The organism is Variovorax sp. 10N420 (assembly GCF_056394705.1).
Map to the genome: position 1 here is coordinate 55896 of NZ_JBFTIJ010000011.1, position 55251 is coordinate 111146.

Genomic DNA, 55251 nt, shown 5'->3' on the forward strand with positions numbered 1-55251 from the left:
CGCGCTGGCGCACCATGCCGTGGATGGTGGCGATGTTCGGCGTGCTGGTGATTCCGCTGGGCGCCGTCAGCATCTTCTTCATCGTGATCCAGCCAATCATGATCGGCACGTGGTGCACGCTGTGCCTCGTCTCGGCCGCAGCGATGGTCTTCATGCTGCCCTACACCTTCGACGAAGTCGTCGCAATGCTGCAGTACCTCGCGCAGGCCCGGCGCGCCGGCCAGCGGCTGTGGCCGGTCTTCTGGCATGGCGGGGTGGTCCAAGGCGGCAGCACCGATGACTCCCCGCCGCTCGAAATGAACAAGGGCCGCTGGCGCGCATTGCACGAACAGGCCATGGCGTTGCCGCTGGCGCTCCTTGTTTCGGCGTCGATTGGCATCTGGCTGATGTTCACGCGGCTGTCCCTCGGCCATACAGGGGCGATGGCCGACAGCGATCACCTGGTGGGCTCGCTGGTTTTCACGGTTTCGGTTTGCGCCTTCGCCGAGGTGGTGCGGCCGATGCGGCTTGCCAACGGATTGTTCGGCGCCTGGTTGCTCATCGCTCCGTGGATCCTCGAAGGCGCAACGCCGACGGGCGCGGCCGCAGTGATGGTTGCAGGCGCCGCACTGATCGGCCTCGCCTTGCCTCGCGGCCCGGTACGGCACCAGTACGGGCGCTGGAACGCGGCGCTGCGATGGTGAGTCCGGTGAGTCCGGTGAGTCGAGACCGCGTTCAATGCACCCAAGCGAGCGCCGCGCCCGAGAACGCCACCAATGCGATAGCGGCGAACGCCATCGAGCCTCGGTGCGTCGACAGCCACAGCTGCGCGCTCGTCGGCACAGCCTGCGCGTCGAAGCGCCCGTGCGCTCCGTGGTCGCCAGGCACCGGGGCGTAGAGATTGTCGAGCCGTCCGGGTGGCAAGGGTTCGTCGGTGTGCTGTCCATCCACCGCGGAGTGGCCCAGCAGCCGATCGGCCAGGGCCGGCATCAGGCGTGTTCCGAGAATCGCCTGCACGGCCGGCCAGCCCACCCACAGCTCGCGCCTGCGGTGCGTGGCCGACCAATACACGGCGCGCGCGGCGATCTCGGGCTGAAAGATTTTCCCCATGGGGCGGGGGCGTCGGTCCATGGTCGTGCGACCCCACTCGAACTGCGGCGTGTTAAAGGCCGAGAGGTGCACCATCGTCACATGAACGCTGCTGCCGTCGTGCGCCAGTTCGCAGCGCAATGAATCGGTGAAGCCGCGCAGCGCCGCCTTGGCGCCGCAGTAGGGCGCCTGCAGCGGTATTGAGCGATACGCGAGGGCCGAACCCACCTGCACGATGCATCCGCGACGAGCCGGCTTCATGCGGCGCAGCGCGGCCAGTGTTCCCCACACTGCGCCGAGGTAGGTGACCTCGGTGGCGCGCCTGAAGTCCTCCGGCGCGATGCGCAGCACGTCCGAGAAGATCGTCGCCATGGCGTCGTTCACCCAGACGTCGATGCAGCCCCAGGTGGCTTCCACCTGTGCGGCGGCAGCCTCGACCTCTTGCTCGCGGGCGACATCCGTGGGGATGACAAGCGCTTCCCCGCCGAGCCGCTGCACATCCCGCTGCGCCCCTTCCAGTCCGTCGTGCCCTCGGGCCAGCAACGCGACGCGCCAGCCATGGCCGGCGAACTCTTTCGCGATGGCGCGACCGACGCCGGCCGAAGCACCGGTGACGACGACCACGCGTCGACGCTCCTTGGGCTCGCCGCCCGTCGAAGCGGTGTGATGAGAGTGCGCGAGTTCTGGCATCGGTCCATCAAACGCCTCCGAAGTACGCCCCTATGGCCGAACCCCGCCACGGGATGCGTCGGACAAGACGCCACCATGGCGGTTCTCTCAGGCCTACGCGGCCGTCCCGAGCCGGCGACGGAAGATCGCTTCATCGCATGAGCGGGTGACCGCGAGTGACCACCACCGACGATGCCAGAACGTCCATCCGATACCGCCCCGTTGTGCCCAGCGCCTGGCCGCAGCTACTACAGCGGGCCAGATCTGGAGAGAGCGTTGACCATCAACGATTTGCGCGCACGCACGCACCGGCGGATGCCACGCTTCGTGCTGGAGTACCTGGAAAGCGGCGCTGAGGATGAGGCCACTCTGCAGCGCGAACTCAAGGCGTTTGCCGAATGGCGCTTCATGCCGCGAACCCTCGTCGACGTGGCGCAACGCAGCGTCGAGCGCGACATTGCGGGTCGGCCGCTCGCGATGCCGCTGTTCATCGCGCCCACCGGCCTGAACGGCCTCTTCGTGCATGGCGCCGACGTCGCGCTGGCCGAAGGCGCAGCACGCGCGGGCGTTCCGTTCATCCAGAGCACCATGTCCAACGACAACATGGCCGAGGTCGCCAGGGTTCCCGGGTTGCGGCACTGGTGGCAGCTCTACGTGTTCGGCGGCGAAGAAGTCTGGCAGGAGCTGCTGAAGCGCGCGGAGGACTGCGGCTGTGAAGCGCTCGTGCTCACGACCAACGCGCAGATCTATGGCAACCGGGAGTGGGATGAGCGCACGCGGGTGTCGCGCTCGCGGCCGTCGGCCATTTCGGTCTTCGACGCCGCGACGCATCCGCACTGGCTCGCCTCCACGCTGCTCACGCACGGCATGCCCGTGTTCGCGAACGTGGTCGATTTCATCCCGAAGAGTCAGCGCGGCTTTTTTCAGAGCGCGTTCTGGATCCGCGACCAGATGTCGCTCTCGTTGACCTGGGACACCGTCGCGAGGATACGGTCCAGGTGGCGCAAGCCATTCTTCGTCAAGGGAGTCTTGCATCCCGACGACGTGCGGCGCGCGTGCGACAGCGGCGTGGACGGCATCATGCTCGGCACCCACGGCGGCCGGCAGCTCGACTGGGCAGTGTCCGCGTTCGACGTGCTGCCGGCCGCGCGGGGCATCGTCGGGCGCCGCGTCCTGCTCTTCATGTCCGGCGGAATCCGGCGCGGCACCGACATCCTCAAGGCGCTCGCGTTGGGAGCCGATGCGGTGCTCGCAGGGCGCGCGCCGCTGTATGGACTCTGCGCGGGTGGCGCCGACGGCGTGGCTCGCGCGCTCGAGATTCTCCGCAGCGAAATGATGAATGCGCTGGGCCAGATCGGCGTTGCCAGCATCGACGAACTCGGCCCTGAATTGCTCGTGCGCGCGAAGGACCTTCCATGGACACACACAGACAAAACGCTAGGACAAGACTGACGAACTTCGGAATGTCGTCCACGTCTTGCACGATGCAGGTCTTGCCTCCGACCCCATCCGACGTCGTCGGGCCGACGATGAGACATGGCAACGCAGGCCCATGGCAATGCCGCGCACGCGGATCGCGCCCGCAGATTTGTTCGGGCCGGAGCGCTGATGCTTGGCGTTTCTGTTCTTCTCGACAGCGCCATGGAGCACTATCGCGGCTCTTTTCGCAATCCCGCGATGGTGCTGCCTTTGCTCGCATCGAGCGCCTCCGTGGCGTGGAACGGCCTCGGGCAGCTGCGCAACCCCGTGCGCAATGGAAGCACCCTCCCTCGCATCCTGCACCGCACGGTCGCGGCGATTGGCTTCGCTGGACTGGGCTTTCACGCGTGGAACATCCTGCACCGTCCGGACCAGTCGCGCTGGAACAACTTGTTCTACGGCGCCCCGGCCGGTGCGCCCGCCGCGCTGGTGCTCGCAGGTGCGTTCGGCGAGGCCGGTGACCGCTTGGACCGCAGCACGTCGCTGGTGCGCGCCACCGGTTGGATCTCGGCCGTCGGTCTTCTGGGCACCGTGGGCGAAGCCGCGCTGCTGCATTTCCGGGGTGCGTTCCACAATCCGGCGATGTGGCTTCCGATCGCGGTGCCGCCGGTGGCCGCAGCGTCGCTGGTGCGTGATCTTTCGCGAGGCGCGCCGCATCGCGCGACGAGCGCCTTGATGGCGACCACCGCATCGTTGGGACTCGCTGGGGCCGGCCTGCACGCCTTCGGCATCTCCCGCCGAATGGGCGGCTGGCGCAACTGGCGACAGAACCTGCTGGCCGGACCGCCGTTGCCGGCCCCGCCGGCCTTCACCGGCCTTGCCATCGCGGCGCTCGGGGTGCTGTTGTTGATGCGGGAGGTCAGCCATGAGTGAAGAACGCTTTCCCGGCTATGACGTGCTTTCGAAGCGCGACTCGCCCAGTTGGAACGACGCCACTCGCCGCGTGATCGAGCATCGCATTGCACAGCCCATGGGCACAGGCGCCTTGAATGAGCGGCAACGCGACACGCTGCGCAGGTTGGTCGATTGCGTTGTTCCGCAGCCAGCGCGGCGCCCGCGCATCGACACGGCGGCCATCCTGGTCGACGAGCTGGAGGCGAAGCGCGGCACTGGCTTTCGTCCCGCCTCGCTGCCGGTGCGCGATGAAGCGTGGCGCCTGGGTCTCGACGCACTGGACGCCGAGGCACTGGCGCGCCATGCGCGTCGCTTTGCTTTCCTCGATCCGCAAGAGGCAACCGCACTCCTGGCTTGCGTCGAGCGCGGTGAGGTCAAAGCCGATGCTTGGCGCGACATTCCGCCGGCCGACTTCTTTGCGTGGCGCTTGCTGCCCGACATCGTGTCCGCGTACTACGCGCATCCGTCCGCCTGGAGCGCGATGGGCTTCGGCGGACCTGCATCACCGCGCGGCTATGTGCGCCTGCGGGCTGATCGCCGCGATCCATGGGAAGCGGCCGAGGAGGGCGACGGCAAGCTCATTCCGGTGCAATGGCGCAATCGCCATGTGGGGTGAGGGCGAAGACACCAGGCCGCGCGCACGAGACGGCCGCGCGCCTGACGTCTTCACACCGGGCGGTTGGGTACCGATGCGCGAATACAGAGACGACGAGCCCGTCGATTTTGCGATCGTCGGGACCGGCGCCGGTGGAGGCACGCTGGCGTGCCGCCTCGCGGAAGAGGGCTTCTCCGTTGTCGGGTTCGACGCGGGTCCGTGGTGGCGGCCACTGGAGGACTTCGCGTCGGACGAGCACCACCAAGCCGAGCTCTTCTGGAACGACGAGCGCATCGTCGAAGGCGACAACCCACTCATGCTGGGCACCAACAACTCGGGCCGCTCGGTCGGCGGCAGCACCGTGCATTTCGCGATGGTGTCCCTTCGATTTCGACCCGAATGGTTTCGCGCCCGCTCCACACTCGGCTATGGCGTGGACTGGCCGCTCGACTGGCGAGAGATGTGGCGCTATTACACGCAGGTCGAGCGCGCACTTTGCATCTCGGGTCCGTTGACTTATCCGTGGGGACCGCCGCGTCCGCGATACCCCTATCGCGCGCATCCCCTGAATGCCGCGGCAGAGGTACTGGCGCGCGGCGCCGAGGCGCTTGGCATCCGCTGGACCGAAACACCCCTGGCGACCTTGTCGGCGCCGCGCGGCAAGGCGCATCCGTGCGTCTACCGCGGCTTCTGCGTCTCGGGGTGCTCCACCAATGCAAAGCAGTCGGTGCTCGTCACGTGGGTGCCGCGCGCACTCGCGGCCGGAGCGGAAATCCGTGACCTCGCGATGGTCGGCCGCGTCGAGCTGGACGACGGCGCAAGAGCCACCGGCGTGCTCTACCACCGTGAAGGGCGATGGCGCTTTCAGCGTGCGCGCAACGTGGTGGTCGCCGGCTACGCCATCGAGACGCCGCGGCTGCTCCTGAACTCTGCCAACAGCAGCTTTCCCGATGGCCTTGCGAACAGCTCCGGGCTCGTCGGCAAAAACCTGATGGTGCAACTGAACCAGGCTGTATGGGGACAAATGAAACAGGAGATCCGCTCGTACAAGGCACCACCCAGTCTCGCGCTGACGGAGCACTGGAACTACGTCGACGAGGGCAAGGATTTCTTCGGCGGCTACTGCTACATGAGCCAGGGCCCGCTGCCGGTGACGTGGGCCCAGACACTCTCGGGCGGGCGCCACCTCTGGGGGCAGGTCCTGGTCGACGAAATGAACCGGGCAAACCACAGCGTCGGGCTGAAGATGGTGGGCGAGGTGCTGCCCGACGAGCGCAATTGCGTGATGTTGGCGGACGAGCGCGACGCCCTGGGCCTTCGCATCCCGCGCGTGCGTTTCTCCTATGGCGCCAACGACCGCGCCATGATTGCGCACGCGCTGGATTTCATGTCGCTGAGTCTGCAGGCGAGCGGCGCGACCGAACTGTGGCGCCAGGAGAACGACACCTGCCATCTGAACGGCACTGCGCGCATGGGCGCCGATGCCGCGCACAGCGTCGTCGATGCCGATTGCCGATGCTGGGACATCCGCAACCTGTGGATTTGCGATGGCTCCGTATTTCCGACGGTGGGCGGCGTCAATCCGTCGCTGACCATCCAGGCGATCGCATGTCGCACCGCCGATCGCATCAAGGCCATGGCCCTGCGCGGCGAACTGTAGTCAGCTGCTGCCGGCCTATTCAACGAGAAAGGAGTTCAAGATGACACGAAAGACGGACACGAAGACAGAGCGGCAGACTCGCAAGCGTGCGGGGACGGTGGGCGAGCCTTTCAGGGTGAACCCCGCGTCACAGGCAAAGCGCGAAGAGCCGACCACCGTCGGAACAGTGCACGAAGGCGCGTCCACCGGGCGCGCCGGCAACTCGACGGCAGGCGGTGCGGCGGGGCAGCTAACGCCCAAGGACGAGCGTTGACCCGCCGACAGCGAGTCCCTTCAGAGTTCAGGGTTCAGCGTTGACGAAGCGGACCAATTCCTCATCGCTGATCGGCGTCAGCGGGATCCCAAAGCTCTCGCGCAACGACTGCACGATGGCCTGGGCCCACATGGCGTTGAATGCGGTACCTCCGTGGTGGTCGTCCACCAGGGCGTTGTCGAGCGTGTCTCCGGCAGTGTTGGTGACGCGCAGCTTGGGGCCCATCTGCACCGTCTTGTAGTCAGGCTCGCCGTCAGGGCCTCTTTGTCCCCATCGCTGCATGAACCACGCGTCATAGTCGACGTAGGCGATCCGCCGCGGATCGGACTCGGCGATCTTGCGAAGCTCGGCGTTGGCACCTGCAAGAGCCTTTCGGATGTTGGCCATGGAGGTGGCGTCCCTGTACTTGCCGAAGTTCTCGGGGTCGTCAGCTTCGTTGCCCCATCCCGTCAGCAGGATGCGGGTGGACGGATGCGATGCATGGATCAGATCGATGGCTTCTCGAATCTGCTGAGCGCAGTAGTCGATCACGCTGCGCAGTTGAGGTGCCGACGGATCACTCGCCTGCAGGTCCAGCGTCGGATACCAGTCGTTGGCACCCATGTTGATGACGACCACGCCGCGGCGCCATTGCTCGGGACTCTTGTCCATGAGCGCCACCAGTCGCGGCGCCTGGCGAAAAGGCTGTCCGCGGCGCTCCCCCATCAAGTGCCGGCAGGCGGCGCCCGAGTAGGCGAAGTTGTAGAGATAGTCCTCCTTGATGGGTGAGCGCGACGGCAAGAGCCCGATGGTTTCGCGGGCCCAGGCAATCGGCCATGGCCGTCCCCAGCGCACCCAGGGGCCAAGGTCGATTTCGTTGCCGCGCAGCCGCGCCAGCACCTCGGTCCACTGGAAAGTCTGGGCGCGCTGTGCGCCACCGCGTTCGCTGCTGCCGAGCGGAAAGGAAACGCGATCTTGATAGGAGTGGCTGTTGGAATCACCGAGCACGGCCAGCGGGATGGCCTTGGGCGGGGCCGACGAGCGGGTGGTCCCTGGCGGAGCGCCGTCGCCCCAGAGCGCAATCACTGCGAAGGCCAAGGCCGCCGCAAGCACGAGAGCAACGATGGCGAAGCGAGCGAGTCCTTGAAGCGTCACAGGTGCGGATCCTATCAACCCCCGCCCGTTGCGTCACCTGCGCCGCTGCGGCTCGCCTACCGGGGCGCCTTGACGCCCTGTGTCGCCAACTTGCGGTAATGCGATGGCGAATGGCCGACGGCCCGGGCGAAGAACTTGCTGAAATAGGCTGGGTCTTGATAGCCAAGAGCGGCACTTACCTCGAAAACAGGCATGGGTGTGTAGGCGATCAGGCGTCGTGCTTCGAGCATGAGGCGCTCATGGAGGATTTGCAAAGCCGATTGCCGCGTCATGTTGCGACAGCAGCGGCTCAGGTGATCGGCCGACACGCCCAGTGCCTGAGCGTAGAAGAGCAAGTCGCGATGCTCGCGAAAATGCTGCTCGGCCAATGCGCGAAAGCGTTGCACCAGAACGTCGCGCTGACCTGGCGTTTGCGCCCTCTGAATGTGCTCGACCCGCAAGCGCAGCAATAGCACCGCCAGCAGGGTGGCGACGGCCAAAAGGGCCGCAACTCGTCCCGGCGATTGACCATGGAACTCGCGCGCCAGCATGCTGAAGAGGGTGGTGCATTCCGTTCGTGCTTCGGCTGACAGGTCCGTCAACACGAAAGAATTTCCTAGATCCGTGTCTGCCAGGCCAGTGCCACCCAAGAGTTGTTGCAGGGTGGCGCTGGGAATCGTGAGTTGGTGCCCAGAGCTATCGTGCGTGTGACGAAAACCGTGCATCGATCCGGGCGCGATCATCAGGATCGCGGGTGCCGTCGCTTGCACCGGCCGTGCGTCCACCGTGCCACTGATGCTGCCTTGCTCCAGGAACTGGATCTGGTGCAGGCCCTCGTGGCGGTGTGCCGGAATCGTCCAGTCCATCTCATGGCCACGCACCGCCACCGGCTCATAGTGCAGGCAATCGTCGGGCTGTTCGTGGCGGACTTCCCGGAAAGGAACAACGAGCAGGGGCGCGGTGGCAGGCTTCATGAGGGGCAGGAAAGATCGATGCCGGAAAACTACCTGTCGCGGTGGCATTTGTCCATTCGCGTCAGCCCCGGGAGGCCGCACGATCCAGGGCATCGACAGCCAAAGGGCAGCAGACCCAGGAGACACACCGTGGATCGCAGAGACTTCCTTCATCTTCTTCAGGCGAGCGCCGCAATGACCGCGCTCGTGCCCGCAGGACGTGCCCTGGCGCAACTCAGCGGCAACGCATCCATCGTCTCGGGTTTTCCGGCGGGCGGCATGGGCGACCACGTCGCCCGCCCGCTGGCCGAGAAGCTGCGTGGCAAGTACGCCGCGAACCTGATGGTGGAGTCGAAGACAGGGGCGGGCGGCCGCATCGCGGTTGAATACGTCAAGCGCGCAGCACCCGACGGCCTGACCATCCTGCAGATTCCCAGTTCGCCGATGACGCTCTATCCGAACACTTACAAGAAGCTCAACTACGACTCGTTGGCCGACTTCGTGCCGGTGACGAGCACCGTCAACTATGCCTTCGTGCTAACGGCCGGACCGGGCTTGCCCGCAGAGGTGAAGACCGTGGCGGACTACGTGACGTGGGCCAAGGCCCATCCGTCGCAGGCCAGCTACGGCGTGCCGGCGGCCGGCTCCGCGCTGCATTTCGTCGGCATGATGCTGCAGAAGGCCAGCGGCGCGGAACTCACCGCGGTGGCCTACCGCGGCGGCGCGCCGCTGCTCAACGATGTCCTGGGCGGGCAAGTGCCAGTGAGCGTGAGCGTGCTGGGCGAAGTGATGCCGTATATCCGCGCTGGCAAGCTGCGCGGGTTGGCGGTGTCGAGCGCGAGCCGCTCGCCGTTCTTGCCGGAAGTGCCGACCTTCGTGGAGCAGGGATTCCCCGACATCGTCGTGCAGGAATGGCTGGGCTGGTTTTTGCCGGCGCGTGCTCCGGCCGAGACCGTGCAGCGCCTGAACGCGCTGGTGCGCGAGGAGCTGGCGGCACCTGAATTCGTCGAGGCGCTGGCGAAGGTCGGGCTGCAACCGATGCACCAGAGCGCCGACGAGTTCGCCCGCCTCGTGCGTGCGGACCGGCAGCGCTGGGCACCGATCGTCAAGGCCGCCAATTTCACCGCGGAGGACTAGCACGTGGCCTTGCAGATCAATGGCGCCCAGGCGCTGGTGCGGCTGCTGCTCGCGGAGCAGGTGAGGGACATCTTCGGCATCGTCGGCGGCAAGCTCGGGCCGCTGCTGCACGCCATCTCGGCGCAGGAGCAGATGCGGTTCCTCGGCGTGCGCCACGAAGCTGCGGGTCCCATGATGGCGGCCGCAGTCCATGCCGCGTCAGGACGCATCGCGGTGGCACTGGGGGAAATGGGGCCGGGCGGCCTGAACCTGATCTCCGGCCTGGGCGTGGCCTTCAACAACAATCTGCCGCTCTTGGCCGTCACCACGAATCAGCATCGCGCAGCGAGCTATCCGCATCTTGGCATGTTCATGGACTTGGATGCAGTGGCCACGACCCGCTCCCTCACCAAGTGGAACGCCGTGGTGCACGACGCGCGTCGCATGCCCGAGCTCGTGCGTCGGGCCTTTCGCGAAGCCTTGAGCGGTCGGCCCGGTCCGGTGCACCTGGACATCCCCCAGGACGTGCTGAGTCAGCCCTGCAGCTTCGATGAGGCGGAGTTCGATGCTTCGCCTTGTCGCTATCGCGCTCTCGGTCGTGTGCGGCCGGATGCCGCTGACACGCATCGGGCAGCAGCGCTCATGGGCCAAGCCGAGCGCCCGCTCATCGTGGCGGGGGGCGGCGTGATCGCGAGCGGCGCTGCCCAAAGTGTTCGCGCACTGGCGCAACGCTGGCAGGCCCCGGTGCTACCGACGCAGATGGCGTTGGGCGTGGTGGCATCCGACAGCCCGCACTTCATCGGTCATGGAGGTCTCATTGCCGGCGAGCCGGTGGGGCTGGCTTTCGAGCGCGCGGATCTGGTTCTGGCGGTGGGATGCCGCTGGTCATCCTGGATGTGGGACGAGCGCGGGCCGCTGGTGCGGCGTTCGCAGCGGCTGGTCAGCATCAACATCGACTCTTCGGCGCTCGGGCAGCCAGCGCTGCACGAGGTTGCGCTGCAGGCTGACGCAAACGCGGCCTTAGACGATCTGCTGGCCGTGAGCGACGCGGATCTGGGTCGGCATGTGGACCCTGCGTGGCTTCCGGGCCTGCGCCAGGCACGCGCGGCTTATGAGTCGCACCTGGTCGCCATGAGCGAGGAGGGCGAGCCCGGCCAAGCCATGCATCCTGCGGCTCTGGCACTTGCCATCGGCCAGGCGCTGCCGCAAGACTGCCTCGCTGTTTTCGATGGCGGGCACACCAGCTTCTGGAGCAATGACCTGACACCGGTACGGGAGGCGCGCACGCGCTTCCATGAACCGGGCATGAGCCACCTGGGGTTCGGGCTTCCTTATGCCATCGCGTTGCAGGCGCAGCAGCCCGGACGCGCCGTTGCTCTCATCACGGGCGACGGGTCCTTCGGCTTCACGCTCAACGAACTGGATACCGCACGGCGCCATCGGCTGCCGGTCCTCTGCATCCTGCACAACAACGCCGCCTGGGGCATCATCCGCGCCGGGCAACGCAATGCACTTGGCTTTGAACTTGGAACAACACTCGACGAGACGGACTACGCGGCCATTGCGCGCGGCTTCGGTTGTCACGGCGAGCGCGTGACAGCGCTCGCCGAGGTCGGCCCTGCGATCCGACGTGCGCTCGCCTCAGGCCTGCCGGCCGTGCTCGATTGCCACACGCGTTTCGTGCCGCACCCTGCCATGCCCGCCTTTGCGAGCATGAACCGCTATGGCTTTGGGGCCCTCGCGCGCTCCGACGCCACTCCATGAAAGCAAAGGAAAAGCCCGTGTCCAGCCTTACCCTGCAGCAAGCCCAGACCATCATCGATGCCGCCTTGAAGAAGTCCAGGGAAGCCGGCTACCAGCCCATGGCAATTGCGGTGCTCGATGCCGCAGGCAACCTCAAGGCCTTTGCCAGCGAAGACGGCGCCAGCATGTTCCGCTTCGACGTCGCGCGTGCCAAGGCCTGGGGCGCGGTGGGCATGGGCGTGGCCAGCCGCAAGCTGGCCGAGCGGGCCAAGGACAACCCCAACTTCTTCGTCGCACTGGCCGCCACGGCCAACGGCAAATTTCTGCCGCAGACTGGCGCGGTGGTGATCCGCGATGCTGCCGGCCAACTGCTGGGCGCGATAGGCGCGAGTGGCGGCACCGGCGACGAGGACGAGGCCATCTGCATCGCCGGGGCGCAGGCAGCCGGACTGACCGCTGGTTGAAAAGCGTCGCGATCAGCCCAGTTGTCCCTTGACCTTTTCGAGCGCTGCGTTGGCACATTGCTCGTCCAGGTGACCGCCCGGTGCCCCGCCCACGCCGACCGCGCCGATCACTTCATTGCCGGACTTCACGGGAACGCCGCCGCCCAAGAGCAGGAAGCCCGGAATGTTGACAAGGTTGGCCGCGCCCGGGTTCTTCTGTGCGTTTTCCATCATGGCGAGCGTCGGTGTCTTGGCCGATGCCGAGGTCCATGCCTTGCGCTCGCTGGCAGCCAGCGTGTGCGCACCGGCGCTGTCGGCGCGCTGCACGGCACGCACGGTGCCCGAGCGGTCGACCACGGTTGCGGCCACCGCGTAACCGTTCGCGGCGCAGGCGGCCACGCTCGCGGCGGCGATCTGGTTGGCGAGTTCGAGGGACATGTTCTTTTCGGTGCGCACGGCGGGGCTTGGCGCCTGGGCTTGCGCCTGCGCGGTCATAGCGGAAGCGGCGAGCAGGACGGCGAGGCCGCCGACGCGAAAGGTCGAATGCATTGAGTTCTCCGGTGATGGTGGGTTGCTTGCGCCGGCATTCCGCCGACGACGTGGCAACTGTAGAAATTGCCGGGCCCGGAGACCATTCGTGCGGCTACGCCCGCAGCTCCGTAGAACTACGGAGCGGCGACCAGCACGGCGTAGCACCGGATCAACTGCGCGAGCGAATCGCACTCCAGCTTCGCGAACAGATTGGCGCGGTGGGTCTCGACCGTGCGCGGCGACAACGACAGCGATCGCGCGATTTCCTTGTTGGTCAGGCCAGTCGCGATGAAGCCGAGCACTTCGCGCTCTCGCTCGGAAAGCTGCTGAAAGCGCTCACGCGCCGCCTGGTCGGCCTGGCTCCGCTCGCGTGAGTCGACGTGTTGCCGCACCGCATGCTGCAAGGCTTCGAGCAACTGCTCGTCATCGACCGGCTTTTCGAGAAACTCCGCGGCGCCGGCCTTGAAGGCGCGCCGACACATCTCCACGGTGCCGTGGCCTGTGAGCATGATCACGGGCTGGTCTACGCCCTGCGCGATCAGTGTGTCGAGCAACGTGAGGCCGCTGATGCCCGGCATGCGCACGTCGAGAACAATGGCGCCGATGCCGCCGCGATCGAAGCCGTCGATGAAAGCCTGCGGGTCCGCCCAAGCCTGCGTGCGGAGGCCGACCGTGCCGATCAGCAGGGCGAGGCTCTCGCGCACGGCCGAATCGTCGTCGATCAGGTGGATGAGGGGCGATTGAGGCTGGCTCATGCGTGCCGCTCCGGCGAAGCATGTTCATTGGCCGGCAGCGCTAGCGGCAGCCGCAGCGTGAACCGCGCGCCTCGCGGCGAGGCTGCCTCGGCGCTGAGCGAGCCGCCCATGCCGACGGCCAGCGTTTCGCACAGGCTCAGGCCGAGCCCCAGCCCGCCTTCTCGCGTGCTGAAGAAGGGCTCGAAAACGCGCGGCAGGGCTTCCGGCGAAATGCCGCGTCCGTTGTCGGTCACGGCCAGCACTCCCTGTGCCCCTTCGCGGCTGGCGGAAATGCGCAGGCCGCGATCACTCGCGGGAATGTCCTCCAGTGCCTGCAATGCATTCATCAGCAGGTTGTGCAGGATCTGTTCGAGCGCGACCGGATCTGCACGCACCTTGACGGGCGCATGAGTGGCGTCGTCGACGATCGGCGTCACCGCCCGCTGGTCGAATTCGGGTGCGAGAAGATGGAGCGCACCGCGCAGCGCCTCCTGCAGCACGATAGGCCGCGTCTCTGCCTGCCGGTCGGGTCTTGCGATGACCCGGCGAAGGCGGCCGATCACGTCCGCAGCGCGGCGTGCCTGCTCCGAGGCGTGTCGCATGGCCGTGCGCGCGGTCGCCAGTTCGGGTGGATCGTCATTCAGCAGTCGCTGGGCCGCTTGCGTGTTCGCCAGAATGGCTGTCAGTGGCTGGTTGAGTTCGTGGGCCATGCCGGCCGCAAGCTCGCCGAGCGCATTGAGCCGCGCCACCTGCCCGAGTCGCAGCAATTCTTCGACGCGCCGGCGTGCGATGCGCTGGCGCAGCAGCGTGTAGCCGCCACCGAGCACGACACCCGCAGCGACAGCCCATGCGGCCATCAGGCCCCAGGGCATTTCGCGCCAGGACACGAGGCGCTCCGCCACGAGATCGAAAGACTGGCTTTCGGAAGCCAACGGCTTGCGGAATTCGAAGCGCCAGCCATCGGGCATCGTCGAATTCCCCGGCTGCACCACAAAGGACTGCCCCGCATTTTCGAGCGTCACACGCACCGGACTGGACTTCGGGTCCATCGGCCAGTCGCGCCAGGGCACGGCGGTCGCGAGATCGATGTCGAGGGCGTAGCTTGTCGGCACCGCGCCCATGACCAGGCGGTATCGGCCGCTCGCGAAATCGGCCGTCGCGAGTTCAGGGCGCCGCAGTTCGCGCGATCGGGCCTCGGCTTTCGCGAGCGCCGGGTCCGCCCAGGACGCACCGGCCTCGCGCCGCTGCACGTCCAGGATCGACGGATACACCGAGGGCAACCGCCGCTCGGGCTGGTTGGCACCGGTCATGGGCTCGAGCAGCGCGAGCGTCGCGAGCACGGCGTCGTACTGCACGACTTGCTGGCTCATCAGCCGGTGCGCGATGCGCCCGTTGACTTCGAAATCCTCGTGCAGTTGCTGGATCTCGGCGCGCGCGATCCAGACCGCGCCGGCGCCGGTGACCAGCAGCCATGCGAGCCACCAGCCACCTTGCGTACGCAACCATTGCCTCATGGGGCGGATTGTGCCTGTGCCTTCGGGCAGCGATCTCCAGCTATCGAGAGGGACGAGGTATCGCGTCAGCCCTTTTCCTCGGCATCTTCGGCATCGTCGGATGTGGGGCTCGTCGGCTTCGGACTGAGTCGAGCCTCAGCGTCTTCGTCTCCGGCACGCGGGCCCTCCAGGGGCGTTTCGCCCTTCGCTGCCTGCAACTCGTTCGGGCTGTACTCGACATTCGGTCCCTCAGGAATTGCATCGGCCGCTTTCTTCAAGTCTTCGGGTGTCGGAGCCGGGTGGTTGTTCGGGATGCTGTCAGTCATCGTGATTCCCTTCATGGATGGATGCATGTCTCAGGCGAGCCTCGGCAAGCCGGATGGCCGGCGCGCCGTCCTCAGCGTGATCGAATAGCGAAGCGCATCGGAGGCGACGACGGCGTGCTGCCATTCCCATCGCGCCGGGCCTCTCATGCAATAGATGGAGCGTGGCGCAAGGGTGACCCGAAGCCGCCCGCCGAGTGGATGGGATCGAGGCCGCGGCGGATAGCGACGGAACTCCATCTGGCCTTCGCCGCCGAGCGATATGCCCACGACATCCTCGAAGTCCGGCACGTCCCGGTGCCAGCCCAGGGGCGTGCCGGGCCGGTACTCGGCAACCAAAGCGTGAACGAACGACTCGGCCCGACAACCTAGCCATGCCGCGGCCCGCGCCCTCAGCGGCAGCAACTCATCGGGCAGCGGCGGCGAGGGCTCCAGCCGGTTGGCATCGAAGTCGTAGTGGCCGCCGAAGCTGATGCCTCGCCGCCGTGCCACGAACTGCTTGTAACGCATTGGCGCCAAAGGCAACTGCTGGATGAATGCGATCAACGACGCTTCCTCCCCAGGCTCGAGGAAGTCCGGCTCATAGCGCCAGCCTTCCGGCGCGCCGTCCTCGGGGCGGTCCTCGAAAAGACTGGCCTGGTTCGCAGTCAAGGGCAAGGGCATCGGCATTGACCAAGGATGCGCTCCGCAAGAAATGAATGTGTAGGGTTTTGGCCGATCTGTCGGCCCGACGTGCCCGCGACTCGGCCGGTCAGGCCTGCTTCATTGCCAGCCGGTCCAACCGGAGGCGCTGGCGCTCGTCCGTGATCGCGCGCGCAGCCAGGTAAACCGCCCCCGCCGCGGCCAGGGCGCCTGCGCCGGTGAGCAGGAAGAGCAGCAGGATCTGGTACTTGACGGCCTCGATGGGGTCCATGCCCGCAAGCAACTGACCCGTCATGATTCCCGGCAGCGTGATGATGCCGGCCGCCGACATCTGGTTGACGATCGGGATCATCGCTCGCCGGATCGACGATCTCAGCAGGCCGCGCAGCGCCTGATGGATAGAGGCGCCGAGCGCGAGTTGAGCCTCTATCGCAGGACGCCGGATCACGACGCCTTCCAGAAAGCTGTCGAGGCCGAGGCTTGCCGAATTGAGCACGCTGCCGAGCACGATGCCCATCAGCGGGATCGCGTAGCGGGGGTCGTACCACGGGTGCGGGCGGATTGCCGTCATGAGCGCCAGCGCGACTGTGGCGACGCTCGAAAGGCCGACGACCGCGACACTGATACGGTGATTGCCCGCCGAACGAAGGCGCCGGGTCGGCCGCACAGCCACTTCGCGCGCGGCAGCGGCGATCATCAGAACGACGATCGCGAGCGTCACGGCCGGCGAGGCGGCCTTGAACACCAGGCGCAGCAGCAAGCCCACCAGCAGCAATTGCACGACCATGCGTGTCGCGGCCCAGAGGACCTGTCGGTGCAGGTCGAGATGCAGCAGCAGCGACGCCACCGCGCTGGCGAGTACCAGCGCCGCCGCCAGTGCAACGTCGAGCGCGCCGAGGTGTACGACGGTGTTCACAGTGCCTGCAAGCCTTCACGTGTCATCGCGTAGCGGCTCTGGCTCACGCGCGCCGCCTGCTGGGTCGAATGCGTCACCCAGATGATGGACAGCCCCTTGCGCAGGCGCGCCTTCAGCAGCGCTTCCATCGCCAAGGTGGACGCTTCGTCGAGCGATGCGGTAGGTTCGTCAAGGAGAAGAACAGCGGGCTTGCGCGAGAGCGAGCGCAACAGCGCCAGGCGCTGGCGCTCGCCGGTCGACAAGCGCGCGACCTCGGCATCGAGAATCGCCGCGGGCAGGTCGAGCAAGGGCAGGGCGGCCTCAACGGCCTCAACAGCTTCGATCGAGTCGGCAAGGAAGTGCGGGCGCACAGTCGGCTCCCACCACGCTGGCTCTGCCGCCTGATAGATGACCTGACGGCGCCACGCCACAGGGGGACACGCATCGCGCGGCCGGCCCTCCAGTGTCAGCGTGCCGCTGCCAGGGTCGAGATCGGCGATCAATCGGAGGAACAGGCTCTTGCCGACGCCGGACGGGCCGACGATGCTTGCGCACTCGCCGCGTCCGAGATCGAAGTCGAACGGGCCTGCGTGGGCCGACCGCAGGCCGCGGATGCTCAACATGTCGGGTTTCCTTCAGTGAGGCTTGAGGCTGGAGCAAGACGCCGGCAACGCCCATGCTGCCGATACTCGCCAGATCCGCCTGCACCGCCGATTGTGATTCCCCGCGGCAGAAACCGTCGCGCTGTCGAAGGCGCCGCAGTCTGCTAAGCCAGGTAGTAGCGATCGAGCAGGAGGCGAATCGTCTCGAAGGACGAGAACAGAAGCATCACGACGAGCAACGCCGCGCCGAGGGCATGCCGCCGCGGACGTTCCGGCGCCGCGCCGGCGCCCACCGCGCAAGCCAGCACCATCGCACGCATCGTCATCGTGATGGTGTTGTTCAGCATCGTCATCCCTGCACCTCAAACTCGGCCCCGGGAGGCGCAGACTTTGCGACATTTCTACTTGGCCAAAACGCGACATTACTATTCAGCCGCTACATAGCATAGTCACACAATTTATCTTATGTAAACTGTAAGAGCTCGAGCGCCAAGCGAGAAGCAATAAACGCAGGAGGAGCGTGAAGTGGAAACTGCCTTGGTGGAAGGCATCGGACGGCAGGCTGTCAATGCGATGCGCCCTGCGGCAACGATGTGCGCGACGACCCGTCGCGCGGCCGTGCGAGCCCCGATGCCCGAGCAAGCGCAACCGCAGACTGGCGCCGGCCCCGTCATCCTGAATCACGATCCGAATCAGCGCATCAGGGAGCAGGAAGAGCGGAACATGGCGAAGCGAAAAGCCGAACTGCATGCGGAAGCGCGCGCGCTGGGAGTACGAGGAGCGCGTTCGAAATGCGCGGTTGACAGTCAAGCGCTGTGACCGTTTCGGCTGCCAGACCAACAAGGGCTATGCGCCACGCACCGACTGACTTGCCGGCCTCGCAAGCCCCAGCCGCTTGGCAAGCCGCGCAAGATTGCCGCGGTCCATGCCGAGTGTTCTGCCGGCCGCGGCCCAGTTGTGGTTGTTCTTCGCCAATGCAGAGGTCACCAGTTCACGCTCCAGGCGCATTACCGCATCGCGAAGGCCCTCGCCCTCGCGCAGTTTTGCCGACGCCGACGGTCCCTTCCGGGCGTCGTCGATCTCGAGGGGTTCGACGCCCATGCGTTCGCCCGCAAGATCGAGATCCGCCGACGTCAGGCTCAGGATGCGTGGCCGCTGCGGATGCCGCCCCATCGCCTTCAGCACGCTGCGGCCGAGCAGATGCTCCAGCTCGCGCACGTTTCCCGGCCAGTCATGGGCGAGCAGCGCGGCCTGCGCACTCGCATCGAGGCGCAAGCCGCTGAGCCCCAGGCGCGAGCGGTTCTCTTCGAGGAAGAAGCCGCTGAGCAGCAGCACGTCGCGTCCACGTTCGCGCAGCGGTGGCACCTGCAGCGGATACACGCTCAGGCGATGGTAGAAGTCCGCGCGCAAGCGCCCTGCCCGCACCTCATCGGCCAGATTGCGATTGCTTGCAGCGAGGAGCCGCACATCGACCCGGTGCTCGCGATCGGAACCGAGCCGCTGCAGCTGTCCGCTTTGCAGGACGCGCAACAGCTTGGCCTGCACCGGCAGCGCGAGTTCACCCACTTCATCGAGAAAGAGCGTGCCGCCGTCGGCCAATTCGAACTTGCCAGGACGCTCGCCGACGGCCCCGGTGAACGCCCCTTTCACATGCCCGAAGAGTTCGCTTTCGACCAATGTCTCGGGCAGCGCGGCGCAGTTCAGGCTGATCATGGGGCGCGTCGCCCGGGTCGAACCCGCATGCAGCGCTTCGGCGACCAATTCCTTGCCGACGCCCGTCTCTCCCTGGATCAGCACCGGCAGTTCGCTGCCGCTGACCAGGTCGATTTCCTTCTGGAGCTGCCTCATGGCGGGGCTGCGGCCAATGAGTTCGCGCGCGCGCGGAACCGCCGCCAGCCGATAGCCTTCAGCGCGAATGCTCTCATCGCGGACGCGGGACTTGAGTTGCTCGATGTGGCCCGCGACACTGACGGTTGCCGCGGCCAGGCTGCCAAAGGACTGCAGGACTTTCAGGTCGACCCGGGAGAACCGCTCCGGCGAGAGATCGTCCAGCGTCAGCAGGCCCCAGGTTCTGTCGTCGACGCGTACTGCGCAACCCACGCAATCGTGCACCGGCAGATGACCTTTGACGCCCTCGACCAGACCGTCGTAGGGGTCGGGCAGGTCGCTGTTCGCGGGAAATCGCAACGGGCCGTTCGCCTGGAGCAGCGCCGCGAACCGCGGATGTTCATCGACGCGGAATCGGCGGCCGAGCGTGTCCCTGCTGAGGCCGTCCACCGCCAGCGGCAGCAGCCATTCGCCGTCGAGTTGCAGCAGGGCCGCGGCATCGCAGGGCAGCACGACCCGTAAAGCCTCCAGCAAGCGCCGGTAGCGCTCGGCGCTGGGCATTTCGCGCGCAATATCGGCCACGAGCGGGATGATGGCCTGGAGCAAGGGGTGTGTTGTCATTTTGACTCAAAACGTGTCGGTTTGACGCCATCCTAGCCGCGTCAAAAAGACATCATAGCCACGCAAGTCTTTGATTCGTTTGAAGCGCGGGGCTGGAACGCCTTTTGCACCATTTGCATGCCAGAGGGGATCTACCATCCATCTCCCACCCATCTCCCACCCATCTCCCACCCATTTCCCATCACCGAAAGACTCTCCTATGCTTTCCGCCTCACACAAGGCCATCGTGACCGCCACTGTTCCCTTGCTCGAAACCGGTGGAGAAGCGCTGACGAAGCACTTCTATTCCATGCTCCTGAGCGAACATCCCGAAGTCCGCCCCCTTTTCAATCAGGCCCACCAATCCAATGGAGAGCAGCCCCGCGCGCTTGCCAACGGCGTGCTCATGTACGCGAAGAACATCGACAGGCTCGAAGCGCTGGGCGACCTGGCAGGCGAAATCGTGAACAAGCACGTCGCGTTGCAGGTACTGCCGGAGCACTATCCGATCGTCGGCGCCTGCCTGCTGCGGGCCATTCGCGAAGTGCTGGGTGCCGAGGTCGCGACGGACGAGGTCATCGACGCTTGGGCTGCCGCCTACGGGCAACTGGCCGACATACTGATCGGCGCTGAAAAGCAGATCTATGACAGCAAGGCCGCGGCGCCCGGCGGCTGGCGCGGTGAGCGCCAGTTCACCGTCGTGCGCAAGGAAGTCGAAAGCGACGAGATCACGTCCTTCTACTTCGCGCCGATCGACGGCAAGCCCGTGCTCGACTTCCAGCCGGGCCAGTACATCACGCTGCGTCTGCGCTTCGAGGGGCAGGACATCCGCCGCAACTACTCGCTTTCGGCCGCGCCGAATGGTCGCACCTATCGCATCAGCGTGAAGCGGGAAGCCGGTGGTCTCGCTTCCAACTACTTGCATGACCACGTGCAGGTGGGCAGCGCGCTCGATCTGTTCCCGCCCTCTGGTGCGTTCACGCTCCAGGAAAGCGACCGGCCGGTGGTCCTGATCAGCGGCGGCGTGGGCATCACGCCAACGCTGGCGATGCTCGAGGCCGCGTTGAAGACTTCGCGCGTGGTGCACTTCATTCATTTCGCGCGCACTCGCAGCGTGCACGCGTTTCGCGATGCCATCGAGGCGCTGGCGCACAAGCATCCGCAGCTGATGCGCTTCTATTGCTATGACGAGGCCCCCGAGCCGTCGAGCGTCGGCAATGAACCCCACGCCGTCGGCCGGATCGACGCGGACAAGCTCGCCAAGTGGCTGCCGCCCGGGACGCGCAACGTCGATGCGTACTTCCTCGGTCCGAAGCCGTTCATGCAGCAAGCGAAGAAGGCGCTGCGGACCTTGGGCGTTCCGGACAAGCAAGTTCGCTACGAGTTCTTCGGGCCCGCTTCGGCACTGGAATGAAATCGGGGGCCAGGGCCACGTGAGCAGTCTTGCGGCTCAGGCCCTCGCCATGCGCGCATAGCGACTGATCCACTTCAACGCGACCTCCTCCGCGAGGCGCTCGGCTGCGGCCTCGGCAACGCGGAGCTCGTCGGCCAGGCACTTGACGCGGCGGCGGGCAGCGAGATGAACGCTGCCGCCGGCGTAGTCGGGGCCCAGGGCTGCAAGCACATCTTTGGCGCGGGCCAGTTCCGCACGAATGACGTTGATGGGGCGAAGATCGTGTTCCATGTCGCTCTCCTACTTAGTCCTTGTCTGGCACTGGGTTGCAGGAAGCTCGAAATGGGTTCTGCTTGATTGGCAGAAACGCTATATTTCTTCACCGCAACCGCCACGGCATCCGCCCGCATGGACAAAGACGAGCTCAACCAGTTGCTGGTACGCATCGGCCGCGAAGACCAGGCAGCGTTTCGTCAGCTCTACAAGGCGTTCAGCCGCAAGGTGTACGCCTATGTCTTCAACATGCTGGGTGACCACGCGCGGGCCGAGGAAGTCCTCGCGGACTCTTTCTACGAGGTGTGGCGGCACCCCGAACGCTTTCGCGGCGATTCGCAGTTTTCCACTTGGCTCATCGGCATCGCGCGCAGGAAGGCGCTGATGGTGTACCGCGCGCGCCGGCCCGACGAGGTGCATGGAGACCTCGACGACATCGCCGAAACCACCGCCTCCGACGCACCCGACGCCTACGCCGAACTGGCGGGAAAGCAACGGCGCGAAGGCGTCCAGCATTGCATGGACAAGCTGTCGGACGAGCACCGCGAATGCCTGCACCTGGTGTTCTACGAGGGCATGGGCCTGGCCGAGGTGGCCGAGGTGCAAGGCTGTCCCGAGGGCACCGTCAAGACCCGCCTGTTCCACGCCCGCCAGAAGATGAAGAATTGCCTGCAGGCGCTGCTGCGCAGTGAGGGCGGTGCCCCCGGCGCCAGAGGCGCTCTCGCGTCCTGAGAAATGAATTTGAACCTTCCCGCGGGCTCGCGCAACTCAAGGCGGACACGGGCATGTCCCGTGCACGAAGATCGCGTTTCGGTGCGGTCGGCCGCGCAAGTCGATATTGTGTAAGCGCGCGGCATTCGGGAGCACCCTCATCATGAAAGAACGCTTCGAAGAACTGCTCCCCTGGTATGCCAACGGCTCGCTGGGAGCCGATGACCGTGCCTGGGTCGACGCATACATCGAACAGCATCCCGAGGCTCGCAGCGAGCTGGAGTGGTACCAGTCGTTGCAGGCGCGCGTGCAGGAAAACGTCCCACCCGTGCCGGCAACCATCGGCCTGGCTCGCACCATGCGCCTGATCCAGGGCGACCGTCCGACGCTGGCGGAGCGCTTCAGCGCCTTTTTCGGGAACCTGGGCATGCGCCCGAGCTATGCGCTGGGCGCGCTGGCAGTCATTGCAGTGCAAGGCGGCCTCATCGCGGCGCTGCTGGGCGATGCGCGTGAAAGCGCCGACGAAATCCGCGCGCTGAACTCGGTTCGCGTCGAAGAAGGCCCGATGCTGAAGGTCAGCTTTGCGCCGGACGCGAAGGAATCCGACATCCGAATGCTGATGGTCCGGATCCATGCCGAACTGGCTGGCGGGCCCGGGCAGCTCGGCGACTACTACCTGCGCGTGCCGTCCGGCAGCGAAGCGGCGGCGCTTGCACAGGTGCAGGCCGCTCCGATCGTGCAGGCCGCAGCGCTCGCACCGGGCGTGCCACCCAGGGAGTAGTCCCATGGCCACACTGCTGACCCGCCGACTGCTGCTGCGCGGCGCATTGGGTGCCGCAGCCCTGCCCTTCGGTGCCGCCATGGCCGCCGCCGAGTTGAAGGACGTCAAGGCGCCCGGGTCCCGCATTGCACTGGTGATCGGCAACGGCGCCTACCGCAGTGCGCCCCTGAAGAACCCGCCGGCCGATGCGATGGCCGTCGCGAACGCGTTGCGCGGCCTTGGCTACGAGGTGACCCTGCGCCAGAACACGCGGCTGCCGGACCTGATCGAATCCCTGCGCGAGTTCTCGATCCGGGCGCCCAAGGCAGCGGTTCGCGTGCTGTTCTATGCAGGCCACGGAGTCCAGGTGAAGGGGCGCAACTATCTGGTGCCGATCGATGCCGATCCGCAATCCGAAGAAGACATACAGCGGCAAAGCGCGGACGTCGGCGAGTTCGTCGACCGGCTCAGCGCCATCGGCACCGGCGCCAACATCGTGGTGCTCGATGCCTGCCGCGTGAACCCCTTTGCCGGCGGTGTCATCGTCGGTCCGGACGGGCGGCGCCTCAAATTCCGCGGCGCGACTCCGGGTGGCCTGGCGACGCTCGATGCGCCGGTGGGCACGCTGGTGGCCTTCTCGACGGCGCCCAACGGCGTGGCACTTGACAGCGCCAACAGCGACCACAGCGTCTACGCACGCCACCTGCTGGCGAACATGTCCATGCCGGGGCTGCAGATCGAGCAGCTCTTCAAGCGCGTGCGAATCGGCGTCGCAGAAGACACCGGCCGCGTGCAGGTGCCCTGGGAATCGTCGAGCCTGACCGCCGACTTCTGCTTCAAGTCGGACGACAAGGGGCGCTGCGGCAGTTGAGCCGGGCCGCTCAGGCGTGGTCGTCGATGAAGCGTTCGAGCTCGCGCGCGAAGCGCAGCGGCTCGCTGACGTGCGGCGAGTGGCCGGCGCGCGGGTAGACCGAAATCTGCGCATGCTTGACCGTGTCGCGATACCAGCCATCGAGCGGCACACCGGCGTAGTGCGGACTGCGCGCCCCCAGCACAACCAGCAGCGGGGTGTCCAGGCGCGCCAGCGAAGCGCGGAAGTCCGCCATGGCCATCGATTCGGCGAGATCGAGCAACGGCCGCACGTCGATGCGCCCCAGGCGCTGGCGCAGCATGCGTCCGAGCGGCGCTTCGACATCCAACCGGCGCTGCAACCAGGCACCTCCGAGCGCGCCGACCTCGTTCAACAGCATGCCGGCCAGGTCCTGGCGCGCGCCAGCGATCATTGCGGACAGCATTGACGCGCTGCAGCCGCCGAACAGCCCCAGCCGCCAGCCGTCGTCCGTCACGATGCGCGGCGACTGATCGACCAGTGCCACGGCAGCCACTCGCTCCGTGCCATGCTGATGCAGGTATTGCATCAACGTCAGCGCACCCATCGAATGCCCCACGAGGATCGAGCGCTGCAGCCCGAAGTGGTCGAGTGCCTCGGCCAGATCGTTCGCCAGCCGAGCCAGCGTGATGCTGCCACTGGCCGCCCGGCAACTGCCATGGCCCCGGGCGTCCCACGCGAGAACGCAATAGCGCCGCGCCAGCCGCCTGGCGACTGGCATCCAGTCGCGGTGAGTGCATCCGAATCCATGCACCAGCACCAGCGGCGAACCGCGCCCGAGCACGCACACCGGAACCACGTGGCCATCGCTGGCGGTGAAGCTGTCGTAGTCGCTCGCACCCGTCGAGCCGAGACCCATCAACCCCAGGTTGCGCAAAACGTCGAAGGCACCGCGCACGCCCGTCAGGCGTGCGGGCTTCGCAGGCGGATCAGGCGGCGCGCTGTCGGGCATCGCGAACGATCCTACGCCTGCACGACGCCCGCCGTTCACCGGAAATTTGTTTGAACCGATTGATCGGCCGCCGCAACCCATGGGCGGGAAGGCAAGCAATTCGGCAAGCCCGACCTCAATCCCTGTCATCAATCCCTAGGAGATCGTCATGCAAGTCGTTCGCAAAGCATCCATCCTCATCGCCCTCGGTTTCGCCTTCGGTGGCGCAATGGCCGGCGAGATCGCCAACACCACGGTGCAATCCACCAACGCCAACAACAACTCGTCGGGCTTCCTGGCCACGGCCCGCCAGAACATTGGTGTCTCCGAGCAAAACTCGAAGATCTCCAACAGCACGGTGACGGTCAACGGCGCCAACAACTCCGCCTCCGGCTTCCTCTCGACGGCAACGCAAAACGTCGGCCACGCCGAAGGCAAGGGCCAGATCACCAACACCAACATTCAGGGCACGAACCTGAACAACTCTGCTTCCGGCTTCCTCAGCACCGCCACGCAGGAAGTGGGCTTTGCCAAGGGCAATGGCGTGGTGAGCAACTCCGTCGTGCGAGCCACCAACGCCAGCAACAGCGCCAGCGGCTTCCTGTCCACGGCCTCGCAGCAGATCGGCGGCGCACAAGGCAACGGCAAGCTGACCAACGCGACGGTCGTCGCCAACGGTTCGAACAACAGCGCCAGCGGCTTCCTGTCCACCGCCGCCCAAAGCATCGGCGTCGCCAAGTAAGCAGTGCCGCGTTTTCGCCCCTGATCCGCCAGCGCCTGTGGCGCTGGCGGTCTTCCAGCAAGGAGACCCCTCATGAATGCCATCCTCGTTCGCGCCACCCGCATCGCCGTTGTCGCCATCACGCTGGGCGCATGCGCCAGCGCATTCGCGGGGCAGGAGCTGCTGGAGGTCGATTCGCGGTTCCGCGCAAAGATCGCCAAGGAAAAGATCCGCATCAGCGCACAGGAGCGCAAGGCTGAAGAGCAAGGAAGGACCCAGGACCAGATCCAGAACCAGGGCACCTGCGGGAGCCAGAACATCGGCAATCTCGACACCGGCGGGCGCATCGGAACCGCCCCGCGCGAAGTGTTCGTGTTTGCGCCCAATGCCATCAACATCGTCGGCCGCGGCGGTTGCCAGTGACCTGAAATCCACCCCACGGAAATGTCATGAAACCGCCCCGCATCGCGCGCTTCCTGGCGCTCACCGCACTTGCAGCACTCGCGGGCTGCCAGACGCTGGAGGTCAAGCAGCCCACCATCGAACAGACCGCAGAGATCCGCGTCGGCCCCGAGCAACGCCCACAGCGCTCGATCACGGGCTTTTCGCCGGCGCTGCGCTGCATGGACACGCTGATGCTCGACTACGGCGTGCATGACGTGACGATGCTGACCGAAGAAATCAACGACGAAACGAAGAAGCTCAACGCCGGAACGCGCGACATGCTGATTTCGGCGGTGTCGGACATGTCGCGGCGCAGCCGTGCGGTGCGCCTGGTGGCCTTCGGCAAGGACACGCTGAACGTCGTCAGCTTCCTGTCGGCGGCGCAGACCACGGCGGTCTACCAGGCGATTCCGCGCTACGACATCAAGGGGTCGGTGTCGCAGTTCGACGAGAACCTGATCAAGAACCAAAAGGATCTCGGCTTCGGCTTCTTTCCTTATCTCAACCTGGGTAGCGCAAACGACGCATCCACCAGCATGCTGGGGCTCGACCTGAGCGTGCTGACAACCAGCGACATGGGCGTGCTGCCGGGCGTCACGTCACGCAACTCCGTGGTGATCATGAAGCAGGGCAAGGGCATCGACGGCGATGCCGCGTATCACAAGTTCGGCATCAACTACAGCATGAACCTTGCCCGCTCCGAAGGCCAGTCGCAGGCGCTGCGCGGGCTGGTCGAACTCGCGGTGGTGGAGCTCATCGGCAAGCTGACGAAGACCCCCTACTGGACCTGCCTGGGCGTTTCCGATCCGAAAGCGAATGAAGAGACGCGCCTGGAGATGCTCGATTGGTACAGCGCGATGGCTTCGACGCGCGTCGAGCTGATTGCCTACTTCCAGAACCAGCTGCGCCAGCGCGGGTTCTACGACGGACCGATCGACGGCGAATTCAATCCTGCGATGGACGAGGCGATTTCCAACTATCGCGAACAGCTCGGCCTCAGCCGCGCGGCATTGCTCGACGAGAAGTTCTTCAGCGCCTTCCTCGCTGCGGACCACAGCAAGATCAAGCGACCGGCGCAACCGGCACGCTACGTTCCGCCCGGCTCGCTCGCCACGTCGGCTGGATCGCCCACAGCGGCGGCTCCCGGCCCTTCGGCAACGCCACTGAAGCTGGCAGTCTCGGCCCCCAACCAGCAGACGCGGTTTGCCCGCGGGGAGTCGATCAACCTCTCCCTTGCGCCTTCGCAGGATGCGCATGTCTACTGCTACCTCCGCGACGAGGACGCGAAGGTGGTGCGCTTCTTCCCCAACCGATTCACGCAGGACTCCCGCGTTGCAGCGGCCAAGCCGATCACGCTGCCCGGCGCGATGCGCTTCCAGCTCTCGATGAACACGAAGGGCGTGCCCGAGACCGTGACCTGCTTCGCAACGCCGAGCGATGTGATGGCTTCGCTGCCGCAATCGTTGGTCGGCATCGACTTCGAACCCTTGCCCGGCGTGACGCTCGAGATGATCCGCGCCGCCTTCGACAAAGCCAGCGGCGGCATGCTCGCCCAGGAGAACTTCCGTGTCCAAGCCAAGTGATCTCATTCCCGATGGCCTGAAGCGGCGCGGCGCCCGCTTGGCAGTGGTCTCCCTGGTGGCGCTTGCTGCCGTGACCGGCCTGCTCCAGTTGCCCCGCGGCGCCACCGCAGGCGTGGCTGCCATCGGCGCTGACGACCGCGTCGCAGTCCAGGGCCCACCTGCGCAGCCCCTACAGCCTTCACCCAGCGGGCGCGCACCGGCCACCTACCAACTGCGCTGCTGGCAGAACGGCCGGCTGCTGTTCGAAGAGGGGCCGGTCACCCTCGGCGCCGATGCACGGCAAGGTGCACGCATGGTGGCGACCGACCGCCGTGGCGGGTCCTTGATCGTCACTGCCGATCTCGGCGGCACCACTTGCCTGGCCCGCCCTGCCCCGCCCCCGCCCAGCCTCGCGCTGCCGCGCTGAGAGCGCCTTCGCCCCTTCGCCACCCTCCGGAGTTCGCCATGAACTGGTTCGAACAAGTGTTTCCGAGTCCCTCCTGGATCCGCGCTGCAGCCTGCGCCGCGCTGCTTTCAGCTGCGCCGTTCACACCCGCACGGGCCGCGACGGAACCGCGCAACGTCGCCGGCTTCGACGAAGTGGTGTCCACCGTGTCGGCCGAAATCAACGTCGAACAGGGACCGCGCGAATCACTGACCCTGGAGGCCGAACCTGCGGTGCTGAGCAAGATCACGACCGAGGTGCATGGCCGGCGACTCATCATCGGCCTTGCACCCGGCAAGGTCGAGACGCAGCAGCCCATTCGGATGAAGCTCGGCGTCCAGAAGCTGCGAGCCATCGATTCGCGCGCGATCAGCGCCATCACCATCGGACCGCTGCACAGCGACACGCTCGCGCTGGTGCTTGCAGGCGGCGGCTCCATCCGTGTCGACCGCCTGGAAGACGCGCGCAATCTCGACGTGCGGATCACCGGCGCCGGGGATGTCGCGGTCGGCGGCGGCAAGGTGGCGGCGCAGCAGGTTGCCATCACCGGCATCGGCAGCTATTCGGCGCCCAAGCTCGCCAGCGAGCGTGCGGAGGTCGCCATCGACGGCAACGGCGAAGCGCAGCTCGCCGCGCGCAATGCGCTGGCGGTGCGCATCGGCGGTGTAGGCCACGTGCGCTATCACGGCGACCCCGTGGTGACACGCTCGATCAGCGGCATCGGCAGCGTCGATAAAGATTGAACCGGGCCAGCGGCACGCGCAACCCATGGGCATCAACCCCACCGCCCAAGGAGCCCTCAAATGATCCGCTACCTCAGCACTCTCGCACTGGCCCTCGCCGCCGCCGTTGCAATGATCGCCCCCGCCGCGAGGGCCGAGAAGGTGATGATTTATCACGAAGGCCAGCTTGTGGTTCCGCAGGACGTGGCGGACGTGCTGAACCGGTCGATCCGCTTGCTCGATGAGCCGCCGGCAGCCCAAGCCCACCCCCACGCACCAGCCGCAGCACCGGCCAAAGTCACGGCGATGGCGGCGGGCTCTCGCGTGAACGCATCGGCGCGTCCCTCGGAAACCGCCCGTGTTGCGCGCAATGACGCCAACGCCAATGCCTCCGCGCTCTCATTGCCGGTGCGCTTCGGCTTCGATTCCGCCGAGATTCTCCCGGCCGCGCGCACCCAGCTGGACGCGCTCGCCAAGGGCATCGAGCTGATGGCGCCCGGAAGCAAGGTCACCATCGAAGGCCACACCGACGCCGCCGGCGATCCGGCCTACAACCTCGAGTTGTCGCGCAACCGAGCCCGCGCCGTGCGCGACTATCTCGTGCATCACGGCATCGACGCCGCACGCCTGAAGACAGTCGGCTACGGCGAAGACCGGCCGCTCCAGGACACCGACCCCTACGCCGCCATCAACCGCCGCGTGCAATTCCGGGGCGCCTGAGCAGTCCTTGCGGAGGGCGCCCTCCCCCGGCGCCTCTCCCCTTGTGCCGCCGCAGCGCTCAACCGAGAATGGCGTGCGACCGCCAGTGGAGTCCCCCAAGTCCGCAGCATTCATTCTCAGCGCCGTCACCATGATTCGCCGTCGCCTGCTCTCCGGCCTTGGCTTCGGTCTCATTCCTGTGTGGTGGAGCCGGGCCGACGTCGCGCAGGCCCAGGCGCAAGCGCAGCGGCCCGCGGTCGAATCGCCGGGGCAACGCCGTATCGCGCTGGTCATCGGCAACGGGCGCTACCCCGAACTCCCACTGAACAATCCCGAGCATGACGCGCGGCTGGTCGCGCAGACACTGCGCGGCCTCAATTTCGAGGTGGGTGAATATCTCAATCTCAACGCGCGCGAATTCAAGCGTGTGCTGCGCGAATTCGGGCGCCGCATGGACGACGACCAAGTCGCCTCGGTCTTCTATTACGCGGGCCACGGCGTGCAGATCGGGGGCCGCAACTTCCTGCTGCCGGTCGACATCGCCTTGCGCGACGAGGCTGAAGTGCGCGACGAAGCCATCGACTTGCAGGAAGCACTGCTCACGCATGTCGATCGGGTGCGGGCGCGCGCGCGCATCTTCATCATCGACGCTTGCCGCAACGACCCGTTCGCGTCGCGTGCTGGCGCTTCGCGAAACGCCAATGGGCTGGCCGAGATGGCGGCGCCGGGGGCGCTCATCGCCTTCTCCGCCGCGCCCGGTCGTGTCGCCGAGGACGGTCCGGTCGGCGGCAACAGCATCTACACGCGCTACCTCGCCACCGAGATGCGCACGCCGGGCGTCGACGTCGAGGAAATGATGAAGACCGTGCGCATCAAGGTGCTGCGCGATACCGCGGAGCGCCAGATCCCATGGGTCAACACCTCGATGGTCGTGAACTTCATGTTCAACCCCGGCCCCGCGCCCACACTCGCCGGACCGAAGCGCAGTTTGCAGCTGCTCGTGCAGGCCCAGCGCAGCCTGAACACCGACGCGCGCGATGCATCGGCCTCGCTGGCGGTGCGCGTCTATGTGCTGAGCGATGCGAGCGAATTCGAGAAGGCGAGCTTCGACAGCCTCTATGACGATGACGAAGGCACGCTCGGATCGAACATGCTCGCGCGCCAGAGCCTCTTTCTGCGCCCCGGCGAGGCGCGGGAACTGGACCTCGAGCTGCGCGGCGACGCACGTGCCGTCGCGGTGTTCGGTGCGTTTCGCGAGATCGAGAGTTCGCAGTGGCGGGCGGTCCTGCCCTTGCCCGGTGGATCGCTGGCGCGCGCGCGCCTTGACGCGCAGGCCCGCCGGCTGCAGTTGGGATGGGCCAAATGACGCGAACGGATTCCCAAGCCGTCGACGAGCCGAGTGCCGCTCGCGCACTGCGCGTGGAGGCGCTCCCGCTCGTCGCCCTGCTGTCGCGCTTGCGCGACTCGGCGCCGGTCGACCCGGCCGAGCTGCGCCGAACGCTCGCTGCCGCGGTCGCCCATTTCGAAGCCAACGCACGCGTTGCGGGAGTCGACGAGCCCAGCGTCGCAGCGGCAAGCTATGTGCTGTGCGCCTGGGCGGACGAACAGTTGGGCGCCACGCCCTCGGGCACGCGGGCCGCCGGACTCCTGCAGCGTTTCCATGGCGAGGCCGACGGGAGCGGCAAGCTCTTGCGCCTGCTGTCGCGGCTCGCGGAAAGGCCGCGCGAGCATCGCGCCCTGCTCGAACTCTTCCATACCTGCCTCAGTCTCGGCCTGCGCGCGGGCCTGTCGCCCGGCAGCCGCGACCACGAGACCTTGCGCGCACGCGTGCATCTCGCGCTGGAGCAGGCGTCTGCTACCCCGGCGTTGGTGGCGCCGTGGCACTGCGCGCCCGCCGCGGCCAGCCCGCCGCGTGCGTCGCGCATCGCATTGCCTGCGGTCCTGCTCCTGGGCGTGCTGGCCATGGGCATCTACACCGCAAGCCAACTGCAGCTTGCAGCGCGCGTCGACGGGGTGCTGGCGTCCTTGCAGCGGCTCGTACCGGCGCAGGCGCCCGGAATGCAAGCAGCCGTGAGCGCAATGCCGGTGCCTCCGCGGCTGGCCTCGAGCCTGCGTGAAGACATCGATGCAGGCCGGCTGTCCGTGCGCGACGAAGCGCTGCGCAGCGTGGTGGTGATCGGCGCCGATGCGCTCGGCGACGCCACTGGCGCCTTGACGCGCGTGGGTGCAGCGTTGAAGAAGGTGCCGGGCAAGGTGCTCGTCGTCGGCTATACCGACGGCAGCGATCCCCCGACTGCGCGCACGCCTTCGGCTTGGCATCAGGCGATGGAATGGGCCCGCGGTGCGGCCGATGCCTTGCGGCCGCAACTCGGCAGTGAGCGGCTGGCCGTCGAGGCGCGTGTCGATCCCACGGCCGGCGCGCCGCTGCGGCGCGTCGAGATCGTTTTGTTTCCGCAATGACGGTCTCGCCACGCATCGTCCAGCGCGCCGTCAACCTCGGCGCGGCGGCTGTCCTGGTGTGGTTTGCGGCACCACTGGTGGCCTTTGGCAACTGGCAGCCATTCGACAGCATCCGCGCGCGCGTGGCCTTGCTGGTGCTGGTCTCGCTCGTATTGGCCGGCCTGTATGGGCTGCGCTTATTGTGGGCGCGTCGGCGCAACGACAGGCTCCTGAAGAGCCTCGAAGCGGGCGATGCCACCGTCGAGCTGAGCCAGCGTTTTCGCGAGGCGCTTGCGATGTTGCGGCAAGGCGTCGACGCACAAGGCGCACATCGATGGTGGCAGCGTCGGCGACAGGTGCAGCAGTTGCCCTGGTACCTGATCATCGGCGCGCCCGGCGGCGGCAAGACCACCGCGCTCCTGCATTCGGGCCTGCGCTTTCCGCTTGCAGAAAAGCTCGGACGCGACCCGCTCGCAGGCATCGGCGGCACGCGCCAGTGCGACTGGTGGTTCAGCGAGGACGCTGTCTTCATCGACACCGCCGGGCGCTACACCACGCAGGACAGCGACGCCACGGCCGACGCCGGCGAATGGCAGCAGTTCCTCGCGCTCCTGCGGCGCCACAGGCCCGTGCAGCCGATCAACGGCGTGATCGTCAGCGTCAGCGTGCCCGACCTGCTGCAAGGCGGCGCGGAACTCGCGCGCCAGTCGGCGGCGGTCGCGGCGCGCCTCGCAGAGTTGCGCCGGGAGCTCGGTCTCTCCTTTCCGATCTACCTGCTGGTCACCAAGGCCGACCTGCTTGCCGGCTTCGTCGAAACCTTCGGTGATCTCGACGTCGCGCAACGCGAGCAGCTCTGGGGACTGGTGTTCGATGCCGACGTGGCGGGCATCCCGGCCGACCTTGGAGCACGCCTGGACGACCTCGGGCACCGCCTGGCGCAGCGCAGTCCCGCGTTGCTGCAGCAGGAACGCATGCCGCAGCGGCGCCTGCCGATCTACGCGTTCGCGGCGCAGTTCAAGGCCCTGCTCGCGCCGCTCGAAGCATTCGTGCGTGACGCCTTCGGCGACATCGCCGCCGCACCGGCGCAACGCCTGCGCTCGATCGCACTGACGAGTGGCACGCAGGAGGGCAACCCGATCGACCGGGTCATCGGCGAACTCGCGCGCAGCCACGGCCTCGCGCTGAAGCCGCTGCCACGCCCGGATGCCGGCGGCAAATCGTTCTTCCTGACTGCGCTGCTCAAGCGCCTGGTGATCGTCGAAGCGCCGCTGGCAGGCCAGCGCTTGCAGCGGCTGCAATGGCGTCGGCGCATCGGCATCGCCGGCGCGGCCCTGGCGGGTGCCGCGCTGCTCGCCGTGTCCGGCCTTTGGTGGCAGAGCTATCTGCGCAACCTCGACTACATCGAAGCCGTGCGCACACGCGTCGAGCGGTTGACGCGGCGCATCGGCCCGCTGGAATCGGCAAGTCTGGAGCAAGTGTTGCCGCTCTATTCGATGCTCGAGCATCTGGCCTCGAACGACGGCATCGATCCCGATCAACCGCCTGCAGGCTTCGGCTTCGGGCTCTTTCAGGGACCACGGCTGGCGCGCTCGGCCGAACAGGTCTACCGCGAGATGCTCGACCGGAGCCTCGCGCCGCTGCTCGTCGAACGATTGCATCGCGACCTGCGCCAGGCCGAGGACGGCGCGACCCGCTACGACGCGCTGCGTACTTCGTTGATGCTCGCCAATCCGCCACGCCTGGTCCGCAGCGAGTTGCGCGGCTGGGTCGAACAGACGCTGGCACAGGCCAGCGGCGCGGGTGAGCACGGCGAGGTGGCGCGCCATGCCGAGAATTTGCTCGAACGCAATGGGCTGCCCGAGGCGATGCGCCCCGACGATGACGGCGTACGCATCGCGCGCGGCGCCCTCGCGGCGCTCCCGGTGGCGCAGCGGGTCCACGAGCACTTGCTGCGACACGTTCCCGATCCCGAACCGCCCCAGGATCTGCCGACGCGGCTTGGCGCGGCCAGCGCGCTTCTGTTCGCGGCCTCGAGCGCCGGGACGATGCCGGCGCATTCGAGCGCCAGCGACTGGCGGCGCAATCTGGCGCCTGCCCTCGAATCCTCCATGGACGACCTCGCGAGTGAAGCGGATTGGGTGCTCGGCGACAGCGGCGGCGATGTACGACGCCTGCAGAAAGACCGCGCATGGCGCGATGAAATCGCCACCCAGGTCGGCCGACGCCAGGCCGAACGGGTGATCGCCACATGGTCGCGCCAACTCGATGCCTTGGCGTTGGCGCCCGACAGCGATGCAATCGACGCATCCCGACAGGCGTCCGAGCTCACGGCACCCGATTCACCGCTGCGCCGCCTGCTGACAAGGCTCGCGGACGATTTCAGCGCCACCTCGCAGGGCAACAGCGCGGCCGAGATTGCCTTCGACACCGCACTGCGGGCGCGCTTCGGTTCTCTCGGCGACTACGCGGCAGGGCCGGGCCCGCAAGCGCTCGACAGGCTCCAGGCCCTCGCCGCAGGCGGGCGCGGCCAGACTGAAAGTGCCAAGCTCGATGCGCTCTTGCGCACCGAGGCGGCCGAAGCGCCGGCGGCTCTGCGAAGGCTCTACCTGGATCTCGGGACACTGATCCGCTCGCGCGGCGGTGCGAAGCAGAGCTTCGACGCCGCGCTGATCGAACTCTCGCAAGCCTGCAGCACGTTGACGCGCGAGCGCTTTCCGTTCAGCACCACGGCGACACGGGACATGGCGCCCTCCGACTTTGCACGCCTGTTCGGCCCGGGTGGCCTGTTCGACGACTTCCGGCGCAATCAATTGAAGGAGTTGAAAGGGCGCGGCGCAGGCGCCAATGCGAACAATTCGGATGCATTCGAGCGGGCAGCGGCAATCGGCAGCCTGTTCTTTCCCCAAGGCGCGCCGCTGCCTGAACTCAGGCTGCGCCTGACGCCGCAGCGCATGGATGCCGAACTGCTGCAGTTCAGCATCGACGTCGACGGCCAGCTCCTGCGCTTCGAGAACGGCCCGCGACGCGCCAAGGAATTGGTCTGGCCGGGACCGGCTTCGACGCAAAAGGTCCTGATGCGCGTGCTGCCACCCGGGCCAAGCGGGGTTGCCGCCGAAGTCCACGAAGGTCCGTTCGCCTGGGTCCGGGTATTGCTGCGCGGCGACTGGAAAGGCGAGCACGGCGGGCCGGCGCGGCTGACATTCGTCGTCGATACGCGCGCGCTCGAAGTCGAGGCAAGCGCGGCGGGAACGCCCGGCTCCGACATCTGGACCCTCCGGGAGCTGGCACGTTTTCGTTGCCCGCAGGCCTCGTGGTGAACATGGTGAAGAACATGGCCAGATCGCTGTCGCGTCGCGTCTCCTGGTATGGAAAGTTGCCCGCGCGCGGCGACTTCGTGGGCCGTGGCCTCCCTGCGCGTTGGCGCAATGAGTGGGATGGCTGGCTGCAGGCTGGTATCGCCCTCGCCGCCACGCACGTCGACGCCGCCACGCTGCGTGATCGTCTGGGCAGCTTTGCGCCGTGGCGATACCTGGCGCATCCGATGCCCGGCGAATTCTGGTGCGGCATCATCACGGCGTCACGCGATCGGGTCGGACGCGTGTTTCCGATGACGCTGGTGGAACGACTCGACGCGCCGTCTTCATCCGAAGAAAGCGCCGCACGGCTGGCGTCGCTCCTTGACGCCATCGCAGAAGGACCGGAAGCGCTGGAGGCTGCGATCGCCGTCTTGCCGCCGCGTCCCGAGAAGGCATCCGGACCCACACGGGAGTGGCCTCCGGAGCCTGCCAGCCTCTGGTGGCCGCTCACCGCTGCAGATGATGCCGTTGCACGGCCATCAGCCTGGCCGCCGGAACCCGCACTCCTGCTTGAACTGCTCGACCTTCAACCCGCCTCGCACCAGATCGCGAGCGCCGAATAGTTGTCCTGGTCGATGCGATCGGCTCGCCGCACACCCGCTTCGAGGCGGTCGAGCCACGCCTGGATGCCGCTGCAGCCATCGAGGCTGCGCTCCATCGCCAGATCGTCGAAGACCGACCAGAGGCCATCGCTGCACAGCAGGAGCGCATCGCGCGACGCCAGCACCTGCGGCGTCTCCAGGACCTCGACATCGAAGCCTTCGCGCGAGCCGAGTGCCGAAGTCAGCTGGCCCGGGGCGGCATCGCTCGCGTTCAATCCCGCATCCCAGAGGCTCTGCGCGAGGCTTTGATCGCGCGTGCGTCCGAGCAACCGGGCATCGTGCCAACGGTACAGGCGCGAGTCGCCGGCATGCGCCCAGATGGCGGCGCCGCTGCGCAGGTCGACCAGGAGCACGACGATGGTGGTGCGCATGTCCGCTGTCATGGTGCCCGCAACCTGCTGCGCGAGCACCGCGTCGTTGGCGCCCTGAACGAGCCGTTTCAGTGCGCCCGGGCTGACTTCGGGGCGCAGGGCGAAGGCCTCGAGCACATGCGTCACGGCCGCGCGCGACGCCGTCTGCCCGCCGCCGTGGCCACCTGCGCCGTCGCACAGCGTAGCGATGAGGGAGTCGGCGCCCTGCCAATAGCCGAAGGCGTCTTCGTTGCACCCGCGCCGGCCCGTTTGCGACAGCGCAGCGACCGAGACGTTCAACGCACGCTGTGCCATGGCGACTCCGGTGGTGGCGCGTCGGCGTCGCCGCGCGACTGGGCTTCATAGGCACGCAGGAATTCGCGCCCGAAGATGGCCTCGAAGTCGTCGTCCAGGTGTTCGAGCAGATGGGCGTGCTGCAGCCGATGGCGCTCCCACAAGGCGGCCGCGCGACGCTTGGGAAGACGCGAAAGAATGTCGCGCGGCGGCCCCTCCGCGTTCTCGGCGGCTTCAGGGCCCAGGCGGGAGAAAAGCTCGAACACCGCGGCGCGCATGCCGGCGACCATGGCGACCTGGTGCACCAGGAGATCGCGGTTCGCATCGCGCAATGCCGCCACCGGGCCGAGAAAGCCGGGGCTCGGTACGCGCTGCAACATTCGGGTCAACGCTTCGGTGGCGTCCGGCGAGAACTTGAGCGGGTTGTTGTGACGCGGCGCGATCACCGTGCCTTCGGCGCGCATGTGGCGTTTGGCGACCGAACGGCTTTTCAGCAAGGCGAGCGTTCCTTCGGCGGTCGCGCGCAGCAGCGCGCCGAGGTGCTCCATCAACTCCGGCGTCAACGGCGGCACCTGGGGGCCGGTCAGTTCGGCGCCACGACAGAACGCGGCAGCAAGCTCGGTCAGGTCCGGCGACCCGGCTTCCGCGGCCGCAGCCGAGCTCGATGGAACAGACTCCGGCGTCATCGATCCGGTCGCGGACGCGGCAGCGGCCGCCGGCGGCTCGGCTGAAGCGCTGTGGACCATCGGCGTGCCGGTTCGCACGACCAGGAGGTCGGTCTTCCACGACACCACGGCGCTTGCGCTTGCGCTCGCCGGTGTCACTTCTTCCGGCGGGTCCAGTGCGGGAGCAAGCCCCGGCGCCAGCGCGGGAAGAGGCGATTGAGCGGCAAGCGGATCGTGCGCGCCGTCCAGATCGAACCAGCGATCCAGCCTCGCGCGCGGCGGTTCCGGCGCCGCAACGCACTCGACGGCCACTTCGAACGCGCCGATGCGCAGGCAGTCGCCGACGGCAAGGACCCGCTGGTCACCCGGGGCGAGCTGCGCGTCGTTGACCCACAAAGGCGTGGTGCTGCTGATGCAGCGCACGAGCGCGTCCTGGCCGAGCATGGCCACCTCCGCGTGCTGGCGCGACACCCTTCGCAACGGATCCGCCAGCACGAGGTCGCAATCGGGCGATCGGCCGATGACGAGGCCCTGCGGCGGCAGCGCGAGCGCCGTCGCGTCGGGCTCGCTGGTCCCGGGGCGGCGCATGACGTGCAGCGCGATCAAGTGCGGCTCCGTCCGCATTCAGCCCAGCGCGCGCCACAGGTCGGCCTGCACACGGCGGGCATCGATCGTTGGCGTGAGCTGTTCCATCACGCTGGCAACGAACTGCTCGCGCGTGTTCGAGGTCGCCGCACAGCGCTTGGCAACGACGCGCGCAATCGGCCCGAGTGAGGAAAGCAGCGCGGCGGCTGCCTTTTCCACGTCGCCTTCACGCATCGGAGAGCCATTGAGCATCGTGCCGCGGGTTTGCGGGGCTTGGGAGCCGGAGGCTCCTGAAGAGACCGCACCATGCGTCGGCAGCGCGCCGGCCTTGGCGAGGAAGCGCTCTCGCGCTTCGATGTCGACGATGGCACTCGCGACGGCATGGCGCACTTCCGCCAGCGTGGACAACCCACGCGCGGCGCGACGCACCAGCACGCGCGCGACTGCGCCCACATGCTGGGCGAGTTCGCGTTCGACCTCGGCCAGCGCGGCGCTGTCCCATCCGGTCGGCGTGGGAATCGAAGGGGGGCTGCTACCCGGCAGCGACTTCGCGGCGGCTTGGGGAACCCGCGCAGAGTCGGGCACCGTTGGCACGATGGGCGGATACGCATCGGGACCCTCCGGCCGGTCCCGCAGCGTCGGGCTCTCCCTGATGTCCTCCAGAAGAGGCGACATCAGGATCTGCGCCGGGAGCACTTCAGGCAGCGTCTCGGTGGCGAGCGCATGCAGCGCCGTTCGCATGGCCATCGCGGTCGCAAAGCGCTGCGCCGGGTCCTTCGCCAGTGCCAGGTCGAGCACCGCATCGAATGGCTTGTGTGCGGGGTTGTTCGTCAGCTCGCTGAGCGGCTTGTGCGGCTCGTAGACGATCTTGTACATGATGGCGTCGTCCGTGCCGACGAAGGGCGTGGTCCCGCTCAGCATCCGGTAGAGCAGCACGCCCGCCGAGAAGACATCGACGCGGCGATCGATCTCCCGGTCGGTGTATTGCTCGGGCGCGATGTAGCCCGGTGAGCCGACGATCGAACTGGCGCGGGTCAGGTTCGACGTTTCGGTCCGCGCGATTCCAAAATCGGTGATCTTGAGGCGGCCATCGTCGGCAATCAGCAGATTCGCCGGCTTGATGTCCCGGTGCACGATGCCGCGCTCATGCGCATAGTGCAGGCCGTCGAGCAGTTGCGTCATCACGCACAGCACTTGCGGCACGTCGAGCTTGCGCGGCGCCTGCAGGTAGTCGCGCAGGTTGCGTCCGGCAACGTACTCCATGACGATATAGGCGAAGTCCTCGTCTTCGCCGAACTGGTAGATCGACACGATGTTGCGGTGAGTCAGCCGTCCGGCCGCCTTGGCTTCGACCCGGAAGCGCGCCGCGACGCTCATGTCGTCGCTTGAATCGAGCAGGCGGCGGTGGATCGTCTTCACGGCCACCTCGCGGTCGATCCCCGGATCGTGCGCGAGGTAGACGATGCCCATCGCGCCCGAGCCGATCACCCCGCGAATGGGGTACGGACCGACATGCGTGGGCGTCGACATAGGGATGCGTGCTTCAGGTGTCGATCATCTTGATGGCCTGGTCGAGGCTGCGTCGCATACGGGTGAACGAATGCGCCAGCGTCCCGATCTCGTCGCGGCCACGGGTGTCGAACTCCGGCACGTCGGGCTCGCCCAGGCTGACGCGGTTCGCCACCTTCGAGAGCGCCACCACGGGCCGGATCACGAGCAGGTAGAGCATCAGGTTCAGCACGATGCCAATGGCCACGAAGATGCCGATGAGTGAAGCCATGAAGACCTTGAAGGTCTGCTCGGCGCGCGCCAGCGGCACCGACATGGGCACCGAGACGACCTGCGCGCCGATCACCTCGTTCATCTGCCAGCCGAAGCCGTTGGCCGGGCCGTACTTGTCGATCACCGTGTGCGGCGCGGCTTCGACCGTGCTGTGGCATGCCAGGCAGGCGGCGTTCGTGATGCGGATCGGGCGTGCAATGTAGAGCGTCCGCCCGGTGCCCGATTCGCGCTCGCCGACGAACTCCTTCTGGTCTGCCTGGCTCCGAAAGCGATTCACGATGTCGGCTTCCCAGTCCACCGCACGATCGCGCGGATTGGTCGGATTCAGGGTCGCTTCCTTGTAGGTGTAGTCGGCAAAGCTCTTGGACAGCGTCGCCAGCACTTCGGTGGCCGAATACGCGGGCACGGTCTGGGGCAGGAAGGTGTACTTCATCTGCGTTTCGAGCAACGGCCGGATCTGGTCGTTGGTGTAGGCGCGAATCGCCAGCGCCTTTTCCATGGTCAGGCGCGACTGGTTCAGCACTTCCTGCTTGGCATTGCTTTGCAGCAGGTCATACGAAATCTTCCCGGTGCCCAAGACGCCGGCCACGAAGACCACCAGGAAGATCAGGTTGAACTTGAATAGAAGGCGCATGGGAGTCTCCAGTCCTGGCTGTCGTTCGTCGCTGAGTTGCGCTACGACGGGGTCCGGTTCACTGAGATTTGCCGCCGCCCCGCCCGGCGCTCGTGTCCGAGGCTGCCGGCGCGGGTCCGGGTGCCGGCGTCAACCTGAGCGCCGCTGCGGGTGCGGACGCGGGTGCGGGTGCGGGTGCCGCCGAAGCCGAGCCAGCAGCGGCAGCGGCAGCGGCAGCGGCGGCGGCAGCCGCGCGTTTGGCGCGAGCCGCTGCCGCCGCGGCCTCGCGCGCGCGGCGACGCTCGGCCTCTTCGGCCAGGCGGCGGGCATAGCCTTCGGGGTCGGCGTAGGGCTCCCATTCAGGGTGCTGCGCCAAGTCGGCCTTGGCGCCGGCGCGGAAGGTTGGGTCGCTTGCACGCCCTCGCCACAGCGGCAGCAACGGAAGCCGCAGTGCCGGCTCGGTGCCCAGCCAGGCCGCCACATCGGCGTATGTGATTTCGCCGCGCACCTTGGGTGTCACGTTGCGCTTGGCGAACTGCTCACCGCGGGCGGGCAGGCTGTCGCGGAACTGACGCGGGACCTTGCCCAGGAAATCGGGCGCCGCACGCGCCGCGACCGTCTGCGCACTGCCTTCACGCCGCTGTGCAAAGTCGCCAGCGCTCAGTTGCACCATCGACTGCGCCCGATCGCGCTGCGTGAGCCTGGCGCTGCCGGATTCGACGAACAGCGCGTACTGCGCGCCCTTGGTGTAGATGACGGTGGTGGCATCCTGCGCCGCGACTTCGACACTCGGCGTGACGTAGCCGAAGGCACCTTTGGCGCTGGTCTTGAGCCAGCCCTCGAGCAGATAGAGCGGCGGCGCCGCGAGGCCCTTGCCCACCTGAGGCCGCAGCATCAGCCGCGTCGATTCGCCGATGCCGACAAGCACGCCATTGGGGAGTTCGATCTGTGCGAAGGCGCCGGGCGCCGATTCGATGATGTCCTGCTCGTTCAACACCACGCCCTCGGCGAGCGCATAGCGCGTGGTCTGGCGTATCAGAGCGACGTCGCCTTCGACGATGCCGACGACACTGTTGGTTCGCGCCCAGGCCGATGCGGCATCGGTGGATTGCGCGAGGGCAATCGACGAGGCGAGCAGACTCGCAACGCACGAAAGCAGCAAGCCGAACAAGATCTTCGTGAGCCGCAAGGAGGTAACTCCGTTTGCATTGGGCATCTTGGAACGTGACAGCAAAGAAATTCCATGCTACTCAAGTCGCTCGTGCAGTGACCGCGTTTTTCGGCGTAAGGGACCCCTGACGGGAGTATTCCGTTCGACCGGTTGCGTGACCCGTTTGCAAGCATGGAGGCGAGATGGCATAGGCCCATCGACGCGATGCCGGCGCGGCCGGTCGGAGCGGCCGGCTAAATGACCTTGAAGTGATGCGTTCCGTCGGCCGCGAGTTGGGCGACGAGCCCGAATTCCCAGTCCAGGTACGCCTGCATCGCTTCCGCAGGCGCATCGGTTCCTTCATACGGACGGCGATAGCGGACCGTCGCGGCGGCGGACGGTGGATCCGGAGGGTTGAGCGGCGCCGCACCCGACTCACTCCGCGACGAGGCGGGATGCGGCTCCACGACATGCACATCCCACCCCATCTGCGCGAGCCATGACGCCGTCATCGGGGCGCGAACGCCGTCGTCATCTGCAAGCACGACGCGTGCGCCGCGCACCGGCACGTGGTGATCGGTCTCCTGGACCAGCTGGCCGCCTGGCGCGCTAGCAAAGCCCGGCAGATGTCCGGCCTCGTACTCCTCGGGCGTGCGCACGTCGAAGCGGTAGACCGTGCGGCCCGGCGCCTGGAGACTGGCGAGCGCGTCGAGCGCAACCCAGCGAACCCCCGCCCGCCGCGCCACGTCCCTCGCATTCGCTTGCGCGGCGGCGCGGTTCTCTTCGCCCGGCGCGGGCGCGCGGCGCGACGCTCCGTGGTCCAGTTGCTGCCCGGCCAGCTTCCAGCCGATCGTGCCGTTGCGCAGCGCCGCGACGGGATTGGGAATCCCCGCGTTCACCAACGATTGCGCGCCGATGATGCTGCGCGTGCGTCCGGCGCAGTTGACGATCACCCGTGTGGCCGGATCGGGCGCCATCTCGCGGACGCGCAGCACCAGTTCAGCGCCCGGCACGCTGGTCGCCGTGGGAATGCTCATGGTCTGGAATTCGTCGAAGCGCCGCGCATCGAGCACCACGACGTCAGCCCGCGCATCGATCAGGGCCTTGACCTCCTGCGCCGAGAGCGAGGGTGTGTGGCGCTCGTGCTCGACCAGCTCTCCAAACGCCTTGCTCGGCACATTGACGTCGCGGAACAGTTCTCCGCCGGCATCGCGCCAGCCTTCCAGACCACCCTGGAGCAAGTGCACGCGCGTGTAGCCCAGCGCCGAGAGTCGCTCGGCCGCGAGGGGTGCGAGGTCGGTTCCTTCATGCGCGCCGTAGAGCGCGATGAGCGTGTCGCGGCGCGGGATGCGGCGCGATGCATCCAGCTCGATCCGCGAGAGCGGCAGGTTGGCAGCCCACAGTGGATGGGCCTGTGCATAGAGGTCTTCCCCGCGCACATCGAGCAGCGCAATCTCCTCGCGCGCATGCAGATGGTGACGGACCGAGGCGAATGAGATGGAAGCAGTCATGTCGATGAATTGGGCAAGCCGAGGGGCAACGGCGAATAGCCGGACACGAATCGCTCGCGTCCGCCGCTGGTCGGGTAAGTATGGCGCGCCACCTTGCCGATGTCCGCGCCGTAAACGTGGATGCTGACGGACACGCGATCGTCGTAGGCATTGCGCACGCGGTGCAAGTCGCCGATCGTCGGCGACACCGCCTCGACGTCGCCCGGCTCGAGCCGCACCGGCAAGCCATCGGCCAGCAGCAAGCGATCGCGCTCGATGTAGCGTTGGCTCGACTCGGCGCCGCGAAGCATGCCGATCAGACCCCAGACCGTATGGTCATGCACCGGCGTGGCCTGGCCCGGCCCCCATACGAAGCTCACGACCGAGAAGCGTTCGGCGGCATCGAGATGCAGCAGGTATTGCCGGTACCGCGTGGGATGCGGCTCGGCGAAGGCATCGGGCAGCCAGTCGTCGCGCGCGACGAGACGCCGCAGCAGCGCCCCACCCTCTTCCACGATGCGCGGCTCCTCGGGCCTCGTGTCCATCAGTCGGCCGAAATCGGCGGCGAAATCGCGCAGTCGCTCGCTCATCGTTCGAGCGCGGCCTTGCCGGCGGCCACCAGGATCGCGTCGTTCTGCGGGGTATGGATGCGGCTGCAAAGCACGTCGCGGTAGTGGCGCTCCAGCGGGTTCTGTCGCGTGAGGCCATGGTTGCCGCTGAGCTGCAAAGCCAGTTCGACCGCGCGGATTGCATTCGTGGTGACGGTGTACTTGAGCAAGCCGCTCCGTATGGCGGAGGGCGCCCGCCCTGCGTCGACCTCGGCGCTTGCGTCTTCCAGCAGCACGCGCGCGGCGTTCAGCAAAGCTTCGATCTCGCCAACGGCTTCCTGCACGCGCGGCAGGCTCGCGAGCGGCGCGCCGAGGCCGCTGGGAGCCCTGCGATTGAGAAACCCGACGAGCCAGTCACGCGCCGCACGCGCGACCGAGAGGTAGAGCGTGCCCAGCAGCACCGCCATCCAGGCCTGCTGGGTCGCATGGGCATCGATGTCGGTCTGGCTGCCCGCATCGGGCGCCCATTGCGCCGCCGCACGCAGATCGACCGCATGGTCGAGCGGGATCGCGACATCTTCGAAGATCACTTCGTGGCTGCCCGAGGCGCGAAGCCCCAGGTGATCCCAGCTGGCGATCACGCGAACGCCGGGCGCGTCGCGCGGCACCAGGAAGGCGCCGACGCGCGCCGTGTCGTCCTCGGTGCGTGCCCACACCGACAGCCACCGCAGGCCTTCGATGCCGGTCGTGTAGAGCTTGTGGCCGCTGAGCTTCCATTGATGGCCGTCGAGGCGCGCCGTCGTCGCGGGCAAACCGCCTCGCGCCGGCGAACCCAGAGCCGGTTCGACGCGCAAGGCGTTGATCAACGCGCCCTCCCGGACGGCTTCGTGCAACACACGGTCGCGCAGATGCGCGGGCCAGCGGCTGTCGGTACGGCCGATGGCAAGCTGCTGCAGCCAGCTCATCGTGAGGATCAGCGCGGTCGCGGGCTCGCCGTATGCGACGGCCGACAGTACTCGGCGCGCCGCCGCAAGCGATGCACCCCCACCGCCATGCGTGCGCGGCGCGACCAGGCCGACCAACCCATTGGCATGCAGCGCGGCAAAGTTCTCGTGCGGAAAAGCGCCGCTGCGGTCGTAGTCGGCGGCCGTCTCGGCAAAGAGCGCGGACAGTCGCGCCAGCAACGCATCGTCCGTTTCAGGTGCGACCGGCAGGCGGCGCAAGGCTTGTGAACTCATGGGCTGGCACCTTAGCTGCCGCCGCCGATGCCGAAAACGACGGAAGACGCATATCCAAGAACGTTTTTCTGCGTTCGCTTTCGTACCTGCTCGCCTTACGGTCATGCCTCTTCGTTCCGACCTGAACGCCCGAACCATTCATTGCAAGGACCCACCATGAGCGACATCGAATTCATCGGCATGATCCAGGCCCAGAAGGTCTCCGAGATCCATCCGGCGTACGGCCCCGCGATCGACCGCGACTACGTGCGGGCATTCGCACAGGCGCATGAGAAGGCCGGCTTCGACCGGGTGCTGGTGCCGCACCACTCCACCAGCCCCGATGCGACGTTGACAGTGGCATACGCCGCTTCGGTCACCGAGCGCATCCACTTCATGCTCGCGCACCGGCCGGGCTTCGTCGCGCCGACACTGGCCGCAAGGCAGTTTGCATCGCTCGACCAGTTCAGCGGTGGCCGGCTCGGCGTGCACTACATCTCGGGCGGCTCGGACGACGAGCAAAAGCGTGACGGCGACTGGCTCGACCACGACCAGCGCTACGCCCGCACCGACGAATACCTCGATATCCTGCGCCGGGTATGGACCAGCGACAAACCCTTCGATCACGAAGGCGCCCACTACCGCTTCAAGAATGCCTTCTCCGAGGTGAAGCCGGTGCAGTCGCTCAACGACAGACCGCACGTGCCGGTGTACTTCGGCGGCGCGTCGGAGGCGGCGATTCCCGTCGCGGGCAAACATGCGGACGTGTACGCGCTCTGGGGCGAATCACTGGATCAGGCGCGCGAGCTCACGGGCCGTGTGCGCGCAGAAGCCGCCAGGCATGGACGCACCGTGCGCTTCTCGGTTTCGTTCCGGCCCATCCTTGCTGACACTGAAGAGAAGGCATGGGAGCGAGCGGATGCAATCCTCGACGAGACGCGGCGACTGCGCGTGGTCCAAGGCTTCGGCCGCGGCGGCCCGCAGCAAAGCGAAGGGGCCAGGCGGCTGCTGGCCGCCGCCGAGCAAGGCCCGCGGCTCGACAAACGCCTCTGGACTGCTGTCGCGCGCGAGATTGGCGGCCGTTCGAACAGCACGGCGCTGGTCGGCACGCCCGAACAGGTGGCCGACGCCCTGCTCGATTACTACGACCTGGGCGTCACGACTTTCCTGATCCGCGGCTTCGACCCGCTCGAGGACGCGATCGATTACGGACGCGAACTGATTCCCCGCACACGCCAACTGGTGGCGCAGCGCGTTGCCGCGCAACGCCGCGCGGCCTGATGCACCTCCAACACCCAGCCTTCTCCTATCCAGACCATGAACCATCCGTCTTTCTCGCGGCGCAGCGTGTTGCGCGCCAGCGGCGCCGCGGCCGCCATCGCATCCACCAGCCTGATCGCCACGCGCGCGTGGTCGCAGCAGCGCAAGCTGAGCTTCGCGTGGAACGCGACGGCCTTCTGCCTTTCGCCGGTGGTGGTCGCACAGGAGCGCGGCATCTTCGAGAAGAACGGCCTGCAGGTCGATCTCGTCAACTACACGGGTTCGACCGACCAACTGCTCGAATCGCTCGCCACAGCCAAGGCCGATGCGGCGGTCGGCATGATCCATCGCTGGCTCAAGCCGCTCGAATCGGGGTTCGACGTGAAGATCGTCGGCAGCTCGCACGGTGGCTGCGTGCGGCTCGTGGGGGTCAAGGAGGCCGGGGTCACCGACCTGCAGAAGCTCAAGGGCAAGACCATCGGCGTTTCCGATATCGCGAGCCCCGGCAAGAACTTCTTCTCGATCCTGCTCAAGAAGAACGGCATCGACGCCGACAAGGACGTGACCTGGCGGCAGTATCCGGCCGACCTGCTCGACATTGCGGTGAACAAGGGCGAGATCCAGGCCATTGCCGACGGTGACCCGACGCTGTACCTGATCGAGAAGCGCAACAAGGGCCGCTATCTCGAGCTGGCATCCAACCTCTCGGGCGAATACAAGGACAAGGTCTGCTGCATCGTGGGCGCACGCGGCGAACTGGTGCGCAACGAAAAGCCGGTGGTGGCGGCGCTGGTGCGCTCCATCGTGCAGGCATCCGACTTCGTGGCTGAAAACCCGAACGAATCGGCCAGGCTCTTCGCGAAGTATTCGCCGAAGGTGCCGGTGGAGGACCTTCAGGCGCTGCTGGGCACATTGACGCACGCGCACCACCCCGTGGGCAAGAACCTGCGCGACGAGGTGGAGTTCTATGCGCGCGATTTCCGGTCGGTCGGCGTACTCAAGCAGAGCACCGACCCGGCGCGCCTGGCAAACCATGTGTCGGTGGACGTGCTCGCATGACCACCGCCGACAACCTCATCCTGGGCGCGGCACGTCCACGCGCTGCGAAGCCGCACCCGCACGAAGCGCGCGGCGCATCGGAGAGTGCGCCCATCAAGGTCTGGCGCACAGGCATCCTCGCGGCGAGCGCGTGGCTGGCGCTGGGCGTTCTGACCACCACTTGGCCCAATCGGGAGATCGGCTTCAGTGACTGGAACTTCACTCACGAGTTCGGCATCGGCGCCATCGCCGTCGCAGCGCTGTTGCTCCTGGCAGCGCTGTTCGGCGGCCGCACAGGTCGCTTTGGCCGCAGGCTTCGATCGGCGGGTCAATGGCTCGTTGCAGCACCGCTGCTGCTCGCGCTCTGGGAGGTGCTGACCGCCAAGCTCGGCGTGCTGCCACCGCCCTTCTTCGCGCCGCCGCAAAGCCTGCTCGACGTCGCTTCGGAGGACTGGCGTCGGCTCGGGCTCTCGGCCGCCCACTCTCTGAGGCTGCTCGCGCACGGCTTCGCACTGGGGGCGCTGAGCGGGTTCGCGACGGGCGTGTGGATCGGCTGGTCCCGCATCGCGGGCTACTGGGTGCATCCGCTGCTGCGCTTTCTCGGGCCTGTGCCAGCCTCGGCGCTCCTGCCGCTGGCCTTCTTCTTCGCGCCTTCGAGCTACGCGGCAGCCGTCTTCCTGGTCGCGCTCGCCACATTCTTCCCGGTCGCGGTACTGAGCTGGTCGGGCGTGGCCTCGGTCAACAAGAACTACTACGACGTCGCACGCACGCTCGGCGCACCGCCATGGTTCCTGGTGCTGAGGGTCGCCGTGCCGGCCGCGCTGCCGCAGGTCTTCGTCGGCCTCTTCATGGGGCTGGGTGCGTCGTTCTCGGTGCTGGTCACCGCTGAGATGATGGGCGTCAAAGCCGGCCTTGGCTGGTACCTGCAGTGGGCGCAAGGCTGGGCGGCCTACGCCAACATGTATGCGGCGCTTCTGGTAATGGCGGCGCTGTGCTCCGGGCTGATCACGCTGCTTTTCGCAGTGCGCGATCGAGCGCTGTCCTGGCAGAAGGGGACTGTCAAATGGTAGATGCCCTCGATGCCCCGGCGGTCACCGCCGGTGCGCACATCGAGATCCGCAACGTCAGCCACTGGTTCAAGCTTGCAAGCGGCGCGCTGCAGGTACTGGACGGCATCGACCTCGACGTCGGGCCCGGCGAGTTCGTCGCCCTGCTGGGGCCGAGCGGCTGCGGCAAGTCGACGCTGCTGCGGCTCGTGGCCGGGCTCGAACCCGCGTCTGCCGGCACCCTCACACAGGATGCCGCGCCCATCACGCGGCCCGACCCATCGCGCATCGTCGTGTTCCAGGACCCGACCCTGTATCCGTGGCGCAGCGTCTGGGACAACGTCGCGCTGGGCCTGCAGGCGCGCGGGCTGCTGAAGACGCAGCGTTCGCGCGTGGACGATGCGCTCAAGCTCGTGGGCCTCGGCGAATTCGCCAAGACCTTTCCCCATCAGCTCTCGGGCGGCATGGCGCAGCGCGTGGCGCTCGCAAGGGCGCTGGTCAACGACCCGCGCCTGCTGGTGCTCGACGAGCCGCTCGGCAAGCTCGATTCGCTCACACGCATGGCCATGCAGGGCGAACTCGTGAACCTCTGGCAGCGCGCCGGCTTCTCCGCGCTGCTCGTGACGCACGACGTCGAAGAGGCCTTGTTTCTTGCCAATCGCGTGGTCGTGCTGAGCGACCGGCCCGCGCGCATCGCTGCGCAGCTCGTGGTCGACCTGCCCTATCCGAGGCACCGGGGCCATCCTCGGCTGGCCGCCTTGCGGCACGAAGCACTTCGCCACCTCGGCCTCGATGCCACCTGGTGATGACGCTGAACGCGCTGGTGGCACTCCTGCAGACCGTGCAAGCAGGCCTGCTGCAAGTGCTGGCCTGGCTGGGCCTGGCCGGCACGAGCCACGGACAGCCCGCGTGGCCTTGGCCGCTGCGCCTGTCAGGCGAGAACCTGTCAATCGATCTCGGCCAGGCGCGGCGCATGGCCTTGACGCTGGTCGTGCTCGCGCTGGTGGCAGTCCTGCTCGCAACCGCACTCGCCTGGCGAAAGCGCCGATGGCTCTTGCTTGCGACAGTGCCAATGCTGCTGCTGCTCGCGCCATGGCCTCGGCCTGAGGTCGTGCTCGTGCCTGCATATCCCACGAGCTTTCATCGATCCCCGACAGGCTTCACCGCCGAGTCGATCACGCAGGGACACGCGCTCTATGAGCAGCATTGCGCGGCTTGCCATGGAGCGGATGGAAGAGGACAAGGTCCGTTGGCAGCGGCGCAGCCGGTGTGGCCGCCCGACCTCGCAGGACCGCTGTTGTGGCGGCGCGCCGATGGCGATCTCCTGTGGCGCGTGCTGCATGGAACGAGCGATCGGCATGGAAGCTCGACCATGCCGGCGTTCGAGCAGCTGGCCGATGGCGAGGCATGGGCGCTGATCGACTTCATGAAAGCACAGAGTGCCGGACAAGTGCTTCAGGCGACGGGTGCCTGGAGCGCGCCCATTGCGCTGCCCGAGGTCATCGTCCGGTGCGAAGGCCGTTCCCCGCGTGCCCTCTCGACCTGGCGCGGCCAGCGCGTGCGCGTGCTTGCACGCGGCCCGGCGACCGCGCCGGCACCCGAAGACCCTCGCGTGGTCACCGTCCAACTGGTGCCAGCCGCCCAGCAGGCCCAGCAGGCGCAGCCGCAGGAAGCGGATTGCGTGGTGGACTCATCCGCCGCATGGGACGCCTTCGCGCTGATCGCCGGCACAGAGCATCTCGAAGGCACGCAGCTGCTCGCCGATCGCGACGGCTGGCTGCGCGCCCGCAGCGCGCCAGGCAATCCCGGCTGGTCCGAAGACGACCTGCTGTGCCGCACCGCATCCGCACCCGGAGCCCCGCAGGACGTGCCGCAGCCCGGCGACGGACTCGGTGCCCTGATCGCCCGCATGGATGCCGAGCCTGTGCGCTTCGTCCGGGGCGGCTTCGTCCACTGATCACGATTACTTCCACTTTCAAGGAGCCCCTTCATGGCCCAGGCAACCCGCCGCCAGTTCGTCATCCACACGCTCTCAGGCGCGGCAGCAATCGCCCTGCCGACCACCGCATCGCATGCGCAAGCGCGGCCGCTGCTCAAGGCCGGCGATCAGAAAGGCGGCCTGCGCGCACTGCTCGAAGCGGCAGGCGGACTGGACGGCCTCACCTATGACATCCAATGGTCGGAGTTCCCGGCTGCCGCGCCACTGGCGGAAGCCCTCAATGCGGGCGCCGTCGACTTGGGCCCCATCGGCGATGCGCCGCTGGTTTTCGCGCTGGCCGCGGGAACGCGCATCAAGGCCATCGGCGCGAACCGGTCCGACTCGTACGGCACGGCCGTCCTCGTGCGGCCGGACTCGCCGCTGAAGAACGCGGCCGACCTCAAGGGCAAGAGCATCGCGACCAACCGGGGCTCCATCGGCCACTACGTCACGCTCAAAGCCGTGATCACGGCAGGCCTCAAGCCGGAGGACGTCAACATCCGGTTCCTCGCGCCCGCGGATGCCAAGCTCGCATTGATGCACGGCGCCGTCGATGCGTGGGCCACCTGGGAGCCCTACACGGCGCTGGCCGAAACCAGCCAGCACGCGCGCGTGCTCGTCAGTGGGCGCGGCTTGCTCCCCGGCCTGAGCTACGTGGCCGCGACAGACGCCGCCATCGCGGCAAAACGACCCGTCCTGCGCGACTTTCTGCAAAGGGTCGTCAAGGCGCAAGCCTGGTCGTACCGAAACGTCGATGCCTTCAGCGCCACGCTCGCACGCATCATCGGCATTCCCGCCGAGGCAGCCAAGCTGCAGTTCGTGCGGCGCGAGCAGACATGGGTGCCCATCGATGCCCAACTCATCCTCGACCAGCAGCGCACGGCGGACTTCTATCACCAGGTCGGGCTCATCAAGCAGCCCTTGGACGTGCGCCCCACTTTCGACGCGACCGTGGCGAGCAGCGCCTGAAGGGGTAATGAAGGCTTGCACCCTATAGATCATTTCCCTATTTGAAATCAACGATTCAGTCGTTCCCCGATCCGATGCCTCTGCGGACAATGGCCCGCCACGCCCCTGCGGGCGCCGTTTTTCTGTTCGAGCATCATGAATTTCCAACAACTGCGCTCGGTGCGCGAGGCCGTGCGCTGCGGCTTCAATCTCACCGAAGTCGCCCATGCGCTGCATACCTCGCAGCCCGGCGTGAGCCGGCAGATCCGCGAACTGGAGGATGAACTGGGCATCGAGCTTTTTGTGCGTGCCGGCAAGCGGTTGACCGGCCTCACCGAACCGGGAGAGCATGTGCTGCCCATCATCGAACGCATGTTGATGGAGAGCACCAACCTGAAGCAAGCGGGGCAGGAATTCGTCGCGCGCGAAAGCGGGCTGCTCTCGATCGCCGCGACCCATTCGCAGGCGCGCTATGCGCTGCCGGTCGCGGTGCAGGAGTTTCGCTCGCACTTTCCCAACGTGAAGCTGCATCTCCACCAAGGCTCGCCCAAGCAGATCGCACAGATGCTGCTGAGCGGCGAGGCTGACGTCGGCATCGCGACCGAAGCGCTGGGCGACTACCCGCAACTGGTGGCGTTGCCGTGCTACCGGTGGACGCATTCGGTGATCGTGCCGCCGGGGCATGCCTTGCTCGACGCGCCGCCCACGCTCGAAGCACTGACGCGGTATCCGCTGATCACCTACGACACCGGTTTCACCGGACGCACGCGCATCGACAAGGCCTTCGAAGACCAGGGGCTGGCGCCCAACATCGTGCTGACGGCGATGGACGCGGACGTGATCAAGACCTACGTGCAGCTTGGCATGGGCGTGGGCATCGTCGCCGGCATCGCCTACGAGGCAGAGCGCGACACTCAGCTTCGCGCAATCGATGCGGGAAGCCTCTTCGGCATCAACCTCACGAAGCTGGCGGTGCGGCGCGGCAACTACCTCCGAGGCTATGTGCACGCCTTCATCGAATCGTTTGCGCCGACGCTGCCGCGAGGGGTTGTGGAGAAGGCGCTGGCGAGCGATGCACCGGTGCAGTTCGAGGCATGACGCCGGGAAGGCCCGGCTCGTTCACCTTCGCGAGTTCCAGCTGGTATTGCTCCCAACCGGAGGCCGGAACGACTTCCCCGGACCGATCGGCAACAGCCTCCAGCGCATTGCACAGTTGCTCGCCAGCGGTCGAGACATCATCGAGGTGCACGCCCTGCGTCATCGTGATGTGGGCGCATTCGAAGCTGCCGGCGCCGGCCAGCAGGATCATGCGAGTCGGCGCGGCTTCATCCACCAGCGCGATCAGCCCGGGGCTGACATGCTCCGGCGTGAGCCGCGCGAGAGCCTCCGCGGGCAATACGCTTTGCGTCATCGCCGTAGCCGCGCTGGGGGCGAGGCAGTTCACGCGGATGTTGCGCTTCATGCCTTCCAAGGCGAGCGTCTGCATCAGCCCAACCAACGCCATCTTGGCCGCACCGTAGTTGGACTGACCGAAGTTGCCATACAAGCCTGAAGACGACGTCGTCATGACGATGCGCCCGTATTGCTGCTCCTGCATCTGCGCCCAGACGGCCTTGGTGCAATGGACGGCGCCCATGACATGCACGTCCAAGACCAGGCGAAACTCGTCGAGCGTCATCTTCGAGAACGTTCGATCGCGCAGGATGCCGGCGTTGTTGACCAGGATGTCGATGCGACCCCACCTTGCGATGGCTTGCGCGGCCATGGCCTCCATTTCGTCGGCGCGGGTGACGTCGCCAGCGACGGCAAGGGCATCGCCCCCGCGGCTGCGGATCTCGGCAGCGACTGTTTCGGCCGGTGAGCCTCCCACGTCGTTGACCAGCACGCGCGCACCATGGCGAGCGAGTTCAAGTGCGTGCGTGCGGCCGAGTCCGCCACCGGCCCCGGTGACGATGGCCACGCGGCCCTGCAATCGTTGATTCATTGGTTTCCTTCCGGCCTCGAAATGGCCACAGCGTCCTTGCCTTTGAGCCCCAACATGCGCCGGGCCTCCTCGGGGGTTGCCACCTCCAGCGACAGTTCGTCGAGGATGCGGCGAATCTTCAGCACCTGTTCGGCGCAGGAGTGCGCCAGGCGCCCCTTGCCGAGGTAGAGGCTGTCCTCCAGCCCCACGCGCACGTGCCCGCCGAGCACGACGCCCATGGTGAGCAAGGGCATCTGGTGTCGCCCGGCGCCGAGCACGGAGAAGCGGTACTTGCCCCGGCCGAACAGCCGATCGGCCGTGCTCTTCATGGTGACCAGGTTCTCGGGGTCGGGGCCCATGCCGCCCAGGATGCCGAAGATGCTCTGGATGAAGAGCGGCCCTTCGATTAATCCTTCGTCGACGAAATGGGCCAGCGTGTACAGATGCCCCACGTCATAGCATTCGAACTCGAAGCGCGTGCCGCAATCCCTGCCGAGCACCTGCAGGATGTGGCGGATGTCCCTGAACGTGTTGCGGAAGATCAGGTCTTCCATGCCTTCGACGTAAGGCTTTTCCCAGGCATGCACCCACTCGGTGTACTTGCGTGCGAGCGGATGGACGGAGAAGTTCATCGAGCCCATGTTCAGCGAGCACATTTCCGGCCGCGCCTGCAGCGGATAGGCCAGCCGCTCTTCCAGCGTCATCCGGGTGCTGCCGCCCGTGGTGATGTTGATGACCGCATCGGTGGCGGCCTGGATGCGCGGCACGAATTGATCGAACAGGCGCGGGTCCGCACTGGGACGCCCGTCCGCAGGATCGCGAGCGTGGAGATGAAGAATCGCCGCACCAGCCTTGGCGGCATCGATCGCCTGTTCGGCGATCTGGTCGGGCGTCAGCGCCAGGTGGGGCGACATCGTCGGCGTGTGGACCGAGCCTGTCACGGCGCAGGTGATGATGACCTTGTCTTGGGCTGTGTTCACGTGCTTGTTCCTTGGGGCTTGTTCCTTGGCGCTCAAACGGCCAGCCAGCGAGACAACAACTCCCGATCGGCGGCGAACTGTTGGGGCCCGCCCTCGAAGACGATGCGGCCGTGTCCCATCACGCACACGCGCGAGGACACCTTCAGGGCAATCGCGAGCTTCTGCTCCACCAGCACCACCGACAGGCCGCGCCGACGCATGTCGTCAATGGATTCGCCGACCTGGGCGACGATCTTCGGCGCGAGTCCTTCGGTCGGTTCATCGATCAGGATGGCCAGCGGATTGCCCAGCAGGGAGCGGCAGATCGTCAGCATCTGCTGCTCCCCGCCCGAAAGGCTGCCCGCCTTGGTGTTACGGCGTTCCTTGAGGCGAGGAAAGTAGTCGAACATCTGGTCCAGAGTCCAGCGCAGCGCGCCAGCCACCGGCGGCTGCTCGCCCATGCGCAGGTTCTCGTCGACGCTGAGATTGGCGAAGACCTCGCGTTCCTCCGGTACGTAAGCCAGTCCCGCGCGGCAGATGGCATGAGGCTTGGCGCCTGCGAGCTGGCGCTGTGCAAGCTGTACGCGTCCTCCGGTGGGCGGCACGAGACCCATCAGCGCCTTCAGCGTCGTCGAGCGGCCCGAGCCGTTGCGTCCGAGCAGGCTGACGACTTCGCCCCGATCGACAGCGAAGCTGACGCCGCGCAGGATGTGGCTCTTGCCGTAGTGCGCGTGCAGGTCCTGCACCTGCAGCAACGATGCGCCGCCGCTCAGCATGCGACCTCCTCGCCGAGGTAGGCCTCGCGCACACCCTGGTGGCTGCGGATCTCGTCCGGCGTGCCCGTGGCGATGACTTCACCGTAGACCAGCACGCTGATGCGATCGGCCAGCGCAAAGACCACGTCCATGTCGTGCTCGACGATCAGCAGGGCACGCCCGCTCGTGACCTCGCGGATCAGCTCCAGCGTGTAGTGGGTCTCTTCGGTGGACATGCCGGCCATGGGTTCGTCCAGCAGGATCACCTTCGGATCCGAGGCGAGCGTCATCGCGAGTTCCAGCGAGCGCTGCAGCGAATACGACATCTCGCCCGCGAAGGCCGAAGCGTGGCTTTGCAAGCGCACGCGCTCCAGGAGCCGTTCGGTGGCCTCCTGCAGGCCCGGCACCCGGTCGATTCGCCGCCAGAACATATATTGCGGCTGGCGCGCCCGCATGACTGCAAGACGGATGTTCTCGAACACGCTCAGCTTCGGGAAGACGTTCGTGATCTGGAATGAGCGAGCCAGCCCTGCACGATTGATGCGCTGCGGAGCCCAGCCCGTGATCGACTGGCCATCGAAGCGCACCGTGCCGGCAGTGGGCGCGATGTTGCCGGAGATCAAATGAAACAGCGTGGACTTGCCCGCGCCGTTCGGTCCGATCAGCGCACGGCGCTCACCACTGCACAGATCGAGGTCCACGCCACGGATGATCTCGGCAGGGCCGAAAGATTTGCGCAGCCCGCGCAGCGAAAGAATGGGGTCGCTCATGGGTGGGCCTCTCCGGCAGGGGCCACGATCGGCATTGATTCATCCCGCGGGCGGGAAAGTCGCAGTGCGCACCATGCGACCAGGCTGCCTGCGGCGAGCAGACCGGCAGGCACCGTCCAGGTGGACATCGCCGCAGCCACCCAGCTGCGCCCGAACAGCGTGACCGGTGGCGCACTCGCGCTCATGCGCGCCAAGGCGCGATAGTCCTGCGAGAAGAGGCGCTGCAGCATCTCGACGATGAACACTGCGCCCGACGTCAG

The 55251-nt window shown here is 67.0% G+C and carries 58 protein-coding genes (2 of these 58 running past the window's edge); 31 read left to right on the plus strand and 27 right to left on the minus strand.

All coding sequences use genetic code 11. The features are described from left to right. Positions 1-683 carry the end of a vitamin K epoxide reductase family protein gene (locus AC1DEK_RS24110; protein WP_478127829.1) on the plus strand. Its footprint begins 745 nt before the window's first position, so the window shows 683 of its 1428 coding nt (coding positions 746-1428); the start codon falls outside the window, past its left edge; its stop codon occupies positions 681-683. A gap of 31 nt (positions 684-714) precedes the next feature. Here AC1DEK_RS24110 and AC1DEK_RS24115 read toward each other — a convergent pair whose 3' ends face one another. Next, positions 715-1758, minus strand: coding sequence for an SDR family oxidoreductase (locus tag AC1DEK_RS24115; RefSeq protein WP_478127830.1), 1044 nt, complete (start codon positions 1756-1758; stop codon positions 715-717). Between the two features lie 255 nt (positions 1759-2013). Here AC1DEK_RS24115 and AC1DEK_RS24120 point away from each other — a divergent pair, with 255 nt between their 5' ends. The 5 genes from AC1DEK_RS24120 (at position 2014) to AC1DEK_RS24140 (ending at position 6618) form a co-directional block, all read left to right on the plus strand. Further along, positions 2014-3189, plus strand: coding sequence for an alpha-hydroxy acid oxidase (locus tag AC1DEK_RS24120; protein ID WP_478127831.1), 1176 nt, complete (start codon positions 2014-2016; stop codon positions 3187-3189). Positions 3190-3273: 84 nt separating this feature from the next. After that, positions 3274-4089 carry a hypothetical protein gene (locus tag AC1DEK_RS24125; RefSeq protein ID WP_478127832.1) on the plus strand — a complete coding sequence of 272 codons (816 nt, stop codon included), beginning with the start codon at positions 3274-3276 and terminating at the stop codon, positions 4087-4089. Beyond that, the gene (locus AC1DEK_RS24130; RefSeq protein WP_478127833.1) at positions 4082-4726 is read left to right on the plus strand and encodes a gluconate 2-dehydrogenase subunit 3 family protein; all 645 of its coding nucleotides are present in this window, start codon (positions 4082-4084) and stop codon (positions 4724-4726) included. The genes AC1DEK_RS24125 and AC1DEK_RS24130 overlap by 8 nt, the downstream gene beginning before the upstream one ends. Then, the gene (locus tag AC1DEK_RS24135; RefSeq protein ID WP_478127834.1) at positions 4716-6365 is read left to right on the plus strand and encodes a GMC family oxidoreductase; all 1650 of its coding nucleotides are present in this window, start codon (positions 4716-4718) and stop codon (positions 6363-6365) included. Before AC1DEK_RS24130 ends, AC1DEK_RS24135 begins: the two co-directional genes overlap by 11 nt. Before the next feature lie 40 nt (positions 6366-6405). Then, positions 6406-6618 (plus strand): hypothetical protein, encoded by a 213-nt coding sequence (locus AC1DEK_RS24140; RefSeq protein WP_478127835.1) that lies wholly within the window; start codon positions 6406-6408, stop codon positions 6616-6618. Positions 6619-6645: 27 nt separating this feature from the next. Here AC1DEK_RS24140 and AC1DEK_RS24145 read toward each other — a convergent pair whose 3' ends face one another. Next, positions 6646-7752 carry an SGNH/GDSL hydrolase family protein gene (locus tag AC1DEK_RS24145; RefSeq protein ID WP_478127836.1) on the minus strand — a complete coding sequence of 369 codons (1107 nt, stop codon included), beginning with the start codon at positions 7750-7752 and terminating at the stop codon, positions 6646-6648. A 56-nt stretch (positions 7753-7808) separates the two neighbouring features. Continuing rightward, positions 7809-8705 carry a helix-turn-helix domain-containing protein gene (locus tag AC1DEK_RS24150; protein WP_478127837.1) on the minus strand — a complete coding sequence of 299 codons (897 nt, stop codon included), beginning with the start codon at positions 8703-8705 and terminating at the stop codon, positions 7809-7811. A 129-nt stretch (positions 8706-8834) separates the two neighbouring features. On the opposite strand from AC1DEK_RS24150, the gene AC1DEK_RS24155 reads away from it, so the two are divergent. From AC1DEK_RS24155 to AC1DEK_RS24165, 3 genes are read left to right on the plus strand one after another with little or no spacing between them, the layout of a single operon-like run. Then, on the plus strand, positions 8835-9821 hold the full coding sequence (locus AC1DEK_RS24155; RefSeq protein ID WP_478127838.1) for a Bug family tripartite tricarboxylate transporter substrate binding protein: 987 nt from the start codon (positions 8835-8837) through the stop codon (positions 9819-9821). Between the two features lie 3 nt (positions 9822-9824). Beyond that, positions 9825-11564: a thiamine pyrophosphate-binding protein gene (locus tag AC1DEK_RS24160; RefSeq protein WP_478127839.1), complete on the plus strand. Its 1740-nt coding sequence runs from the start codon at positions 9825-9827 to the stop codon at positions 11562-11564. 17 nt (positions 11565-11581) lie between these two features. Next, positions 11582-12007 carry a GlcG/HbpS family heme-binding protein gene (locus AC1DEK_RS24165; RefSeq protein WP_478127840.1) on the plus strand — a complete coding sequence of 142 codons (426 nt, stop codon included), beginning with the start codon at positions 11582-11584 and terminating at the stop codon, positions 12005-12007. A 12-nt stretch (positions 12008-12019) separates the two neighbouring features. Here AC1DEK_RS24165 and AC1DEK_RS24170 read toward each other — a convergent pair whose 3' ends face one another. The 8 genes from AC1DEK_RS24170 to AC1DEK_RS24205 all read right to left on the minus strand — a co-directional run bounded on the left by AC1DEK_RS24170 (position 12020) and on the right by AC1DEK_RS24205 (position 17559). Further along, entirely contained in the window at positions 12020-12535 is a 516-nt protein-coding gene (locus AC1DEK_RS24170; protein WP_478127841.1) for a GlcG/HbpS family heme-binding protein, read from the minus strand. A gap of 116 nt (positions 12536-12651) precedes the next feature. Then, the gene (locus tag AC1DEK_RS24175) at positions 12652-13272 is read right to left on the minus strand and encodes a response regulator transcription factor (protein WP_478127842.1); all 621 of its coding nucleotides are present in this window, start codon (positions 13270-13272) and stop codon (positions 12652-12654) included. Continuing rightward, entirely contained in the window at positions 13269-14765 is a 1497-nt protein-coding gene (locus AC1DEK_RS24180) for a sensor histidine kinase (RefSeq protein ID WP_478127843.1), read from the minus strand. The genes AC1DEK_RS24175 and AC1DEK_RS24180 overlap by 4 nt, the downstream gene beginning before the upstream one ends. 65 nt (positions 14766-14830) lie before the next feature. Continuing rightward, positions 14831-15070: a hypothetical protein gene (locus AC1DEK_RS24185; protein WP_478127844.1), complete on the minus strand. Its 240-nt coding sequence runs from the start codon at positions 15068-15070 to the stop codon at positions 14831-14833. A 30-nt stretch (positions 15071-15100) separates the two neighbouring features. Further along, entirely contained in the window at positions 15101-15730 is a 630-nt protein-coding gene (locus AC1DEK_RS24190) for an alpha-ketoglutarate-dependent dioxygenase AlkB (RefSeq protein WP_478127845.1), read from the minus strand. Between the two features lie 88 nt (positions 15731-15818). Further along, on the minus strand, positions 15819-16625 hold the full coding sequence (locus tag AC1DEK_RS24195) for an ABC transporter permease (protein WP_478127846.1): 807 nt from the start codon (positions 16623-16625) through the stop codon (positions 15819-15821). Further along, the gene (locus tag AC1DEK_RS24200; protein WP_478127847.1) at positions 16622-17227 is read right to left on the minus strand and encodes an ABC transporter ATP-binding protein; all 606 of its coding nucleotides are present in this window, start codon (positions 17225-17227) and stop codon (positions 16622-16624) included. The genes AC1DEK_RS24195 and AC1DEK_RS24200 overlap by 4 nt, the downstream gene beginning before the upstream one ends. Positions 17228-17370: 143 nt before the next feature. Continuing rightward, entirely contained in the window at positions 17371-17559 is a 189-nt protein-coding gene (locus tag AC1DEK_RS24205) for a hypothetical protein (RefSeq protein WP_478127848.1), read from the minus strand. Positions 17560-17731: 172 nt separating this feature from the next. Between AC1DEK_RS24205 and AC1DEK_RS24210 the strand changes: the two genes are divergently transcribed. Next, complete coding sequence (locus tag AC1DEK_RS24210) at positions 17732-18025, plus strand: hypothetical protein (RefSeq protein ID WP_478127849.1); 294 nt, start codon at positions 17732-17734, stop codon at positions 18023-18025. 27 nt (positions 18026-18052) lie between these two features. On the opposite strand, the gene norR is transcribed toward AC1DEK_RS24210, so the two are convergent. Beyond that, complete coding sequence (gene norR / locus AC1DEK_RS24215; protein WP_478127850.1) at positions 18053-19654, minus strand: nitric oxide reductase transcriptional regulator NorR; 1602 nt, start codon at positions 19652-19654, stop codon at positions 18053-18055. A 199-nt stretch (positions 19655-19853) separates the two neighbouring features. On the opposite strand from norR, the gene hmpA reads away from it, so the two are divergent. Further along, positions 19854-21047, plus strand: a complete 1194-nt coding sequence (gene hmpA / locus AC1DEK_RS24220) for an NO-inducible flavohemoprotein (protein WP_478127851.1) — start codon at positions 19854-19856, stop codon at positions 21045-21047. 36 nt (positions 21048-21083) lie between these two features. Here the strand turns inward: hmpA and AC1DEK_RS24225 are convergent, their stop codons facing one another. Beyond that, entirely contained in the window at positions 21084-21317 is a 234-nt protein-coding gene (locus tag AC1DEK_RS24225; protein ID WP_478127852.1) for a hypothetical protein, read from the minus strand. A gap of 117 nt (positions 21318-21434) precedes the next feature. Here AC1DEK_RS24225 and AC1DEK_RS24230 point away from each other — a divergent pair, with 117 nt between their 5' ends. The 3 genes from AC1DEK_RS24230 to AC1DEK_RS24240 all read left to right on the plus strand — a co-directional run bounded on the left by AC1DEK_RS24230 (position 21435) and on the right by AC1DEK_RS24240 (position 23641). Further along, the gene (locus AC1DEK_RS24230; RefSeq protein ID WP_478127853.1) at positions 21435-22031 is read left to right on the plus strand and encodes an RNA polymerase sigma factor; all 597 of its coding nucleotides are present in this window, start codon (positions 21435-21437) and stop codon (positions 22029-22031) included. Between the two features lie 142 nt (positions 22032-22173). Then, entirely contained in the window at positions 22174-22791 is a 618-nt protein-coding gene (locus AC1DEK_RS24235; protein ID WP_478127854.1) for an anti-sigma factor family protein, read from the plus strand. 4 nt (positions 22792-22795) lie between these two features. After that, complete coding sequence (locus AC1DEK_RS24240) at positions 22796-23641, plus strand: caspase family protein (protein WP_478127855.1); 846 nt, start codon at positions 22796-22798, stop codon at positions 23639-23641. Positions 23642-23651: 10 nt separating this feature from the next. On the opposite strand, the gene AC1DEK_RS24245 is transcribed toward AC1DEK_RS24240, so the two are convergent. Further along, positions 23652-24611 (minus strand): alpha/beta fold hydrolase, encoded by a 960-nt coding sequence (locus AC1DEK_RS24245; protein WP_478127856.1) that lies wholly within the window; start codon positions 24609-24611, stop codon positions 23652-23654. Positions 24612-24759: 148 nt separating this feature from the next. Between AC1DEK_RS24245 and AC1DEK_RS24250 the strand changes: the two genes are divergently transcribed. The 10 genes from AC1DEK_RS24250 to tagF all read left to right on the plus strand — a co-directional run bounded on the left by AC1DEK_RS24250 (position 24760) and on the right by tagF (position 35541). Next, complete coding sequence (locus AC1DEK_RS24250) at positions 24760-25332, plus strand: hypothetical protein (RefSeq protein WP_478127857.1); 573 nt, start codon at positions 24760-24762, stop codon at positions 25330-25332. A 72-nt stretch (positions 25333-25404) separates the two neighbouring features. Continuing rightward, complete coding sequence (locus AC1DEK_RS24255) at positions 25405-25734, plus strand: hypothetical protein (protein ID WP_478127858.1); 330 nt, start codon at positions 25405-25407, stop codon at positions 25732-25734. A gap of 26 nt (positions 25735-25760) precedes the next feature. Then, on the plus strand, positions 25761-27338 hold the full coding sequence (locus AC1DEK_RS24260; RefSeq protein ID WP_478127859.1) for a DUF4384 domain-containing protein: 1578 nt from the start codon (positions 25761-25763) through the stop codon (positions 27336-27338). Further along, a complete protein-coding gene (locus AC1DEK_RS24265; protein ID WP_478127860.1) occupies positions 27322-27744 on the plus strand; it encodes a hypothetical protein in 423 nt (140 codons plus the stop codon). The genes AC1DEK_RS24260 and AC1DEK_RS24265 overlap by 17 nt, the downstream gene beginning before the upstream one ends. A 38-nt stretch (positions 27745-27782) precedes the next feature. Continuing rightward, complete coding sequence (locus AC1DEK_RS24270; RefSeq protein ID WP_478127861.1) at positions 27783-28505, plus strand: GIN domain-containing protein; 723 nt, start codon at positions 27783-27785, stop codon at positions 28503-28505. A gap of 60 nt (positions 28506-28565) precedes the next feature. Further along, on the plus strand, positions 28566-29204 hold the full coding sequence (locus AC1DEK_RS24275) for an OmpA family protein (RefSeq protein ID WP_478127862.1): 639 nt from the start codon (positions 28566-28568) through the stop codon (positions 29202-29204). Between the two features lie 130 nt (positions 29205-29334). Then, on the plus strand, positions 29335-30549 hold the full coding sequence (tssJ, locus tag AC1DEK_RS24280) for a type VI secretion system lipoprotein TssJ (RefSeq protein WP_478127863.1): 1215 nt from the start codon (positions 29335-29337) through the stop codon (positions 30547-30549). Continuing rightward, positions 30546-31643: a DotU/TssL family secretion system protein gene (locus tag AC1DEK_RS24285; RefSeq protein WP_478127864.1), complete on the plus strand. Its 1098-nt coding sequence runs from the start codon at positions 30546-30548 to the stop codon at positions 31641-31643. The genes tssJ and AC1DEK_RS24285 overlap by 4 nt, the downstream gene beginning before the upstream one ends. Next, a complete protein-coding gene (gene tssM, locus AC1DEK_RS24290) occupies positions 31640-34939 on the plus strand; it encodes a type VI secretion system membrane subunit TssM (protein ID WP_478127865.1) in 3300 nt (1099 codons plus the stop codon). Before AC1DEK_RS24285 ends, tssM begins: the two co-directional genes overlap by 4 nt. A 14-nt stretch (positions 34940-34953) precedes the next feature. Beyond that, positions 34954-35541: a type VI secretion system-associated protein TagF gene (gene tagF, locus AC1DEK_RS24295; RefSeq protein WP_478127866.1), complete on the plus strand. Its 588-nt coding sequence runs from the start codon at positions 34954-34956 to the stop codon at positions 35539-35541. On the opposite strand, the gene AC1DEK_RS24300 is transcribed toward tagF, so the two are convergent. The 8 genes from AC1DEK_RS24300 to AC1DEK_RS24335 form a co-directional block, all read right to left on the minus strand. Next, positions 35505-36245 (minus strand): PP2C family protein-serine/threonine phosphatase, encoded by a 741-nt coding sequence (locus tag AC1DEK_RS24300; RefSeq protein WP_478127867.1) that lies wholly within the window; start codon positions 36243-36245, stop codon positions 35505-35507. The genes tagF and AC1DEK_RS24300 overlap by 37 nt on opposite strands. Then, positions 36227-37495 (minus strand): type VI secretion system-associated FHA domain protein TagH, encoded by a 1269-nt coding sequence (gene tagH, locus AC1DEK_RS24305; protein ID WP_478127868.1) that lies wholly within the window; start codon positions 37493-37495, stop codon positions 36227-36229. Before tagH ends, AC1DEK_RS24300 begins: the two co-directional genes overlap by 19 nt. An 18-nt stretch (positions 37496-37513) precedes the next feature. Next, entirely contained in the window at positions 37514-39004 is a 1491-nt protein-coding gene (locus tag AC1DEK_RS24310) for a serine/threonine-protein kinase (RefSeq protein WP_478127869.1), read from the minus strand. A gap of 13 nt (positions 39005-39017) precedes the next feature. Next, complete coding sequence (locus tag AC1DEK_RS24315) at positions 39018-39890, minus strand: Tll0287-like domain-containing protein (protein ID WP_478127870.1); 873 nt, start codon at positions 39888-39890, stop codon at positions 39018-39020. Between the two features lie 58 nt (positions 39891-39948). Continuing rightward, entirely contained in the window at positions 39949-41058 is a 1110-nt protein-coding gene (locus AC1DEK_RS24320; RefSeq protein WP_478127871.1) for a FecR family protein, read from the minus strand. Between the two features lie 215 nt (positions 41059-41273). Further along, positions 41274-42530, minus strand: a complete 1257-nt coding sequence (locus tag AC1DEK_RS24325; protein ID WP_478127872.1) for a rhodanese-like domain-containing protein — start codon at positions 42528-42530, stop codon at positions 41274-41276. Continuing rightward, positions 42527-43099: a cysteine dioxygenase family protein gene (locus tag AC1DEK_RS24330; RefSeq protein WP_478127873.1), complete on the minus strand. Its 573-nt coding sequence runs from the start codon at positions 43097-43099 to the stop codon at positions 42527-42529. Before AC1DEK_RS24330 ends, AC1DEK_RS24325 begins: the two co-directional genes overlap by 4 nt. Further along, positions 43096-44295 (minus strand): acyl-CoA dehydrogenase family protein, encoded by a 1200-nt coding sequence (locus tag AC1DEK_RS24335; RefSeq protein ID WP_478127874.1) that lies wholly within the window; start codon positions 44293-44295, stop codon positions 43096-43098. The genes AC1DEK_RS24330 and AC1DEK_RS24335 overlap by 4 nt, the downstream gene beginning before the upstream one ends. A 156-nt stretch (positions 44296-44451) precedes the next feature. On the opposite strand from AC1DEK_RS24335, the gene AC1DEK_RS24340 reads away from it, so the two are divergent. The 7 genes from AC1DEK_RS24340 (at position 44452) to AC1DEK_RS24370 (ending at position 51642) form a co-directional block, all read left to right on the plus strand. Further along, positions 44452-45555: an LLM class flavin-dependent oxidoreductase gene (locus AC1DEK_RS24340; protein ID WP_478127875.1), complete on the plus strand. Its 1104-nt coding sequence runs from the start codon at positions 44452-44454 to the stop codon at positions 45553-45555. 36 nt (positions 45556-45591) lie between these two features. Beyond that, positions 45592-46593, plus strand: coding sequence for an ABC transporter substrate-binding protein (locus AC1DEK_RS24345; protein ID WP_478127876.1), 1002 nt, complete (start codon positions 45592-45594; stop codon positions 46591-46593). Next, the gene (locus AC1DEK_RS24350) at positions 46590-47642 is read left to right on the plus strand and encodes an ABC transporter permease (RefSeq protein WP_478127877.1); all 1053 of its coding nucleotides are present in this window, start codon (positions 46590-46592) and stop codon (positions 47640-47642) included. Before AC1DEK_RS24345 ends, AC1DEK_RS24350 begins: the two co-directional genes overlap by 4 nt. After that, positions 47636-48424 (plus strand): ABC transporter ATP-binding protein, encoded by a 789-nt coding sequence (locus tag AC1DEK_RS24355; RefSeq protein ID WP_478127878.1) that lies wholly within the window; start codon positions 47636-47638, stop codon positions 48422-48424. Before AC1DEK_RS24350 ends, AC1DEK_RS24355 begins: the two co-directional genes overlap by 7 nt. Continuing rightward, positions 48424-49575 (plus strand): c-type cytochrome, encoded by a 1152-nt coding sequence (locus tag AC1DEK_RS24360; protein ID WP_478127905.1) that lies wholly within the window; start codon positions 48424-48426, stop codon positions 49573-49575. The genes AC1DEK_RS24355 and AC1DEK_RS24360 overlap by 1 nt, the downstream gene beginning before the upstream one ends. Positions 49576-49608: 33 nt before the next feature. Further along, positions 49609-50565, plus strand: coding sequence for an ABC transporter substrate-binding protein (locus tag AC1DEK_RS24365; RefSeq protein ID WP_478127879.1), 957 nt, complete (start codon positions 49609-49611; stop codon positions 50563-50565). 135 nt (positions 50566-50700) lie between these two features. Next, positions 50701-51642: a CysB family HTH-type transcriptional regulator gene (locus tag AC1DEK_RS24370; protein ID WP_478127880.1), complete on the plus strand. Its 942-nt coding sequence runs from the start codon at positions 50701-50703 to the stop codon at positions 51640-51642. Here the strand turns inward: AC1DEK_RS24370 and AC1DEK_RS24375 are convergent. The 5 genes in view from AC1DEK_RS24375 to AC1DEK_RS24395 are tightly spaced (at most 32 nt apart) and all read right to left on the minus strand, a layout consistent with a single transcriptional unit that may run on beyond the window. After that, positions 51557-52528, minus strand: a complete 972-nt coding sequence (locus tag AC1DEK_RS24375) for an SDR family NAD(P)-dependent oxidoreductase (RefSeq protein WP_478127881.1) — start codon at positions 52526-52528, stop codon at positions 51557-51559. The genes AC1DEK_RS24370 and AC1DEK_RS24375 overlap by 86 nt on opposite strands. Further along, positions 52525-53487, minus strand: coding sequence for a 3,5-dioxohexanoate:acetyl-CoA acetone transferase (gene kce, locus AC1DEK_RS24380; RefSeq protein ID WP_478127882.1), 963 nt, complete (start codon positions 53485-53487; stop codon positions 52525-52527). Before kce ends, AC1DEK_RS24375 begins: the two co-directional genes overlap by 4 nt. Before the next feature lie 32 nt (positions 53488-53519). Next, a complete protein-coding gene (locus AC1DEK_RS24385) occupies positions 53520-54242 on the minus strand; it encodes an ABC transporter ATP-binding protein (protein WP_478127883.1) in 723 nt (240 codons plus the stop codon). Continuing rightward, positions 54236-54991: an ABC transporter ATP-binding protein gene (locus tag AC1DEK_RS24390; protein ID WP_478127884.1), complete on the minus strand. Its 756-nt coding sequence runs from the start codon at positions 54989-54991 to the stop codon at positions 54236-54238. The genes AC1DEK_RS24385 and AC1DEK_RS24390 overlap by 7 nt, the downstream gene beginning before the upstream one ends. Beyond that, positions 54988-55251 carry the end of a branched-chain amino acid ABC transporter permease gene (locus tag AC1DEK_RS24395; protein WP_478127885.1) on the minus strand. Its footprint extends 993 nt past the window's final position, so only the last 264 of its 1257 coding nucleotides appear in the window; its start codon lies off the right edge, out of view; it ends in the stop codon at positions 54988-54990. The genes AC1DEK_RS24390 and AC1DEK_RS24395 overlap by 4 nt, the downstream gene beginning before the upstream one ends.

Excerpts from the sequence above, each read along its gene's own strand:
- AC1DEK_RS24115 (WP_478127830.1), bottom strand. The coding sequence starts at position 1,758 with ATGCCAGAACTCGCGCACTCTCATCACACCGCTTCGACGGGCGGCGAG.
- AC1DEK_RS24125 (WP_478127832.1), top strand. The coding sequence starts at position 3,274 with ATGGCAACGCAGGCCCATGGCAATGCCGCGCACGCGGATCGCGCCCGC.
- AC1DEK_RS24130 (WP_478127833.1), top strand. The coding sequence starts at position 4,082 with ATGAGTGAAGAACGCTTTCCCGGCTATGACGTGCTTTCGAAGCGCGAC.
- AC1DEK_RS24135 (WP_478127834.1), top strand. The coding sequence starts at position 4,716 with ATGTGGGGTGAGGGCGAAGACACCAGGCCGCGCGCACGAGACGGCCGC.
- AC1DEK_RS24140 (WP_478127835.1), top strand. The coding sequence starts at position 6,406 with ATGACACGAAAGACGGACACGAAGACAGAGCGGCAGACTCGCAAGCGT.
- AC1DEK_RS24150 (WP_478127837.1), bottom strand. The coding sequence starts at position 8,705 with ATGAAGCCTGCCACCGCGCCCCTGCTCGTTGTTCCTTTCCGGGAAGTC.
- AC1DEK_RS24170 (WP_478127841.1), bottom strand. The coding sequence starts at position 12,535 with ATGCATTCGACCTTTCGCGTCGGCGGCCTCGCCGTCCTGCTCGCCGCT.
- AC1DEK_RS24175 (WP_478127842.1), bottom strand. The coding sequence starts at position 13,272 with ATGAGCCAGCCTCAATCGCCCCTCATCCACCTGATCGACGACGATTCG.
- AC1DEK_RS24180 (WP_478127843.1), bottom strand. The coding sequence starts at position 14,765 with ATGAGGCAATGGTTGCGTACGCAAGGTGGCTGGTGGCTCGCATGGCTG.
- AC1DEK_RS24185 (WP_478127844.1), bottom strand. The coding sequence starts at position 15,070 with ATGACTGACAGCATCCCGAACAACCACCCGGCTCCGACACCCGAAGAC.
- AC1DEK_RS24190 (WP_478127845.1), bottom strand. The coding sequence starts at position 15,730 with ATGCCCTTGCCCTTGACTGCGAACCAGGCCAGTCTTTTCGAGGACCGC.
- AC1DEK_RS24200 (WP_478127847.1), bottom strand. The coding sequence starts at position 17,227 with ATGTTGAGCATCCGCGGCCTGCGGTCGGCCCACGCAGGCCCGTTCGAC.
- AC1DEK_RS24205 (WP_478127848.1), bottom strand. The coding sequence starts at position 17,559 with ATGACGATGCTGAACAACACCATCACGATGACGATGCGTGCGATGGTG.
- norR (WP_478127850.1), bottom strand. The coding sequence starts at position 19,654 with ATGACAACACACCCCTTGCTCCAGGCCATCATCCCGCTCGTGGCCGAT.
- hmpA (WP_478127851.1), top strand. The coding sequence starts at position 19,854 with ATGCTTTCCGCCTCACACAAGGCCATCGTGACCGCCACTGTTCCCTTG.
- AC1DEK_RS24225 (WP_478127852.1), bottom strand. The coding sequence starts at position 21,317 with ATGGAACACGATCTTCGCCCCATCAACGTCATTCGTGCGGAACTGGCC.
- AC1DEK_RS24230 (WP_478127853.1), top strand. The coding sequence starts at position 21,435 with ATGGACAAAGACGAGCTCAACCAGTTGCTGGTACGCATCGGCCGCGAA.
- AC1DEK_RS24235 (WP_478127854.1), top strand. The coding sequence starts at position 22,174 with ATGAAAGAACGCTTCGAAGAACTGCTCCCCTGGTATGCCAACGGCTCG.
- AC1DEK_RS24240 (WP_478127855.1), top strand. The coding sequence starts at position 22,796 with ATGGCCACACTGCTGACCCGCCGACTGCTGCTGCGCGGCGCATTGGGT.
- AC1DEK_RS24245 (WP_478127856.1), bottom strand. The coding sequence starts at position 24,611 with ATGCCCGACAGCGCGCCGCCTGATCCGCCTGCGAAGCCCGCACGCCTG.
- AC1DEK_RS24250 (WP_478127857.1), top strand. The coding sequence starts at position 24,760 with ATGCAAGTCGTTCGCAAAGCATCCATCCTCATCGCCCTCGGTTTCGCC.
- AC1DEK_RS24255 (WP_478127858.1), top strand. The coding sequence starts at position 25,405 with ATGAATGCCATCCTCGTTCGCGCCACCCGCATCGCCGTTGTCGCCATC.
- AC1DEK_RS24260 (WP_478127859.1), top strand. The coding sequence starts at position 25,761 with ATGAAACCGCCCCGCATCGCGCGCTTCCTGGCGCTCACCGCACTTGCA.
- AC1DEK_RS24270 (WP_478127861.1), top strand. The coding sequence starts at position 27,783 with ATGAACTGGTTCGAACAAGTGTTTCCGAGTCCCTCCTGGATCCGCGCT.
- AC1DEK_RS24275 (WP_478127862.1), top strand. The coding sequence starts at position 28,566 with ATGATCCGCTACCTCAGCACTCTCGCACTGGCCCTCGCCGCCGCCGTT.
- tssJ (WP_478127863.1), top strand. The coding sequence starts at position 29,335 with ATGATTCGCCGTCGCCTGCTCTCCGGCCTTGGCTTCGGTCTCATTCCT.
- AC1DEK_RS24285 (WP_478127864.1), top strand. The coding sequence starts at position 30,546 with ATGACGCGAACGGATTCCCAAGCCGTCGACGAGCCGAGTGCCGCTCGC.
- tssM (WP_478127865.1), top strand. The coding sequence starts at position 31,640 with ATGACGGTCTCGCCACGCATCGTCCAGCGCGCCGTCAACCTCGGCGCG.
- tagF (WP_478127866.1), top strand. The coding sequence starts at position 34,954 with ATGGCCAGATCGCTGTCGCGTCGCGTCTCCTGGTATGGAAAGTTGCCC.
- AC1DEK_RS24300 (WP_478127867.1), bottom strand. The coding sequence starts at position 36,245 with ATGGCACAGCGTGCGTTGAACGTCTCGGTCGCTGCGCTGTCGCAAACG.
- AC1DEK_RS24310 (WP_478127869.1), bottom strand. The coding sequence starts at position 39,004 with ATGTCGACGCCCACGCATGTCGGTCCGTACCCCATTCGCGGGGTGATC.
- AC1DEK_RS24315 (WP_478127870.1), bottom strand. The coding sequence starts at position 39,890 with ATGCGCCTTCTATTCAAGTTCAACCTGATCTTCCTGGTGGTCTTCGTG.
- AC1DEK_RS24325 (WP_478127872.1), bottom strand. The coding sequence starts at position 42,530 with ATGACTGCTTCCATCTCATTCGCCTCGGTCCGTCACCATCTGCATGCG.
- AC1DEK_RS24330 (WP_478127873.1), bottom strand. The coding sequence starts at position 43,099 with ATGAGCGAGCGACTGCGCGATTTCGCCGCCGATTTCGGCCGACTGATG.
- AC1DEK_RS24335 (WP_478127874.1), bottom strand. The coding sequence starts at position 44,295 with ATGAGTTCACAAGCCTTGCGCCGCCTGCCGGTCGCACCTGAAACGGAC.
- AC1DEK_RS24340 (WP_478127875.1), top strand. The coding sequence starts at position 44,452 with ATGAGCGACATCGAATTCATCGGCATGATCCAGGCCCAGAAGGTCTCC.
- AC1DEK_RS24345 (WP_478127876.1), top strand. The coding sequence starts at position 45,592 with ATGAACCATCCGTCTTTCTCGCGGCGCAGCGTGTTGCGCGCCAGCGGC.
- AC1DEK_RS24350 (WP_478127877.1), top strand. The coding sequence starts at position 46,590 with ATGACCACCGCCGACAACCTCATCCTGGGCGCGGCACGTCCACGCGCT.
- AC1DEK_RS24355 (WP_478127878.1), top strand. The coding sequence starts at position 47,636 with ATGGTAGATGCCCTCGATGCCCCGGCGGTCACCGCCGGTGCGCACATC.
- AC1DEK_RS24360 (WP_478127905.1), top strand. The coding sequence starts at position 48,424 with ATGACGCTGAACGCGCTGGTGGCACTCCTGCAGACCGTGCAAGCAGGC.
- AC1DEK_RS24365 (WP_478127879.1), top strand. The coding sequence starts at position 49,609 with ATGGCCCAGGCAACCCGCCGCCAGTTCGTCATCCACACGCTCTCAGGC.
- AC1DEK_RS24370 (WP_478127880.1), top strand. The coding sequence starts at position 50,701 with ATGAATTTCCAACAACTGCGCTCGGTGCGCGAGGCCGTGCGCTGCGGC.
- AC1DEK_RS24375 (WP_478127881.1), bottom strand. The coding sequence starts at position 52,528 with ATGAATCAACGATTGCAGGGCCGCGTGGCCATCGTCACCGGGGCCGGT.
- AC1DEK_RS24385 (WP_478127883.1), bottom strand. The coding sequence starts at position 54,242 with ATGCTGAGCGGCGGCGCATCGTTGCTGCAGGTGCAGGACCTGCACGCG.
- AC1DEK_RS24390 (WP_478127884.1), bottom strand. The coding sequence starts at position 54,991 with ATGAGCGACCCCATTCTTTCGCTGCGCGGGCTGCGCAAATCTTTCGGC.